The organism is Segniliparus rugosus ATCC BAA-974, from assembly GCF_000185725.2.
In the GTDB taxonomy this organism is placed as follows: domain Bacteria; phylum Actinomycetota; class Actinomycetes; order Mycobacteriales; family Mycobacteriaceae; genus Segniliparus; species Segniliparus rugosus.
The window spans coordinates 613,085-669,005 of sequence record NZ_KI391953.1 but is presented as its reverse complement, the minus strand read 5'-3'; the positions used below and the strand labels follow the sequence as shown (position 1 = coordinate 669,005).

General features: G+C 68.1%; 53 protein-coding genes (2 of these 53 cut by a window edge). 18 read left to right on the top strand and 35 right to left on the bottom strand.

Annotated elements, in window-relative coordinates:
- Positions 1–585, bottom strand: the start of a protein-coding gene (locus HMPREF9336_RS03260; protein ID WP_084206607.1) for a DNA polymerase IV. Its footprint begins 816 nt before the window's first position; 585 of the gene's 1,401 nt are visible here — the first part of the coding sequence; the start codon lies at positions 583–585; the stop codon falls past the left edge of the window.
- A gap of 119 nt (positions 586–704) precedes the next feature.
- Between HMPREF9336_RS03260 and HMPREF9336_RS03255 the strand changes: the two genes are divergently transcribed.
- Positions 705–1,442 (top strand): MIP/aquaporin family protein, encoded by a 738-nt coding sequence (locus HMPREF9336_RS03255; protein WP_007471483.1) that lies wholly within the window; start codon positions 705–707, stop codon positions 1,440–1,442.
- Between the two features lie 42 nt (positions 1,443–1,484).
- On the opposite strand, the gene ileS is transcribed toward HMPREF9336_RS03255, so the two are convergent.
- From ileS to ftsZ, 8 genes are all read right to left on the bottom strand, one after another.
- Complete coding sequence (gene ileS, locus HMPREF9336_RS03250; protein WP_084206652.1) at positions 1,485–4,625, bottom strand: isoleucine--tRNA ligase; 3,141 nt, start codon at positions 4,623–4,625, stop codon at positions 1,485–1,487.
- Between the two features lie 246 nt (positions 4,626–4,871).
- Entirely contained in the window at positions 4,872–5,639 is a 768-nt protein-coding gene (gene wag31, locus HMPREF9336_RS03245; RefSeq protein ID WP_007471485.1) for a DivIVA-like cell division protein Wag31, read from the bottom strand.
- Positions 5,640–5,786: 147 nt separating this feature from the next.
- The gene (locus tag HMPREF9336_RS03240) at positions 5,787–6,203 is read right to left on the bottom strand and encodes a DivIVA domain-containing protein (protein WP_007471486.1); all 417 of its coding nucleotides are present in this window, start codon (positions 6,201–6,203) and stop codon (positions 5,787–5,789) included.
- Between the two features lie 46 nt (positions 6,204–6,249).
- On the bottom strand, positions 6,250–6,528 hold the full coding sequence (locus HMPREF9336_RS03235) for a YggT family protein (RefSeq protein WP_007471487.1): 279 nt from the start codon (positions 6,526–6,528) through the stop codon (positions 6,250–6,252).
- 12 nt (positions 6,529–6,540) lie between these two features.
- Entirely contained in the window at positions 6,541–7,128 is a 588-nt protein-coding gene (locus HMPREF9336_RS03230) for a cell division protein SepF (protein WP_007471488.1), read from the bottom strand.
- A 27-nt stretch (positions 7,129–7,155) separates the two neighbouring features.
- The gene (locus tag HMPREF9336_RS03225) at positions 7,156–7,860 is read right to left on the bottom strand and encodes a YggS family pyridoxal phosphate-dependent enzyme (protein WP_007471489.1); all 705 of its coding nucleotides are present in this window, start codon (positions 7,858–7,860) and stop codon (positions 7,156–7,158) included.
- On the bottom strand, positions 7,857–8,618 hold the full coding sequence (pgeF, locus tag HMPREF9336_RS03220; protein ID WP_007471491.1) for a peptidoglycan editing factor PgeF: 762 nt from the start codon (positions 8,616–8,618) through the stop codon (positions 7,857–7,859). Before pgeF ends, HMPREF9336_RS03225 begins: the two co-directional genes overlap by 4 nt.
- Positions 8,619–8,627: 9 nt before the next feature.
- On the bottom strand, positions 8,628–9,794 hold the full coding sequence (gene ftsZ / locus HMPREF9336_RS03215) for a cell division protein FtsZ (protein ID WP_007471492.1): 1,167 nt from the start codon (positions 9,792–9,794) through the stop codon (positions 8,628–8,630).
- A 571-nt stretch (positions 9,795–10,365) separates the two neighbouring features.
- Between ftsZ and HMPREF9336_RS03210 the strand changes: the two genes are divergently transcribed.
- A complete protein-coding gene (locus tag HMPREF9336_RS03210; RefSeq protein ID WP_007471493.1) occupies positions 10,366–11,184 on the top strand; it encodes an alpha/beta hydrolase in 819 nt (272 codons plus the stop codon).
- Between the two features lie 8 nt (positions 11,185–11,192).
- Here HMPREF9336_RS03210 and HMPREF9336_RS03205 read toward each other — a convergent pair whose 3' ends face one another.
- Positions 11,193–11,657, bottom strand: a complete 465-nt coding sequence (locus HMPREF9336_RS03205) for a hypothetical protein (RefSeq protein WP_021030011.1) — start codon at positions 11,655–11,657, stop codon at positions 11,193–11,195.
- A gap of 78 nt (positions 11,658–11,735) precedes the next feature.
- Here HMPREF9336_RS03205 and HMPREF9336_RS03200 point away from each other — a divergent pair, with 78 nt between their 5' ends.
- On the top strand, positions 11,736–12,713 hold the full coding sequence (locus HMPREF9336_RS03200; RefSeq protein ID WP_021030010.1) for a DMT family transporter: 978 nt from the start codon (positions 11,736–11,738) through the stop codon (positions 12,711–12,713).
- Here HMPREF9336_RS03200 and HMPREF9336_RS03195 read toward each other — a convergent pair.
- The 9 genes from HMPREF9336_RS03195 to HMPREF9336_RS03155 form a co-directional block, all read right to left on the bottom strand.
- Positions 12,652–13,332: a cell division protein FtsQ/DivIB gene (locus tag HMPREF9336_RS03195; protein WP_007471496.1), complete on the bottom strand. Its 681-nt coding sequence runs from the start codon at positions 13,330–13,332 to the stop codon at positions 12,652–12,654. The two genes, HMPREF9336_RS03200 and HMPREF9336_RS03195, sit on opposite strands and share 62 nt — an antisense overlap.
- Entirely contained in the window at positions 13,329–14,762 is a 1,434-nt protein-coding gene (gene murC, locus HMPREF9336_RS03190) for a UDP-N-acetylmuramate--L-alanine ligase (protein ID WP_040584947.1), read from the bottom strand. Before murC ends, HMPREF9336_RS03195 begins: the two co-directional genes overlap by 4 nt.
- Positions 14,759–15,847 (bottom strand): undecaprenyldiphospho-muramoylpentapeptide beta-N-acetylglucosaminyltransferase, encoded by a 1,089-nt coding sequence (gene murG / locus HMPREF9336_RS03185; RefSeq protein ID WP_007471499.1) that lies wholly within the window; start codon positions 15,845–15,847, stop codon positions 14,759–14,761. Before murG ends, murC begins: the two co-directional genes overlap by 4 nt.
- A complete protein-coding gene (gene ftsW, locus HMPREF9336_RS03180; RefSeq protein ID WP_007471502.1) occupies positions 15,844–17,370 on the bottom strand; it encodes a putative lipid II flippase FtsW in 1,527 nt (508 codons plus the stop codon). Before ftsW ends, murG begins: the two co-directional genes overlap by 4 nt.
- On the bottom strand, positions 17,367–18,752 hold the full coding sequence (gene murD / locus HMPREF9336_RS03175) for a UDP-N-acetylmuramoyl-L-alanine--D-glutamate ligase (RefSeq protein WP_021030008.1): 1,386 nt from the start codon (positions 18,750–18,752) through the stop codon (positions 17,367–17,369). Before murD ends, ftsW begins: the two co-directional genes overlap by 4 nt.
- Positions 18,745–19,824, bottom strand: a complete 1,080-nt coding sequence (gene mraY / locus HMPREF9336_RS03170) for a phospho-N-acetylmuramoyl-pentapeptide-transferase (protein ID WP_007471505.1) — start codon at positions 19,822–19,824, stop codon at positions 18,745–18,747. The genes murD and mraY overlap by 8 nt, the downstream gene beginning before the upstream one ends.
- 95 nt (positions 19,825–19,919) lie before the next feature.
- The gene (locus HMPREF9336_RS03165; protein ID WP_007471506.1) at positions 19,920–21,404 is read right to left on the bottom strand and encodes a UDP-N-acetylmuramoyl-tripeptide--D-alanyl-D-alanine ligase; all 1,485 of its coding nucleotides are present in this window, start codon (positions 21,402–21,404) and stop codon (positions 19,920–19,922) included.
- Positions 21,401–22,969 (bottom strand): UDP-N-acetylmuramoyl-L-alanyl-D-glutamate--2,6-diaminopimelate ligase, encoded by a 1,569-nt coding sequence (locus tag HMPREF9336_RS03160; protein WP_007471509.1) that lies wholly within the window; start codon positions 22,967–22,969, stop codon positions 21,401–21,403. Before HMPREF9336_RS03160 ends, HMPREF9336_RS03165 begins: the two co-directional genes overlap by 4 nt.
- Positions 22,970–23,011: 42 nt before the next feature.
- On the bottom strand, positions 23,012–23,782 hold the full coding sequence (locus HMPREF9336_RS03155; RefSeq protein ID WP_007471510.1) for a hypothetical protein: 771 nt from the start codon (positions 23,780–23,782) through the stop codon (positions 23,012–23,014).
- Positions 23,783–23,858: 76 nt separating this feature from the next.
- Between HMPREF9336_RS03155 and HMPREF9336_RS03150 the strand changes: the two genes are divergently transcribed.
- A complete protein-coding gene (locus HMPREF9336_RS03150) occupies positions 23,859–25,286 on the top strand; it encodes a class II fumarate hydratase (RefSeq protein WP_007471511.1) in 1,428 nt (475 codons plus the stop codon).
- Between the two features lie 7 nt (positions 25,287–25,293).
- Here the strand turns inward: HMPREF9336_RS03150 and HMPREF9336_RS03145 are convergent, their stop codons facing one another.
- The 5 genes from HMPREF9336_RS03145 to glyA all read right to left on the bottom strand — a co-directional run bounded on the left by HMPREF9336_RS03145 (position 25,294) and on the right by glyA (position 30,655).
- A complete protein-coding gene (locus HMPREF9336_RS03145) occupies positions 25,294–26,112 on the bottom strand; it encodes a DUF3298 domain-containing protein (protein WP_007471512.1) in 819 nt (272 codons plus the stop codon).
- 34 nt (positions 26,113–26,146) lie between these two features.
- Positions 26,147–26,953 carry a polysaccharide deacetylase family protein gene (locus tag HMPREF9336_RS03140; protein ID WP_007471513.1) on the bottom strand — a complete coding sequence of 269 codons (807 nt, stop codon included), beginning with the start codon at positions 26,951–26,953 and terminating at the stop codon, positions 26,147–26,149.
- Positions 26,940–28,256: a PhoH family protein gene (locus tag HMPREF9336_RS03135; protein WP_007471514.1), complete on the bottom strand. Its 1,317-nt coding sequence runs from the start codon at positions 28,254–28,256 to the stop codon at positions 26,940–26,942. The genes HMPREF9336_RS03140 and HMPREF9336_RS03135 overlap by 14 nt, the downstream gene beginning before the upstream one ends.
- Before the next feature lie 27 nt (positions 28,257–28,283).
- Positions 28,284–29,144 (bottom strand): acyl-ACP desaturase, encoded by an 861-nt coding sequence (locus HMPREF9336_RS03130; RefSeq protein ID WP_211235438.1) that lies wholly within the window; start codon positions 29,142–29,144, stop codon positions 28,284–28,286.
- 200 nt (positions 29,145–29,344) lie between these two features.
- On the bottom strand, positions 29,345–30,655 hold the full coding sequence (gene glyA / locus HMPREF9336_RS03125) for a serine hydroxymethyltransferase (RefSeq protein ID WP_007471516.1): 1,311 nt from the start codon (positions 30,653–30,655) through the stop codon (positions 29,345–29,347).
- Positions 30,656–30,802: 147 nt separating this feature from the next.
- Between glyA and coaA the strand changes: the two genes are divergently transcribed.
- The 10 genes from coaA to HMPREF9336_RS03070 all read left to right on the top strand — a co-directional run bounded on the left by coaA (position 30,803) and on the right by HMPREF9336_RS03070 (position 42,011).
- Positions 30,803–31,726 carry a type I pantothenate kinase gene (gene coaA, locus HMPREF9336_RS03120; RefSeq protein WP_007471517.1) on the top strand — a complete coding sequence of 308 codons (924 nt, stop codon included), beginning with the start codon at positions 30,803–30,805 and terminating at the stop codon, positions 31,724–31,726.
- Between the two features lie 444 nt (positions 31,727–32,170).
- Positions 32,171–33,130, top strand: coding sequence for an MlaE family ABC transporter permease (locus HMPREF9336_RS03115; protein ID WP_156920278.1), 960 nt, complete (start codon positions 32,171–32,173; stop codon positions 33,128–33,130).
- Positions 33,131–33,238: 108 nt separating this feature from the next.
- Positions 33,239–34,048: an MlaE family ABC transporter permease gene (locus HMPREF9336_RS03110; RefSeq protein ID WP_051357241.1), complete on the top strand. Its 810-nt coding sequence runs from the start codon at positions 33,239–33,241 to the stop codon at positions 34,046–34,048.
- Between the two features lie 2 nt (positions 34,049–34,050).
- On the top strand, positions 34,051–35,220 hold the full coding sequence (locus HMPREF9336_RS03105; RefSeq protein WP_007471520.1) for an MlaD family protein: 1,170 nt from the start codon (positions 34,051–34,053) through the stop codon (positions 35,218–35,220).
- A gap of 50 nt (positions 35,221–35,270) precedes the next feature.
- Complete coding sequence (locus tag HMPREF9336_RS03100; RefSeq protein WP_007471521.1) at positions 35,271–36,266, top strand: MlaD family protein; 996 nt, start codon at positions 35,271–35,273, stop codon at positions 36,264–36,266.
- A complete protein-coding gene (locus HMPREF9336_RS03095) occupies positions 36,263–37,294 on the top strand; it encodes an MlaD family protein (protein ID WP_007471522.1) in 1,032 nt (343 codons plus the stop codon). Before HMPREF9336_RS03100 ends, HMPREF9336_RS03095 begins: the two co-directional genes overlap by 4 nt.
- A gap of 1 nt (position 37,295) precedes the next feature.
- Complete coding sequence (locus HMPREF9336_RS17355) at positions 37,296–39,500, top strand: MlaD family protein (RefSeq protein ID WP_007471523.1); 2,205 nt, start codon at positions 37,296–37,298, stop codon at positions 39,498–39,500.
- Positions 39,497–40,558, top strand: coding sequence for an MlaD family protein (locus HMPREF9336_RS03080; RefSeq protein WP_007471524.1), 1,062 nt, complete (start codon positions 39,497–39,499; stop codon positions 40,556–40,558). Before HMPREF9336_RS17355 ends, HMPREF9336_RS03080 begins: the two co-directional genes overlap by 4 nt.
- A 1-nt stretch (position 40,559) precedes the next feature.
- Positions 40,560–41,447: a hypothetical protein gene (locus HMPREF9336_RS03075; protein WP_007471525.1), complete on the top strand. Its 888-nt coding sequence runs from the start codon at positions 40,560–40,562 to the stop codon at positions 41,445–41,447.
- A gap of 51 nt (positions 41,448–41,498) precedes the next feature.
- On the top strand, positions 41,499–42,011 hold the full coding sequence (locus HMPREF9336_RS03070) for a hypothetical protein (RefSeq protein ID WP_007471526.1): 513 nt from the start codon (positions 41,499–41,501) through the stop codon (positions 42,009–42,011).
- A gap of 16 nt (positions 42,012–42,027) precedes the next feature.
- Here HMPREF9336_RS03070 and HMPREF9336_RS17350 read toward each other — a convergent pair whose 3' ends face one another.
- The gene (locus HMPREF9336_RS17350) at positions 42,028–42,504 is read right to left on the bottom strand and encodes a hypothetical protein (RefSeq protein ID WP_007471528.1); all 477 of its coding nucleotides are present in this window, start codon (positions 42,502–42,504) and stop codon (positions 42,028–42,030) included.
- Positions 42,505–42,691: 187 nt separating this feature from the next.
- Between HMPREF9336_RS17350 and HMPREF9336_RS03060 the strand changes: the two genes are divergently transcribed.
- Positions 42,692–43,918, top strand: a complete 1,227-nt coding sequence (locus HMPREF9336_RS03060) for an acyl-CoA dehydrogenase family protein (protein ID WP_040584937.1) — start codon at positions 42,692–42,694, stop codon at positions 43,916–43,918.
- Positions 43,915–45,339 carry an LLM class flavin-dependent oxidoreductase gene (locus tag HMPREF9336_RS03055; protein ID WP_007471531.1) on the top strand — a complete coding sequence of 475 codons (1,425 nt, stop codon included), beginning with the start codon at positions 43,915–43,917 and terminating at the stop codon, positions 45,337–45,339. The genes HMPREF9336_RS03060 and HMPREF9336_RS03055 overlap by 4 nt, the downstream gene beginning before the upstream one ends.
- A 37-nt stretch (positions 45,340–45,376) precedes the next feature.
- Here the strand turns inward: HMPREF9336_RS03055 and HMPREF9336_RS03050 are convergent, their stop codons facing one another.
- Positions 45,377–45,676, bottom strand: a complete 300-nt coding sequence (locus HMPREF9336_RS03050) for an MGMT family protein (RefSeq protein ID WP_007471533.1) — start codon at positions 45,674–45,676, stop codon at positions 45,377–45,379.
- 67 nt (positions 45,677–45,743) lie between these two features.
- Here HMPREF9336_RS03050 and HMPREF9336_RS03045 point away from each other — a divergent pair, with 67 nt between their 5' ends.
- On the top strand, positions 45,744–46,958 hold the full coding sequence (locus HMPREF9336_RS03045; RefSeq protein ID WP_007471534.1) for a hypothetical protein: 1,215 nt from the start codon (positions 45,744–45,746) through the stop codon (positions 46,956–46,958).
- Positions 46,959–47,100: 142 nt separating this feature from the next.
- Here the strand turns inward: HMPREF9336_RS03045 and HMPREF9336_RS03040 are convergent, their stop codons facing one another.
- Complete coding sequence (locus tag HMPREF9336_RS03040) at positions 47,101–47,316, bottom strand: hypothetical protein (RefSeq protein WP_007471535.1); 216 nt, start codon at positions 47,314–47,316, stop codon at positions 47,101–47,103.
- Between the two features lie 94 nt (positions 47,317–47,410).
- Here HMPREF9336_RS03040 and HMPREF9336_RS03035 point away from each other — a divergent pair, with 94 nt between their 5' ends.
- Positions 47,411–49,021, top strand: a complete 1,611-nt coding sequence (locus tag HMPREF9336_RS03035) for an adenylate/guanylate cyclase domain-containing protein (protein ID WP_007471536.1) — start codon at positions 47,411–47,413, stop codon at positions 49,019–49,021.
- Here the strand turns inward: HMPREF9336_RS03035 and topA are convergent.
- From topA to HMPREF9336_RS02995, 8 genes are all read right to left on the bottom strand, one after another.
- Positions 48,969–51,806, bottom strand: a complete 2,838-nt coding sequence (topA, locus tag HMPREF9336_RS03030) for a type I DNA topoisomerase (RefSeq protein WP_021030004.1) — start codon at positions 51,804–51,806, stop codon at positions 48,969–48,971. The genes HMPREF9336_RS03035 and topA overlap by 53 nt on opposite strands.
- 104 nt (positions 51,807–51,910) lie before the next feature.
- Positions 51,911–52,144 carry a cold-shock protein gene (locus HMPREF9336_RS03025; RefSeq protein ID WP_007471538.1) on the bottom strand — a complete coding sequence of 78 codons (234 nt, stop codon included), beginning with the start codon at positions 52,142–52,144 and terminating at the stop codon, positions 51,911–51,913.
- 793 nt (positions 52,145–52,937) lie between these two features.
- Positions 52,938–53,354 carry an Rv3654c family TadE-like protein gene (locus HMPREF9336_RS03020; RefSeq protein ID WP_084206606.1) on the bottom strand — a complete coding sequence of 139 codons (417 nt, stop codon included), beginning with the start codon at positions 53,352–53,354 and terminating at the stop codon, positions 52,938–52,940.
- A gap of 77 nt (positions 53,355–53,431) precedes the next feature.
- Entirely contained in the window at positions 53,432–53,782 is a 351-nt protein-coding gene (locus tag HMPREF9336_RS03015; RefSeq protein WP_007471541.1) for a TadE family type IV pilus minor pilin, read from the bottom strand.
- On the bottom strand, positions 53,779–53,994 hold the full coding sequence (locus tag HMPREF9336_RS03010; RefSeq protein ID WP_007471542.1) for a DUF4244 domain-containing protein: 216 nt from the start codon (positions 53,992–53,994) through the stop codon (positions 53,779–53,781). Before HMPREF9336_RS03010 ends, HMPREF9336_RS03015 begins: the two co-directional genes overlap by 4 nt.
- Before the next feature lie 47 nt (positions 53,995–54,041).
- Entirely contained in the window at positions 54,042–54,626 is a 585-nt protein-coding gene (locus HMPREF9336_RS03005) for a type II secretion system F family protein (protein WP_021030002.1), read from the bottom strand.
- Positions 54,623–55,471, bottom strand: coding sequence for a type II secretion system F family protein (locus tag HMPREF9336_RS03000; protein WP_040584934.1), 849 nt, complete (start codon positions 55,469–55,471; stop codon positions 54,623–54,625). The genes HMPREF9336_RS03005 and HMPREF9336_RS03000 overlap by 4 nt, the downstream gene beginning before the upstream one ends.
- On the bottom strand, positions 55,468–55,921 hold the 3' end of the coding sequence (locus tag HMPREF9336_RS02995) for a TadA family conjugal transfer-associated ATPase (RefSeq protein ID WP_007471544.1). 659 nt of this gene lie beyond the right edge of the window; the window shows 454 of its 1,113 coding nt (coding positions 660–1,113); the start codon falls outside the window, past its right edge; it ends in the stop codon at positions 55,468–55,470. Before HMPREF9336_RS02995 ends, HMPREF9336_RS03000 begins: the two co-directional genes overlap by 4 nt.

Below are 55,921 nucleotides of genomic sequence, written 5' to 3'. Positions count from 1 at the left end.
TTTGCCCCGCAGCACCCGCCCGACGCCCCATAGCTTGCCGACCGGCAGCTCGGCGAGGAACGCCCGCTCCTCGCCCTGGGCGACCACGAGCTGGCCCGAGGGTTTGGCGAGCCCGGACGCGATCTTGGCGAGCTGCTTGCCCGACCCCGCGCCGACGGACAAGGTCAGCCCGGTCTGTTCGAGCACCGCCGCCCGCAATTGGGCGCAAAACGCCGCGACGTCCGCTTCCCCCGCGCCGCGCAACGCTTCCGGCTCGCCGAACGCCTCGTCGAACGAAAGCTGCTCCACGACCGGCAGGAATCGCTCCACTGCGACGAACACCGCTTCGGAGAACTGCCGGTACAGGCCGAACCTCGGCGGCAAGACCACCACGCGCGCCCCGACCAGACGCTTCGCCTCGCCCATCGGCATCGCCGAACGGGCCCCGAACACTCGCGCCTCGTAGCTCGCCCCCGCGACCACGCCGCGCGGCCCCGTCCCGCCGACCAGCACCGGCCTGTCTCGGAGCGTGGGGCGGGTCAGCTGCTCGACCGAGGTGAAGAACGCGTCGAGGTCGACGTGCAACACCCACCGCGCCCTGCTCATACGATCAGGATAAGAGCAGAGTCTGACATGCTTCGCGGGGACGGAGCCGAGATCGGCTCCGCTGCTCTAGGGTGAATGCCAACCACGAGCTTTGCGCTCCCGTCCGCGAAGGAGCTGGCATGCCCCAAGTCTTTCTCGCCGAATTCCTCGGAACCGCCGCGTTGCTGCTCATCGGCTGCGCCGCGGTCGCGAACGCCGTTCTGGCTGGCACCAAAGGAGTCGCGACGGGGATCGGCTGGCTCACCCCGAGCGTCGGCTGGGGGATGGCGGTGTTCGCGGGCGCGGGCGTCGGCTTTCATTCCGGCGCGTATCTCAACCCCGCGCTCGTCCTCGCCCAGGTCGTGCGGGGGCGGGAGCTGACCGCCGGCGTCGCGCCGACCCTCGGCAACGTCGCGGGCTACGTCCTCGCCGAATTCCTCGGAGCCTTCGTCGGGTCCGCGCTGGCCTGGCTCGCGTTCAAATCGCATTTCGACGGGGAGCCCGACCCGGCGAAGAAACTCGGCGTCTTCGCGACCGGCCCGCAAATACGGGCCCCGCTGTGGAACCTCGTGACGGAGGCCGTCGCGACGTTCCTGCTGGTCGTCGTGATCTTCCATTTCGCCGTCAACCCGGCCGGTTTCGGGCCGCTCTACGCGGGGCTCCTCGTCCTCGGCATTGCCGTCGGCCTCGGCGGTCCGACCGGGTACGCCATCAATCCCGCGCGGGACCTCGCTCCGCGCGTCGCCCACGCGATCTTGCCCATTCCCGGCAAAGGCCCCTCCGACTGGGGCTACTCCTGGATCCCCGTGCTCGGGCCGCTGCTCGGCGGAGGGCTCGGGGGGCTTGTGTGCCGCTTCCTCCCCTACCTCCCCGGATAGCGGCCCGCCGCAACGCCGGAGATCGCCGCGCAGGCCCCGGGATCAGGCTTTCGACATCACGGAGTGAACGCCCTCGCCCGGCTTCACGTCGAACGCCACAGCCAGGATCTCTTTCGCGATCCAGTCCTGGTGGCGCAACGCCCACTCGTGCGCGTCCTCGGGCACGGTGAACGCCACTGTGACCCGGTCGGAGACGTCTAGGCCCAGCGCTTTGCGCTGGTTCTGCAGCTCGCGGATGCGGTCGGCGGCCCAGCCTCGGGATTCGAGCTCCTCGTCCACCTCGGTGTCGAGCACCACGAGCCCCTGCGTCCCTCCCGAGCCGACCGCCTGCGTCCGGTCCGGAGCGATCGGGGCCAGCGTCCGGGCGAACTCGCCGGGCAAAAGCTCCACGCCGCCAGCGACGATATTCTCGCCCTGCGCGGCCCAGTCCCCGGACTTGACCGCTTTGATCGCCTGCTGCACCGCGCCGCCGAGCCTGGGGCCCGCCGCGCGGGCGTTCACCGCGACCTCCCACTGCCCGCAGTCTGTGACGTCGGAGGTGATGGACACCTCGTCGACGTTCACCTCCGCCTTGATCAGGTCGATGTACGGGGCGACGGACTCTGCTCCGGGCCCGGCGACCGTCAGCGAACGCAAGGGCAGCCGCACCCGCAGGCCCGTGGCCTTGCGCAACGAGAGCCCGGCAGCGCACACCTCGCGCGCCCGGTCCATCGCGGCGACCAGCTCCGGGTCGTCCGGCAGGCTCTGCGCCTCAGGCCAGTCGGCCAAGTGCACCGAGCGCCCTCCGGTGAGCCCTTTCCAGATCACCTCGCTGACCAGCGGCAAAAGCGGGGCCGCGAGGCGGCAGACCGTCTCAAGCACGGTGTGCAGCGTGTCGATCGCGTCCTGGTCCTCCGACCAGAAGCGCTCCCGCGAGCGGCGCACGTACCAGTTCGTGAGCACCTCGCAGAAGTCGCGGAACGCCTCGCACGCGTCGGCCACGTCCAAGCCCTCCAACGACTCGGTCATGGTCTCGACGGTCTGGCGCAGCCGGGCGAGGATGTAGCGGTCCAGCGCGTGCGGCGAATCCGCGCGCCACTGTCCGGGCTGGAACGCGTACAGCCGCAGGAAGCTGTAGGTGTTCCACAGCGGCAGGAGCGCCTGGCGCACCCCGTCGCGGATGCCCTGCTCGGTGACCACCAGATTGCCGCCCCGCAGGATCGGCGAGGCCATCAGGTACCAGCGCATCGCGTCCGCGCCGTCGCGGTCGAAGACTTCCTGGATGTCGGGGTAGTTGCCCTTGGACTTGCTCATCTTCTGGCCGTCGTCGCCGAGGATGATGCCGTGCGCGATGCCCCGTTTGAACGCGGGCGAGTCGAACAGGGCAGTGGAGAGCACGTGCAGGCTGTAGAACCAGCCTCGGGTCTGGCCGTTGTACTCGACGAGGAAGTCTGCGGGGAAATGCGAGGAGAACCAGTCCTGGTTCTCGAACGGGTGGTGGACCTGGGCGTACGGCATCGACCCCGACTCGAACCAGCAGTCCAGCACTTCCGGCACCCTGCGCATGGTGGACTTGCCGGTGGGGTCGTCCGGGTTCGGGCGGGTCAGCTCGTCGATCATCGGCCGGTGCAGATCCGCCGGGCGCACCCCGAAGTCGCGCTCCAGCTCGTCCAGCGAGCCGTACACGTCCGTCCTCGGGTAGGCCGGGTCGTCCGAGACCCACACCGGGACCGGCGAGCCCCAGTAGCGGTTCCGGCTGATGTTCCAGTCCCGCGCGCCTTCGAGCCACTTGCCGAACTGGCCGTCCCTGATGTGCTCCGGGTACCAGGCGATGGACTTGTTGAGCTCGACCATTCGGTCGCGGAACTCGGAGACTTTGACGTACCAGGCGTCCACCGCCATATAGATGAGCGGCTTGCCCGAGCGCCACGAGTGCGGGTAGGAGTGCTCGATGGTCTCGTGCCGCAACAGCCGTCCTGCGGCCTTGAGGTCCTTGATGATCACCGGGTTCGCGTCGAAGACCTGCAGGCCCTCGTACGTGGGGACCGCCGAGGTGAACTTCCCGCCCGCGTCGAGCGGCTGCACCACCTCAAGCCCGTTGGCCTTCGCGAGCTCGAAGTCCTCCTCGCCGAACGCGGGCGCGAGGTGCACCGCGCCGGTGCCGGAGTCCGAGGAGGCGTAGTCAGCGCTGAGCACCCGGAACGCGTTCGGATGCTCGGCGAAGAAGCCGAACGGCGGCTCGTACCGCGAGCCCACCAGCTCCGACCCCGGCCGCGTCGACAGCACCTCCGGGGACTCGCCGAACTCCCGCGCGTAGTGCGCGACCCTCGCTTCGGCGAGCACGTACCGCTCGCCGTCCCCGCCTCGGACCTCGGCGTAGCCCAGCTGGGGGTTGACCGCGACCGCGAGGTTCGACGGCAGCGTCCACGGGGTGGTCGTCCAGATCAAGAGGCGCGCCCCCGCGAGGGGGCCGTCCACCAGCGGCATCGCCACCGTCACGGCGGGGTCTTGGCGCATCCGGTAGGAGTCGTCGAGCCGCGCCTCCAAGGCCGAGAGCGGGGTCTGCTCGTACCAGCTGTACGGCCCGACCCGGTAGCCCTTGTACACCAGGCCCTTGTCGTAGAGCTGCTTGAACGCCCACATCACCGACTCCATGTAGGTGAGGTCGAGCGTGCGGTAATCCTGCTCGAAGTCCACCCACCTCGCCTGCCTGCGCACGTAGCGGCGCCACTCGTGGGAGTACTTGAACACCGAGTCCCGGCAGAAGTCGTTGAACTTGTCGAGCCCCATCGCCTCGATCTGGCTCTTGTCGGTGATGCCGAGCTGTTTCTCCGCCTCCATCTCGGCGGGCAGCCCGTGGCAGTCCCAGCCGAACCTGCGGTCCACCCGGTTGCCCCGCATGGTCTGGAACCGGGGGATCAGATCTTTGACGTAGCCGGTGAGCAGGTGGCCGTAGTGCGGCAGGCCGTTGGCGAACGGCGGCCCCTCGTAGAACACGTACTCCGGGGAGCCCTCGCGCTGGTCCATGGCGGCGGCGAACGTGCCGTCCTCGTCCCAGAAGTCCAAGACAGCCTGCTCGAAAGCAGGGAAGTTCGCGGCGCTCGCCCCGCTCGTCAAGTCCGCTTTCGGGTACGCCGGGGCTTTCCCCCCGCCCTGCGCCGGGACAGGCGCAACGCCCTCAGCCAACGATTCTGTCTCTGCCATTGCTCCATTATCCTTTTGGGCGCCAGAGGATTTTTCAGAGCGAGGCTGCTCCGCGCCAGGCTCCTCAGAGCTCAGCCGTCGCGATCGGACGAGCTGCGCGGACTCGACCGCCAAAGCCACTGCTCCGAGCACGCTGAAGAGGACGACCGCCCCGGCCCACCACTCGCTCTTCGTCCTCGCCGCCATGCCCAGCGCGACGAACGCCAGCAGGACCAGCGGCGCGACCGCGACGAGCAGCTTGTTCAACTAACCGTTTTGCTGGGGCTGCTGCACGAGGGAGTCCTCCCCCTCGGAGCTGGCGTTGCCGCGCGAGCCGAGGTCGGTCAGCATGGACTCCAAGTGGCCGCGCAGCCTGCCCCGGTAGTCCTTCTCGAACGTCCGCAGCTCTTCGACGCGGCCCTCCAGCGAAGCCTTGAGCTGGCTGATCTGCCCGATCTTCTCCGCGTGCGTGCGGTCCGCCTCGGCGCGCAGGTTCTCGGCGTGCTCGTTCGCCTGCTGCAGCTTCGAGTCAGCCTGCGCCTGCGCCTCGGAAAGGAGCGCCTCGTGCTTCGCGCGGCCCTCGCTGACGATGCTCTCCGCGGTCTGGGTCGCCTGCGACACGAGCTGGTCGTGCTTCTCGTTCGCCTCGGAAAGGAGCCGCTCGCGCTCGGACTTCGCCTCCGCCAGCAACCGGTCCCGCTCGGACTTGGCCTCGGCGAGGATCTGGTCGGCGGTCTCCTGCGCCCGCACCAGAATCCGGCCGGCCTGGTTCGCGAGGTCTTCGGAGCTGGCCTCGCCGACAGCAGGGCCGGCGAACGCCGCGATCGGGGCGGCTCCTTGCGACTGCAGAGCCTCGACCTGAGTCTCCAGCTCGGAGACCCGAGCCTTCAGCGCGGTGTTCTCCTCGACGTTCGCCGCAAGGGTCACCTCGACGAGATCGAGGAAGGTGTCGACCTCCTCCTCGCTATACCCGCGCTGCGGGAATGCGGGACGAGTGAAAGCCACATTGTGCACATCGGCTGGGGTCAGCTGCATCGGAACGTCGGTCCTCGAATCTTGCTCAGGTTATGAACTGCCAGGTAGCAGTTATCTTGTCACATCAGTTACACGTTGCACAGCGCATCATAGCCGCATTGTCATTCTGTGTCACTTCTGTGACGCCCCATACCTTTCTTCTCCCCTTTATTCGCTCGCGACGAAGATCGCCACAGCCGGGCGCAGCGGGCTGGCCTGGCCGGATTGCGCCGCCTTGGCCGCGAACTCGCCGAGCAGACGATCCGATTCGCCCTGCGCTTGCGCGAGCAGCTGCCGCACGACTTGGCTCGGCAGCAGCAGCAACGACACCGCCTCCGAGCCCGGTTGCGCGGGCGGGAAAGCGCCCGCCGCCGGAGCCCCCTCCTTCTCGGCCCGCAACTGCGCGTTCTGCCCCTCGAGCTCGGCCACCCTGGCCTCAAGCTTCACGATGTCGTCCCGGTACAACCGCACCGACTCCTCGAGGAGATCGACGAAAACGTCGACGTCCTCGGGGTTGTAGCCCTTAAAGCCCTCCGGCGGGGCCCCGAAGGCTATGTTGTGCACATCTTCTGGGGTCAACCGCATGTCTGCATTCCTTTTCCATATCGAAGCCGCTCACCCAGGCCGCCCGTCAAGACACTATCCGTAAGGCGATCAGCACCGCGAACATCAACACCATCAACGAGATGTCCACCCGAACCGAGCCGATCGTCGTGTTCGGGATGATCCTCCGGAATAACCGCACCGGAGGATCGGTCACCATGAACACCAACTCCAAAACGACCACCAACACCCCCCGAGGCCGCCAATCCGGCGAAAGGCTCTGCACAAGCTCGATCACACTGCGAGCCAGGAGCAAGAGCCAGAACGCCGCGAGCAGCAAGCGGAGGGCGACCACCACCAAATCCATGCCACCAACATATCAGCGGTGGTTGTAGAAACCTGCCTCAGCGATCCGCCTGCGCTCCTCCGGGGTCACGTCCACATCCGAGGGGGAAAGCAGGAACACCTTGGTCGCCACCTTGTCGAAAGACCCGCGCAGAGCGAACGCCAGGCCCGCCGCGAAGTCGACCAGGCGCTTGGCGTCGGCGTTGTCCATCTGCACCAAGTCCATGATCACGGGCGAGCCGTCGCGGAACCGCTCCCCGATGGTGCGCGCCTCGCTGTAGTCCTTCGGACGCAGCGTCGTGATCTTCGAGAGCGCTCCGGAGAGCGCCCCGGCCTCCTCGTAGGCGGAAGGGCGGCGGTAATCCAGGTCATAACGGTCCGGCCCTCTGCGCGAGGACAACGTGCCGACGACGGCGCGGGAGGCGCCTCGGCCGGGGATGGACGATTCGTACTCCCCCGCAGGAGCGTGTCCCCAGTCGTACGCGGGCTCGTAGTCCACGTACTCTTCGCGGTAGCGGCGAGTCCTCGTCGCGGGCTGGCGGTCGTCCTCCAGATACTCGTCCTCGTACGCGTCAGCTGGCATCATGCCGAAATAGGCCTTGACCTTTTGGAGCGCGCTCATACCCTGCCTTCCGGATTGGAATACTTGTTAGGGCGAGGGTATCGGTCGCGCGCCCAAAATCGCGGTACCGACACGCACACATGACGATCCGGCGGCGATGGCCGTCGCGAAATCGCCCGACATCCCCGCCGACAACGTCGTCGCCGAAGGATGGTCGGCCTTGAGCGCATCGTGCAATCGCGCCAATCTCTCGTACGCCTGCGCGGGGTCCGCCGCCAGCGGCGGGATCGCCATCAGGCCCTGCAACCGCAAATGCTCCGATGCCGCGATCTGATCGGCGAGGGCCGGGACGTCCTCCGGCAGCGCGCCGCTCCTTCGCCCGTCCCCGTCCAGGCTCACCTGGACGAGGACGTCGAGCGGCTGGCCGCCTCTCTCAGACACGGCCTTCTCGAACGCGGCGACGAGGCGGGCTTCGTCCACGGACTGCACCACGTGCGCCCACGAGGCGATGGACTTCGCCTTGTTGCGCTGGATCTGGCCGATCATGTGCCACCGCACCCCTGGGACCGAATCGCCAAGCTCCGCGACCTTCGCCCGGGCCTCCTGGTCGCGAGACTCGCCGAACTCGCGGCAGCCCAGCTCGTAGAGCAGCGCCGCGTCGCTCGCAGGGAAGAACTTGGTCACCACGACGAGCGTCACCTCGCGCGCGTCCCGACCCGCCCGCGCGCACGCCTCGGCCACCTGCTCGCGCACGCTCGCGAGCCGCTCGGCGAGCTCGGCCCTGCGACTCACGGCCGCTCCCGGCCAACGCCGCTGATCGTGCCCACATGGTCGTACACCCCGGAGAAAGGCCGCGGCGCCACCGGCTCCGCGCGATCGGCCTCCGATTGCCAGACCACCGTGGCGAACCGACCGGCCGACTTGTCCCGGCGGTGGCTGAAAAACCTCGTGTCTTTAATCGTACAGACCTTGACGTTCGAAACGTGGCCTTTGACCCCGATCTCCCCGAGCTGGCGGACGAGGCCCGCGCGCAAATCGAGGCCCGCCGTGCCCGCTTCGGTGGCGCAGGCGCTGCCCGGCAGAAGCGCTTCGACCTCGTCCCGCATGTCCGAGGGCACCTCGTAGCTCGCGCCGCTCGCAGAGGGACCGAGCCGCACGGCGATACGCTCCCGTTTGGCCCCGAGCCCGACCATTCTCGCCACCAGTTCGCGGACGATCCCGTTCTGCGCCCCGACCCTGCCCGCGTGCGCCGCCCCGACCACCCCGGCCTTCACGTCCAGCGCGACCACCGGGACGCAGTCCGCCGTGAGGATCGCGAGCGCGACGCCGGGCAAGTTCGTCGCCGCGCCGTCCGTCTCGGCGATGACGAGCGGGCCGTCCGCCTCGGGCCACAGCCGGTCGACCACCGCGACCTTCGCGCTGTGCACCTGGTTTAGCCAGACGAAACGCCCGGCAGGAATGCCGATCTCGTCGGCGAGCCGCTCGCGGTTCGCCGGATCGCGCATATCGCCATCGGCGACCGTCGTGGTGAGGGTGCGGACGCGGGTCACGTCTTGAGGCTATCTCCTCATGAAAGGCGGCACGTCCACGTCGTCCTCGCCCTCGTCGGTCACCACGCGGTGGCCGTTGTTGGAGGCGCTGACCGAGGCGGGCGCGAGAACCTCTTCAGAAGCGGGGGCGAAGTCGTCGCCGAAGACGTTCGACGGCTTCGGCTGCGGCTTCGCTTGCTGCTGCGCGGTCGGGCGGAACCGGGAGGAGTCGATGGTCCGAGCCTTCGGGGAGCCGCCGTCGAAACCGGCCGCGATGACTGTGACTCTGACCTCGTCGCCGAGCGAGTCGTCGATCACCGTGCCGAAGATGATGTTCGCGTCGACGTGCGCGGCCTCCTGGACGAGCGAGGCGGCCTCGTTGATCTCGAACAACCCCACGTCGGAGCCGCCCGCGATGGAGATGAGCACGCCGTGCGCGCCCTCCATGGAGGCTTCCAGCAGCGGGGAGTTGATCGCCAGCTCGGCGGCCTTGAGCGCCCGGCCGTCGCCTCGCGCCGAGCCGATGCCCATCAGGGCGCTGCCCGCGCCGGACATGACGCCGCGCACGTCGGCGAAGTCCACGTTGATCAGACCGGGGGTCGTGATCAGGTCGGTGATGCCCTGGACGCCGTTGAGCAGCACCTCGTCGGCGCTGCGGAACGCGTCCATGAGGCTCACGTTCATGTCGCCGATCTGCAGCAGGCGGTCGTTCGGGATGACGACGAGGGTGTCGCAGGACTCGCGCAGGGCGGCGATGCCGTTTTCGGCCTGCGTGGCGCGCCGCTTGCCCTCGAAGGAGAACGGGCGGGTCACCACGCCGACGGTGAGCGCGCCGAGCTTGCGGGCGATGTTCGCGACGACCGGAGCCGCTCCGGTGCCGGTGCCGCCGCCTTCGCCTGCGGTCACGAACACCATGTCGGCCCCGCGCAGAAGCTCTTCGATCTCCTCTTTCGCGTCCTCGGCGGCGCGGCGGCCCATCTCGGGGTCCGCTCCGGCCCCGAGGCCCCGGGTGGACTCGCGGCCGATGTCGAGCTTCACGTCCGCGTCGCTCATCAACAAAGCTTGCGCGTCCGTGTTGATGGCGATGAACTCCACTCCCTTGAGTCCCTGCTCGATCATCCGGTTCACGGCGTTGACCCCGCCGCCGCCGATCCCGATGACCTTCAGCACGGCGAGGTAGTTGTGCTGGGATGTCATGAGCTCTCCATCTTCGTGTGCGTTTTGTCCGTTCATTGCCAAGCTTGAGTTTCGACTTTCAGCGCTGCCCCTATTTCGGAATACCGCTGACGCTAAGCGTCGTCCTCGCGAATTACGCTCAGGCGCGCCGTCATGTCTCGCTTTTATCACCATGCGGCTCCGCAAGATCGCAACATGAGTCACAGTGGTGTATTCACGCCACATTCCCGCTTTGCTCTTCGGACAATCTCTTCGGGCAATACGGTGTAAGCCTGCAATCCAGTCCTGCAATACAGTGCAGGTATGACTTCCGTTACTCCCGCGCTCCGCCTCCTGCCGATCCGAAAGCCCAAGAGGCCGATGCTCGCCTCGCTCGTGGCGCAGACGAGCGCGTTGCTCAAAATTGCGCCCCGCCCACTCTTGCGGCTGGCGGCGGGCCGCCCGGTCCGAATCCGGGGGGACGAGCTGGAACTTGAGACCCAGCTCCTGCTCCGGGCGCAAGCGCTGACCGGGCAGCGGGCCGATCCCGCGCCGCAGGACCCCGAGACAGCGCGGCGCGAGATCGCCCGGCTGACCCAGCTGCCTCCCCGGCATGGGGGGCCGTCCGGTCGCCCGGCTGGCCACCCTGATCCCCGGAGCCGGCGAGGGCATTCCCGCCCGGCTGTACGCGCCGGAAGGATTGGCGACAGGCTCGCCGCTGCTCGTGTACTACCACGGCGGCGGGTGGGTGATCGGAAGCCTCGACACCCATGACGAGCTTTGCGCGTATCTCGCGGCGGCCTCGGGCATCCGAGTGCTCTCCGTGGACTACCGGCTCGCCCCGGAGCACCAATTCCCCGCCGCGGTCCTGGACGCGGACGCGGCCTACCGCTTCGCGCGCGAGCGCGCCGAGGAGCTGGGCGCGGATCCGGGGCGGATCGCCGTCGGCGGGGACAGCGCGGGCGGGACGCTCGCCTCGGTCGTCTGCCAGCAGAGCGCGCTCGAAGGCCGCCGGCCCCCCGACTTCGGCCTCCTGATCTACCCTGCGGGGGATTTGATCGAGCAGACCGAGTCGCGACGGCTGTTCGCGACCGGATTCTTCCTCGAAAAGCCCAGGATCGACTGGTTCTCGGACTGCTACTGCCCGCCTCAGCTGCGGGATGATCCGCGCAGCTCGCCGCTGCGCGCCCCCGCCGTGGCCGGGCTGCCCCCGGTCTACGTCGCCACGGCGGCTTTCGACCCGCTCTGCGACGAGGGGGAGGCGCTCGCCGCGAAGTTCGCCGAGTCAGGCTCCGCCGTGACGCTGCGCCGCCATCGGGGCCTTGTGCACGGCTTCGCGAACATGGCCTCACTCAGCCCAGGGTCGATGGCGGCGCTCAACGAGATGGCCGGCGCGTTGCGCAGCGCCCTCGGCGTGCCGCCGGGCGCGTAACGGCGCAGTCAGCCGCAGGTCTCTTGGTAGGCCTGCCGCATCTCGTCGTCGGTCTGCTCGAACGCGTCCTCGGCCTCCTTGAGCGTGGTGGCGACGAATTCCTCTTCTTCCTCGGCAGACGCGAAACCCTTTGAGCGCCGCTCAAGCGCCTCGGAATACTGCTGCACCGCAGCCGCGCGGTCCCGCATCGCGTCGGCCAGCTGGGCCGAGTCGATCTGCGTGGCCCCCACGGAGAACAAGACCCGCTCGTACTCGTAGGTCTGAGCGGCGATCTGCAACACGCCCGACTTGCCCAACTTCTGCGACAGCTCCGGAGAATTCGCCGTGCCGGTGAGCATCTGCTCGCGCGCGACGACTTGACGGGTCACCTGCTGCATGTAGCGGCAGTCCGGCGAAGCCGGATCGGCGGCGGCGGGCGACTGGGCCAGGACGGCGGCAACGCCGACGGCGGAGAACACGAACAATCCCTTCACCCGCTCATTCTCGCATTCGCGGCCTGCCGAGTCCAAAAACCGCCGGAAGTTGTCGGCCCTTCGCTCTACGATTGCCCCGTGCCTCTCTTCCCACTGAACGACGAGCGGAAAGCCGTGCTCGCCGCAGGCATCACGGTCTTTTTCTGGGCCTCCGCTTTCGTCTCGATCCGCAGCGCGGGACGCCACTACGAAGCCGGGGCGCTCGCGCTCGGACGAATCGCCGTGGCGGCGGCGCTCCTCCTGGCGATCTGGGCGATCCGGCGCGAGGGGCTGCCGCCGCGCGAGGCGTGGCCAAGGATCGCCTTGGGCGGCCTGCTGTGGTTCAGCTGCTACATGGTGGCGCTCAACCAGGGCGAACGCCACGTCGACGCGGGCACCGCCGCGATGCTCGTGAACGTCGGGCCCGCGCTCACCGTGCTCTTGGCGGGCTGGCTGCTCAAGGAGGGCTTCACCCGCAACGTGCTGCTCGGGCTCGGCATCTCATTCCTGGGAGCGGTCCTCGTCGGCGTCGCAACCGGCGGAACGGACGGGTCCGCCTCGTGGAGCGGAGTCGCACTGTGCCTGGTCGCCGCGCTATGCTACGCGTTGGGCATGGTGGTCCAGAAGCCCGCGCTTCGTCAGGCTTCCGCGCTGCAAGTCACTGCTTTCAGCTGCCTCGTCGGAGCCCTCGCCTGCGCCCCGTTCGCGGGCCAGTTGTGGGACCAAGCCCGCCAGGCTCCGCTTTCGGCCACCGCGAACCTCGTGTACCTCGGAGTCTTCCCCACCGCGCTGGGCTTCATGACGTGGAGTTACGCGCTCTCGCGGACCGAAGCGGCCAAGCTCGGGGTCACCACGTATATCGTGCCGCTCATCGTGATCCTGCTCAGCTGGGCCCTGCTCGGCGAGACGCCGGGCTTCCTGGCCGTCCTCGGCGGAGCGCTCTGCCTCGTCGGCGTCGCGTATTCCCGCTCCCGGCGTTTCGCCCCAACTGCGGGGAAATCCCCGTCTCCTGCGCCTAGTCCGACAGAACCGGCGTGTTCGGACTCGACACGTTGTACGTCTTCGCCTGCTGACTGAGCAGCGCCAACGCCACTCGGGCTTTGCGGGGCACGTCCTCGCTGGAGCCGAACAGGACGACGCGGCCGTCCGCCAACGTCACCGACACTTCGATCTCGCTCTTCGCCTCGATCTCCGCCACTTGGCCGCGCAGCTCGTCCGGAAGCTGCGAGAACGTGGCGAGCGCCGCTTTCGTCGCCGGGTCCTGCGCGGTCGCCCGAGCCACAGCGAGCTTCGGCAATCCTTCCGGCGGCTGCGGAACAGTCGAGAAGTCCACCCCGGTCTTGTCCACCAGGTGCGCGCCGTCGGTCCGCTCGATGTAGGTCACCGGCGAGCGCTCGACCACCACCACATGCAGCGTGTGCGGGAACTCCCGGAACACTTCGGCGCTCGCCACCACGCGAATCGATTCGACCCGTGCTTTCACGTCGTCCAAATCCACCCGAAGGAGCGGCTCGCCAGCGGAAATATTGAGGCGGCGGGCCACTTCTTCTTTCGAGACGGTCACGTTGCCGCTCACCACGACCGAGCGAAGCGCGAACCATTGGCTGAAATACCCGGCCCAAATCCCCGTCCCCGCCGCGACGACGAGAAGAATCACGAGCGCGGTGAGCCCCCACGCGCGCAACCACCTGATCACGCCTCGAACCCCTCGATCGCGTCGAGGATCTCACCGCCGAGCAAGGTCACGTCCCCGGCGCCCATAGTGATCACGACGTCCCCCTGCCTGGCCAGCGAGGCCACCGCCTGCGCCGCCGAGGAGAACATCGGCACGAAGCGAGCCGGGACCGAGCGCACCTGATCCGCGATCAACGCGCCGGTGACCCCCGCCTCCGGAGTCTCCCTCGCCCCGTACACATCGAGGACGACGACCTCGTCCGCGGCTTCGAGCGCCGATGCGAACTCGCTGGCGAACAACCGAGTCCGCGAATACATGTGCGGCTGGAAAACCACGACCAGCCTGCCCCGCACGGAGCCGTCTTGCGCCGTCACGAGGGCCCGCGCCCCGGCGAGCGTTGCGGCCACCTCGGTCGGATGGTGGGCGTAGTCGTCGAACACCCGCACCCCGCGCGCGGTCCCCTTCAGCTGGAACCGTCTGCGCACCCCGGTGAACGAGGACACCCCGGCGACCGCCGCGTCGAGGCTCGCGCCCGCGAACACGGCGGCGAGCACCGCGCCGAGCGCGTTGCGCGCCATATGCCTGCCCGGCACCGCGATGGGGAACTCCCGGAGCCCGCCAGGGGCGAACGCGACCGTCAACTGCGCCCCCGCTCCCCTCGGCGACCAGTCCAGCAGTTTCGCCGCGAGCTGGACTCCCTCCGGGGCCTCGCCGGATCCGTAGCCGAACACGCGCGAGCCGTCAGCCGCCGCGCGGGAGCCGAGCGCCGCCGCCCCCGGATCGTCCACGTCCACGATGAGAAGGCCTTCCGGCGAGATCTGCCGCACGAACTGGTCGAAAACCGCGACGTACGCCCCCTCGGAGCCGAAATGGTCGAGATGGTCCGCCTCGACATTCGTCACCACAGCGGCGTCCGGCTGGTACCGCAGCAACGACCCGTCGCTCTCGTCCGCCTCCGCGACGAACGCTCCCCCGCTCCCGTGATGCGCGTTCGTCCCCGCCTCGCCGAGTTCGCCGCCGACCGCGAACGACGGGTCCAGCCCGGCGTGCTGGAGCGCAGTGACGGTCATCGAGGTGGTCGTCGTCTTGCCGTGGGTGCCCGAGATCAAAATCCGCGTGCTGCCCTCCATGAGCGCGGCGAGCACTTCGGGCCGGTACCGGATCGGCACGCCCCGTCTGCGCGCCTCGGCGAGCTCCGGATTGTCCGCCGGGATCGCGGCCTGGCTCACCACCACAGCGGTCGGGCCGCCGTCGAGCAGATCGAGAGCCGCCGCATCGTGCCCGACGAGCACCTTCGCGCCCCGTGCGCGCAGATCGGTGATCGTCCGGCTGTCCTTGAGGTCCGAGCCGGAGACCGCCGCGCCTCGCGCCAGAAGGATCCGGGCGACCGCGGACATGCCCGCGCCGCCGATGCCGACGAAGTGCACCCTGTCGAGCTCACGCGCCACTATCCTCTTCCTCCCTCTGCCAGCGCCAGCACCGCCTGCGCGATCACGTCCGCCGTGGCGTGGCTGCCCGACCGACGGGCCGCCTCCGCCATGCCCGCGAGCCTGCCGTCCTCGCCGAGCAAACCGCCGACAAGCTCGCCGAGGCGCTCGGCGGACAGCTCCGCCTCCGGGACCAACAGCCCGCCGCCAGCCGCCACCACGTCCAGCGCGTTGAGCGCCTGCTCGCCGTTGCCGTGCGGCAGCGGGACGAAAATCGACGGCAACCCGACGGCGGACACCTCCGCCACGGTCATCGCCCCTGACCGGCACAGCACGAGATCCGCCGCCGCGTACGCGAGATCCATCCGTTCGAGGTAGTCCACCACCACATGGCCAGGCGCGGGCTCTGCGGAAAGCGTCTGCTTCGGGCCTTTCGCGTGCAGGATCTGCGCGCCGGCGGCGGCGATCCGGGCGGAAGCCGAAACGACCGCCTCGTTCAGCGCGCGGGCCCCTTGCGAGCCGCCGAACACCAGCAGCACCGGGGCTTCGGGGTCTAGTCCGAAGTGCGCGCGGGCCGACGCGCGGACGCCGGCCCGGTCGAGCTGGGCGATCTGCGGGCGCACCGGGACTCCGACCGGGACGGAGCCTTTGAGCTTGGTCTGCGCGGAAGCGGCGAACACCCGGTCAGCCAGCCGCGCGCCGACCCGGTTCGCGAGGCCGGCTTTGACGTTCGCCTCGTGCACGATGATCGGGATGCCCCTGCGGCGCGCGGCGAGATACGCGGGCAGCGCCACATAACCGCCGAAGCCGACCAAAGCGTTCGCCCCCACCCGGTCCAAGACTCCCATGGCCTCGCGGACCGCGCCCATCAGCCGGGACGGCACAGTCACAAGGTCTCGGGACGGTTTGCGCGGCAACGGCACCGCAGGGACAAGCTCAAGCGGATAGCCTCGGGCCGGGACGAGCGAGCCCTCCAGCCCGCGCGGCGTGCCGAGAGCGGTGACGACCACGTGCGGACGCGCCTCTCGCAACGCGTCGGCGACGGCCAACGCGGGCTCGATGTGCCCCGCCGTGCCGCCGCCAGCGACAACAACGCTCAGTCTCGTCATCGCCCGGAACTCCGGGGCCGGCGAAGCGGCGGAGCAGGACGACGCCCCTCCGGCGGCCGCTGCGCCATGGGGCGACGGGGCTGTCTCGGACGCTCGGCCTCGCCCATCGGAGGCGAATCCCACCGTCGCGTCCGGGCGCGGCGGCTCGGATTGGCCGCCTGGACGGGACGCGCTTTCGCGCTGCCAGTCGGCCGCTCTTGCGCGCCCCTGCCTCGCTCCGGGGACGGGACACGGGCGCGCGAGCCCTGGCCGCGCAGCAGTTTCGCCTGATACGGACGGACCGGCTCCGGCAACGGCAGTCGCAGAAATCGCGAGACGCGTCCCGGCCGCGCGGCGCGCAACGCGCTGATCGCGTCCGGCTCGTGCCGCGCCGCGTTCGCCAAGATCCCGAGCATCAAAAGCGTCACCGCCGTGGACGACCCGCCCGCGGACACCAACGGCAGCTGGACTCCGGTGACAGGCAAGAGGCCGGTCACGTAGCCGACGTTGATGAGCATCTGGCCGATCAGCAGCGTCGTTGCGCTGGCCGAGTAGAGCCGAAGGAAAGGGTCGAGGGAGCGCTGGGCGATCCGCAAGCCCACGTACGCGAGCGCGCCGAAAAGCGCGAGGACCAAGAGGCAGCCGATCAGGCCGAGTTCCTCGCCGATGATCGCGAAGATGAAGTCGTTGTGCGCGTTCGGCACGTACTGGTACTTCTGCCTGCTCTGTCCGAGGCCCTCGCCGAACGGTCCGCCCGCGGCGAGCGACAGCCTGGCCTGCCTCGGCTGGTAGTCGGAGCCGGACGGGTCGGCGGATTTGCCGAAGAAGGTGAACACGCGCGCGGCCCGATAGCTCGCAGAGACGGCCAGGAGCGCAGCCGAGACGGTTCCGACCACGGCCACCGCCGCGAACACCTTGAACGACAGGCCCGAGTACCACAGCAGGGCCGCCACGATCAGGGCGACCGAGACGGCTGTGGACAAGTTCGGCTCCAGCACGATGAGCACGCACATCCCCGTCGCGACCGGCACGAGCGGGACCATGTAGTCCCGCAGCGCGGCGGTCTCCCGCCGCCGGGTGGCGAGCACGTGCGCGCCCCAGATCGCCAGCCCGAGCTTCGCGGCCTCGGACGGCTGCACCGAGACTCCGGCGATCTCGAACCAACGCCGCGCGCCCAGGTGTTTCACACCGACTCCAGGCACGAGGACCAAGGCGAGCGCGACGACCGCGAGCACGATGCCGGGGAACGCGAGGCTGCGCAGCATGCGGGGCGAGACGCGCAACGCGAGCGAGAAGAGCACCGCGCCCAGCGCCATGTACCCCAGCTGCTGCCAGAACATGGAGTAGGGGTCTTTGCCCTCGGCGACCGCTTCGGGAGCCGAGGCGGAGAGCACCATGATCAGGCCGAAGGCCGAAAGGAGGATCGTGATCGTCACGACGAGGTGGTACGAGGCCAGAGGCCGGGACAACCAGGCCCCCACCCCTGCCGTCGTCACGATCCTTTTCGGGCTGGAGACCGCCGTCTGCGCAGTGGCTGTGGTCATCCGGACAACGCTCCCCGCGCCGCCTCGGCGAAAAGGTTCCCCCGCTGGGCGTAACCGGAGAACTGGTCGAGCGAAGCGGCGGCGGGCGCGAGCAGCACCACGTCCCCGGCTCCCGCGTAGCGGGCGGCGTGGGACACGGCGGCACGCATCAATTCCGCAGGGTCGTCAAACATGCTCCCATCGTCCCTGGTTTCCAGGACAACGATGGGGACATGCGGGGCGTGTCGCCGCAAAGCGTCCGCAACGATATCTCGGTCGTGGCCGAAGAGCACCGCTGCGCGCAGCCGAGCGGCCACCCTCACGACCAAATCGTCGATCTGCGCCCCTTTGAGCTGCCCGCCCGCGAGCCACACGACGCTGCGATGCGCCTCGATGGCGTTGAGCGCGGCATGCGGGTTGGTCGCCTTCGAGTCGTCCCGGTACTCCACGCCGCCGCGCTCGGCGACGACCTCGCCGCGATGCGCGCCGGGGGCGAAACCGCGCAGCCCGGCCGCGACCGTCTCGGCGCTCGCCCCCCAGGCCCTGGCGAGGGCTGCCGCGGCGAGCGCGTCAACGACTCCCGCCGGTCCCGAAGGACGGATCTCGGCGGCGGGGAGGATCTCGACCGGATCGGGCGCGCCGCCCGCCCAATCGACCCGGTCCACGAGCACGCCGTCGCACACCCCAAGCTCGCCGGGGCCGGGCGCGCCGAGCCGGAAGCCGATTCGGCGGCCGGGGACGGCGAGCCCGGCGCAGATCTCGTCGTCGAGGTTCACCACCCCGTTCTGCCCGCCGAGCGCCCTCGCTTTCGCCTCGACGTACGCGGCCATGCTGCCGTGCCAGTCGATGTGGTCCTCCGCGATATTGAGCACCACGCCCGCCAGCGGGCTGAGCGAAGGCGCCCGGCTGAGCTGGAACGAGGACAACTCGACCGCCAGGGTCCGGGCCGGGCCGAGCACCGCGCTGGCCACCGGGTGCCCGATGTTCCCGCACGCCACGGCGGGCTCGCCCGCCGCGAGCAGTATGGCCTCGAGCATGGAGGTGGTCGTGGTCTTCCCGTTCGTCCCGGTGACCGCGAGCCAGCGCCGCGCCCCTCCGTCGATCCGCCAGGCCAGCTCCGCGTCCCCCCACACCGGCACGCCCGCGCGGGCCGCCGCGCTCGGGATTGCGGCTTGGGGTCTGACCCCCGGGCTCACCACGACGAGATCCTGCTCGGGGACCAACGCGAGCGCCTCGGCTTCGACAAGGTCGGCTGCTCCCTCGGCGAGGTCGCTCACCAGCACGCGCGCGCCGACCGAGCGCAGCGCCTCCGCGCAGGCCAAGCCCGCCACCCCGGCCCCGACGACCAGCGCGCGTTTGCCAGCCAGCCGGTCCCCGGCTGAGACAGAACCCGCCTCAGGCATGAGCGTGGGAAACCCATTCGGCGTAGAAGAGCGCGAGCGCCCCCGCGCTGCTCAGCGCCGCCAGAATCCAGAACCGGACGATGACCGTGGTCTCCCGCCAGCCCGCCAGCTCGAAGTGATGATGGAACGGAGCCATCCGGAACGCGCGCCTGCCCGTGGTCCGGAACACCGCGATCTGGATCACCACCGAAGCCGCCTCGGCGACGAAGAGCGCGCCAGCGACCACCATGAGCAGCTCGGTCTGCGTGGTGACCGAAAGTCCGGCGAGGAGCCCGCCGAGCGGCAACGAGCCGGTGTCCCCCATGAAGATCTTCGCGGGCGCGGTGTTCCACCACAAAAAGCCGATGCAGGCTCCCGCGCCCGCCGCGGCGAGGACGGCCAAATCCAGCGGGTCGCGCACGTCGTAGCAGCCCCTGGCCGCGGCGCGGCCGCAGTCGTTCTGGTACTGCCACACCGAGATGAGCGTGTACGTTGACAGCGCCATGGTCATGCTGCCCGCCGCGAGCCCGTCCAGCCCGTCGGTGAAGTTCACCGCGTTCGACCAGGCCGAGACCAGCAAGAAACAGAACACCACGAAGGCGACCGCCCCGAAGCTGATCGTGGTGAAGTCCCGAACGTAGGAGAGGTTCATCGAGCCCGGCGTGCGGCCGAGATGGTCGGGGAAGCTGAGCACGAGCCAGCTGAACGACAACGACGCGACGAGCTGGCCGATCAGCTTCGCGGACTTCGTGAGCCCGAGATTGCGGCGTTTGCGCAGCTTGATGAAGTCGTCGAGGAAGCCGACGATGGCGAGCACGGTCACAAGGCCGAGCACCACGAGCCCAGAGACCGAGACCGAGGGTTGGTCAAGGAGCGCGCCGCACAGATGCGCGCCGAAGTAGCCGAGCCAGATGGCGGAGACGATCGCCACGCCGCCCATCGACGGGGTGCCGCGCTTGGCTTGATGGCTCTGCGGCCCCTCCGCGCGGATCTCCTGGCCGAAGCCTTGCCGGGTGAATAGCCGGACCAGCCACGGGGTCAAGAGAATGCTCACGGCCATCGCGATGCCCGCTGCGAAAATAATCTCAGTCATAAATAATCTCAGTCATTTGGTCTCAGGTCCTGACACTCCCGACAACGCGCCGACGGCACACCGCGAAACCCGCGAAGCTATAACAACATTCTCCGTCATACGAGCCCAGATCCTGCCACATCGGCGCGCCCCTCGACCACATTTGTGAGCGACTCGGCGACCTGCCAGAGCCCTTCGGACTGCGAGGCCTTCACCAGCACCACATCGCGCGGGCCGAGTTCGTCCGCCACGATTCGGGCCGCCTGGCTCCAGTCGGAGACCAGTTCGGCCTCCCCGCTCCACGACCCTTCGAGCACGGCTCCGGTGTGCAGCGCTTTCGCGGACCGGGAATCGCCGACCACGAGAAGCCGCTTGACCGACAGCCGCACCGCGTACCTTCCGAGCTGGTCGTGCAACGCGATCGAGTCCTCGCCGAGCTCTCCCATCGGACCGAGCACGGCCCAGCTGACGCCGCCGGAGTTGTCCGCCATGTCGACCAGCGCCCGCAGGCCCGCGCGCATCGATTCCGGGTTCGCGTTGTACGAGTCGTTGATCACCACGGCCCCGTCCGCGCGCTCGGTCACCTGCATCCGCCTCGGCGAAGCGGCACGGGCCCGCGAGAGCGCCTCCGCTGTCTGCGCGACCGACAAGCCGCACTCCAAAGCCACCGCCGCCGCGGCCAACGCGTTGTGCGCCTGATGCTCTCCGTGCACCTGCAATTCGACCGGGGCCTCGCCCTGCGGGGTGATCAGGGTGAATCTGGGGCGGGCGAGCGCGTCGACCCGCACGTCGGCGGCTCGGATCTCGGCGCTTTCGGACATCCCGTAGCGCACCACCCTCGCCTTGGTGCGCGCAGCCATCGCCAACACCAGCGGGTCGTCCGCGTTGAGCACGGCGACGCCGCCGTCTTCCGCCGACGGCAGAGCCTCCACCAGCTCGCCCTTCGCGATCGCGATGTTCTCCCTCGAGCCGAACTCCCCGAGGTGGGCCGAGCCGACCCCAAGGACCACGCCGATCCTGGGCCGGGCGATCCGCGCGAGCGCGGCGATATGCCCGATTCCCCGCGCCGCGAGCTCAAGGACGAGGAAGACCGATTCCGGGCCCGCCCGCAGCACCGTCCACGGGTGGCCGAGCTCGTTGTTATAGCTGCCCGGCGGTCCCACAGTGGAGCCTTTTGTCGCGAGGACTTGCGCGAGGAGGTCTTTGGTGGAGGTCTTCCCGCTGGACCCGGTGACGCCGACGATGGTGAGCCCCTGCGCGACAAGCGCCTCGGCGTTCGCCTTGGCCAGCGCGGCGACCGCGGCAAGCGCGAGGCGCTTGGACTCCTCTGGCGGAGTCGGGTACGGCCCCTCGCCGAGGACGACTGTCGGCACGTCCAACGGATCGCTGGCGAGCGTCGCGACCGCCCCAGCGGCATGCGCGGAGGCCGCGTGCGCTCTGCCGTCGGTGCGCTCGCCGGGGACCGCGAGGAAGAGGCCGCCGGGGACGACTTTGCGCGAATCGTGCTCGGGCGGAGCCGTGACGACCAAGTCGGGGTCGGGCACGGCGTGCAGCGTGCCGCCGACTGTCTCGGCCACCTGGCGCAGAGTCAATGGGATCATGCGCGCTCCCTTCCTTTCCCGGCTGCTGCGATAGCCTGGACCAGGACTTCCCGGTCGTCGAATGGCTGCTTCACCCCGTTGATCTCCTGGTAGGTCTCATGCCCTTTGCCCGCGACGAGCACCGTGTCCCCTGCGCGGGCCCAGCCGACCGCGCGCGCGATGGCCTCGGCACGGTCGCCGACCTCCCAGACTTCGGCCCGCCCGGACTCCTGCGCGCCCGCGAGCACCTGCGCCCGGATGACGGCGGGGTCCTCGGTGCGAGGGTTGTCGTCGGTCACGACGACCAGTTCCGCCCCGAGCGCGCAGGCTTCGCCCATGATCGGACGCTTGCCCTGGTCCCGGTCCCCGCCCGCGCCGACGACCACGGCGATTCGCCCTTCGGTGTGCTCGCGCAGCGCGTGGAGCACTTTCACCAACGCCTCCGGCTTGTGCGCGTAGTCCACAACGGCGAGGAAGTCTTGGCCCGCGTCCACTCGCTCCAACCTGCCCGGCACCGAGATGCTCGCCCAGCCGCGCAACAGCTCCGGGCCGACCTCGAGCCCCGCCGCTTCGGCGAGCCCCAATGCCAGGAGCGCGTTCGCCGCGTTGTGCCGGCCGAGGAGGTTGAGCCGGAAGCGCAGCTTTTGCCCCCGAGGGTCCCGCACGACGACCTCTTGCGCCCCGTGGTCGTCCTCTTGCCGGTCGAGCACAGTCCAATCCGCTCGCGCGCCGCTCGTCGCGACAGTGACCGGAGCCTGCGCGCCGCGCCCGGCCCCCTCCCGCGCCACCTGGCTCATCCGCTCCCCCCACGCGTCGTCCACGCAGACGACGGCCCGGCCCGCCGCGACCGGCGAGCCCGGCTCGAATAATTTCGCCTTCGCCTGGAAATACGACTCCATGTCGCCGTGGTGGTCGAGATGGTCTTGGGAGAGGTTCGTGAAGCCCGCCGCGGCGAAACGCGTCCCGTCGACCCGCCCGAAATCCAACGCGTGGCTGGAGACCTCCATAAGCACCGCCCCGACGCCCGCTTCCGCCATCACCGCGAGCAGCGCCTGCGTCGCCGGAGCCTCCGGCGTGGTGAACGAGCTCGCGAGGCTCGTGGAGCCGATCCGCGTCTCGACCGTGCCGATGACGCCGGTCATGCGGCCCGCCGCTTGGAACAGCGACTCCAAAAGGTACGTCGTCGTGGTCTTCCCAGCCGTCCCGGTGACGCCGACGACCGTCAGGCGCGCGGACGGGTCGCCGTACACCAGCGCGGAGAGCGCGCCGAGGCTGGACCGAGGCGTGGCGGCGGTCAGCACCGCGATCTCTCCCACGTCTTCGAGCAGCGCGGCCCCCGCCGCGTCGGTGAGCACCGCGACCGCGCCCCGCGCTTTCGCCAAAGGGGCGTATTTCGCGCCGTGCGTCTTCGCCCCTGGCAACGCCACGAAGAGATCGCCCGGCTGAGCGGTCTGCGCCGACTGGGTGACGCCGGAAACCCGCGCTTCGAGCGCGCCCGCGCCGACGGCCGCCCCCGCGAGCGCCGCGACCTCTCCGATCGTCGCCCCCCTTGGGCTGCGGGGACGTGGTTCGACAGACGGGCTCACCCTTGGCAGGGTATCAGCCGCCCGTGCGATTTTCGCCCATCGTCACCGGTACTCCGGCCTGAGGAGGTCCTTGAGCGAAGCCAACGGGACGTGCGCTTCGATCATCGTCGAGCCCGGCTCGCCGCTGCGGACCTGCGGCAGATACAGCAGCAGCTCGTCCGCTGCCACCGCGAACACCGGATAGCTGTTGGGGTTCAGCGGTCCGCCGGGGTCGAATTCGTCGGCGGTGAGGGCCGCCTGGTTCTCCCTGGCGCGGACCACGTTGACCGGGTCGAGCTGGCTCTGCACGATCGGACGGACGAGGTCGGCGAGCGCGGGGAACGCTTTCGTCCCCGATTGGAAGAGGTCGGCGAGCACGAGCTGCCTGCCTTTGTTCGTGTCGAAGGTGAAACTCGTGAGCTCCTCGACCGGGTACTTCGCGTTGCCGGCGTAATAGATGTCCGAGAACAGCACCGATTTCAGCGCGGGCGGGCGCTCGAACTGCCGGTACCGCAAGCTCGCGCCGCCGTCCATCGCCCTCGGGTCGTCCGTGACTTTGGAGAACCTGGCGATGAACTCTTTGAGGAATTTCTGCAACACCGGGCTGGAGGCACCGTTTTCCACGAGATCCGCCGGGTAGCGGGCTTCGAGCACGGTCTTCGTCTGGTTGGGGTTGACCACGACTTTCCCGCAGAACCGCTCCCCCGCGCTCCAACTCCCCCCGAGCTGGGCGCAGACGTCGGACGGGCTCGCTTGGGCGCTCGAGCACAGCAACGCGAAGACCGCCACAGCGAACGCAGACCCCGCGCGCAAGGAGAATCGGGCTACCCACACAGGGAATAGAGTAGTCCGAAGCGCCCAAGGCAGTAGCGCTGGCTAGCCGTTCCACTGCATATGGCAAAGTGAAACCGTGACCAACACAGCCGACTCAGCGAGCAGCGACACCTCTGAATTCCGCGTCGAGCACGACACCATGGGCGAGGTCCTGGTGCCGAAGAGCGCCCTCTGGCGGGCGCAGACCCAGCGCGCCGTGGACAACTTCCCGATTTCCGGCATCACACTCGAACGCGCCCAGATCAGAGCCCTCGGCCTGCTCAAGGCGGCATGCGCCAAAGCGAACCTGGACCTGGGGGTGCTGCCCGAGGACCTCGCCCGCCCGATCATCGCCGCAGCCGAGGAGATCGCCGAGGGCAAGCACGACGACCAGTTCCCCATCGACGTGTTCCAGACCGGTTCCGGCACCAGCTCGAACATGAACGCCAACGAGGTCATCGCCTCCCTTGTCGCCAAGACCGGGACGACGGCGCACCCTAACGACCATGTGAACGCCTCGCAGTCCTCGAACGACACGTTCCCGACCGCGACGCACCTCGCCGCCTCCGAGGTCGCGGTCCGCGACCTGATCCCGGCGCTGGAGCACCTGTACCAGGCGCTGAACGAGAAGGCCGACGCGTGGGCCCACGAGGTCAAGTCGGGCCGCACCCACCTCATGGACGCGGTCCCGGTGACCCTAGGCCAGGAGTTCTCCGGCTACGCGCGGCAGATCGAGAACGGCATCAAGCGCGTCATCGCCACGCTGCCCCGCCTCGGCGAGCTCGCCATCGGCGGCACCGCCGTCGGCACGGGCCTGAACGCCCCGGACGGCTTCGGCGGCAAGGTGGTCGAGGAGCTGCGCGAGCGCACCGGCCTCACCTCGCTCTCCGAGGCGGTCAACCACTTCGAGGCGCAGGCCGCCCGCGACGCGCTCGTGGAGACCTCCGGCGCGCTGCGCGTCGTGGCCGTGTCGCTGACCAAGATCGCGAACGACATCCGCTGGCTCGGCTCCGGCCCGCTCACCGGGCTCGGCGAGATCCAGCTCCCGGACCTCCAGCCGGGCAGCTCGATCATGCCGGGCAAGGTGAACCCCGTCATCCCCGAGGCGGTGCTCCAGGTCGCGTCCCAGGTCGTCGGCAACGACGCGGCCATCGCGTGGGCAGGCTCGCAGGGCTCCTTCGAGCTCAACGTGTCGATCCCGGTCATGGCGCACAACCTGCTCGAAAGCCTGCACCTGCTGAGCAGCGTCTCGCGCATCTTCGCGGACAAGTGCATCGCGGGCCTGATCGCGAACACCGAGCGGCTGCGCCACCTCGCGGAGGCCTCGCCCTCCATCGTCACCCCGCTCAACAGCGCGATCGGTTACGAGGAGGCCGCCGCTGTCGCCAAAGAGGCGCTCAAACAGGGCAAGACCATCCGCCAGACCGTGATCGACCGAGGCCTCGTGCCGGGGAAGATCACCGAGGAGGAGCTGGACAAGCGCCTCGACGTGCTCGCGATGGCGAAGGTCCAGCCCAAGGGCTGAACCTTCGTCAGCTCGGCAGATACTCCGGCCGCAGCACCGAGCGCAACGCGGTGAGCGGGACGTGCGGCGAAACGAGGCCCGCGCCTACCGGGCCGCTGCGGTACGCGGGCATCATAAGGATCAACTCGTCCTTGGTCAGCGCGAAGGCCGCGTAGCCGTCCGAGTGCGGATACGGATGCTCGGCTGTCTTCGGCTCGAAATCCCCCGCTTGAAGCCCGCTGGACTCTACCCCGTTGATCCGGTTGATCCGCTCCAGCTCAGTTTGCAAGGACGGCCGGACCAGCGGCGGCAACGCGACGAGCGGGTCCAATCCGGGCCGGAGCAGGTCCGCGAGCCCGAGCTGGCGGCCCGCCGCGACGTCGAAGGTGAAAGTGTGCAGCTCGTCGTTCGGGTGCGCCGCGCCCTGGACGTACCAAGCGTTGCGGAAGACCACCGAGCGCACAGCCGCAGAATGCTCGTAGACCCGGTATGTGATATCGGAGCCCGCAGCGGCCAGCAGCCAGTTCTTGGAATTGCCGAAGTCCGTGCTGAAATCGCGCAGATACTGCCGCAGCACCGGTCCGGCGGTGGGCTGGTCGATGAGGTCTGCGGGGTACTGGGCGGTGATTTTCACCGTGTGCTGGCCCGTGGTCGCGTCCGACACCGTCCCCTGGCGCGTGAAGCTCATCTCGCATTTCGCATCCGCGCCGTTCCACGACCCGCCCAGCTCCGCGCAGAAGCCGTCCGGCGAAGCCGAGGCGGACGGCGCGGGAACAACCGTCGAAACAACAGCGAAGGCGAGGAAGAAGAACGAAAAGACGCGGACAAACCCCAGGCGCACGAACACCGGCCTATATTATCCGCTTCCCGTCCGGGACGGTCTACTGCGGTTGCGCAGGGTCCAGCTGGTTCGCGCTCCGGTCCCAGTAGCGCGCACCCGGTTTCGGGCCCGCTCCGGTCTTCGCGCGGATCAACCGGTCGACGGTGACGATCGCGTAGCCCTGCTTCTTCAGCCACGGCACGGCTTCGGCCATCGCCTTGATCGTGCCCTCATGCACGTCGTGCAGCAGGAACACCGCGCCGGGCTGCGCGTACTTGTGGACGGCTTCGAGCGTAACCTCCGGCTGGTCGCTGTGCTCCCAGTCGTAGGCCACCACGTTCCACAGAACCTCGGACAGGCCCAGCTCGCCTTCGATCTTGAGGATGTCCGGAGTCGACAGTCCGGCGGGCGGGCGGTAGATGTTCGTCCGGACTCCCGTCGCCTTCTCCAGCGCGTCCACCGCTTTCACCAGCTGCTCGCGCGCGGCGGGGAGCGACTGCCACGTCATGTACGGGTGGTTCCAGGTGTGGATGCCGACTTCCATCCCGGCTTTCACGACATTGCGCGACCATTCGGGGTGCGCCGCGACGCGCTCGCCGATCTCGAAGAACGTGGCCTTCGCGTGGTACGACCGCAGGATCCACAGGAGCTTGCTCGTGTAGGGGCCGGGGCCGTCGTCGAAAGTGAGCGCGACGCAACGCGTCTTGTTGCAGTCCGCCGTGTCAGGATCGACATCGTTCGGGGTGTGTCGCGCCGCCTGGCCCGCGTCCGGCAGCGTGAGGACCAACGCGATCAGCCCGACAGGCAGCGCCCACCGCAAAGCGCGCCTCGCGCGCCCGCCGAACGAGACGCCGCTAACCGACTCCATCGTCCAGAAGACGGGTAGCGAGCGCGGCGACGGGGCTGCGCTCCGACCGGGTCAACGTCATATGCGCGAACAGCTCTTCGCCCTTGAGCCGCTCGACCACTGCGGCGATCCCGTCGCGGCGGCCGACTCGCAGGGAGTCGCGCTGCGCCACGTCGTGCAGCAGGAAGATCCGACTGCCTTCGCCGAGCCGGGTGATGGCGGTGAGGATCGTGGAGCGCTCCAGGTTCTGCGCCTCGTCCAACAGGACGATGGTCTGCGGCCCAAGGGTGCGGCCCCGGATGTGCGTGAGCGGCAGGATCTCCAAGAGGCCGCGCGAGCGGACCTCGTCGATCACCTCCTCCGAGGTGATCGACCGCAGCGCGTCGACCACCGCAGCGCTCCACGGGTTCATCTTCTCCTCCTCGTTGCCGGGGAGGTAGCCGAGGTCTTGGCCGCCGACCGCGATGATCGGGCGGAAGACGATGATCCGCTTCGCGGTGCGCCGCTCCAGCACGGCTTCGAGCGCGGCGGCGAGCGCCAGCACGGACTTGCCCGTGCCCGCAGGGCCGCCGAGCGAGACGATGCCGATCTCGTTGTCCAACAGGTGCGAGAGGGCGATCCGCTGCTCGGCCGAGCGCCCGTGCAGCCCGAAGGCTTCCAGATCGCCTCGGACCAGATGGATCTCTTTGTCCCTACCGACCCTGCCGAGCGCGGTGGCGCGCGAGGCGGTGAGCACCACGCCGGAGTTCACGTGCAAATCGTGCGTGGTCGCGAGCGAGCCGTTCTTGTACAGCTGGTCGAGCTCGTCGTCGCTGATCGCAAGCTCCGCGAGCCCGGTGAACCCGCTGTCCGGCACTTGCTCGTGCAGGTACTCCTGCGCTGGGATGCCGAGCCCGCCGTGGGACAGGAGGCGCAACGGGAGGTCCTTGGAGACCACCGCGACGTCCTCGCCCGCCCGGCGCAGCGCGTCCGCCACCGACAAAATACGAGTGTCGTTGGAGCGCTCCGCGCGAATCGCGTCCGGCAACGCCGATGTGTCGACGTGGTTGATCTCGATGCGGACTGTGCCGCCCTCGTCGTTGACCGGGACGCCGAGGCGCAAGTCGGCTCCGGGCTGACAGCGGAGCGCCTCGAGCGCGCGCAAAACGGTGCGGGCGTTGTGCCCGAGCACCGGATCGTGGCGTTTCGCCTCAAGCTCTTTGATGACCACAATCGGCAGCACCACGGCGTGTTCGGCGAAACGGGTGAGCGCACCCGGGTCGGAGAGCAACACGCTCGTGTCGATGACGTAGGTCTTTCGCGATCCGGGCTCGCTGTGGCTCATATAGCTCCTTATTGGTTGAGCCTGGGTTTATTTCTTTGCCGCGTACTCCCGCAAGAGAGAAGCCGCTTCAAGGCCGTCGTCGCTGAGGCCTTCGGTGATGTCGAGAACCCCCCACGCGGCGAACGCCGAAGCGACCGAGGTGCGCTGGGTCGCCTCGCTGTGGATGCCGGATTCGGCGAGCGCGGCCAATGGCCGCTCGTAGTCGTCGATGTCGCTGCCGAGGATCGCGGAGCCGGCTTCCCGCAGGTGCGCGGCGAACGCGATCACGAGCTGGTCCGGCGCGACCTCAAGGCCGCGGCGGATGACTTTCCCGAAGAAGGCGGCGTGCCGTTCCTCGTCCTCCGCGATGCGCTCGAGGAGCTGCTGGAGCACCGGCTCCTCGGCCGCAGCCTTGATAGCCGCGCAGACAAGATCCCGCGTGACCCATTCGTGCAGCGCCCCAAAAGCCAGCGTCTGCAGCGGCGTCCCTCCAGGGTATTCGACGCCCTTCCAAACGTGGGCGAGCCGACGCTTCTCCAAAAGGACCGGATCGGTCGCCCCGGTCACCACGAGGTAATCGCGCAGCGCGATGGCATGGGCGCCTTCCTCGGCGGTCCACTGTCCGATCCACTGGTGCCAGCCCTCCCGCAGGTGCATGTGGGAGGTGAAGATCCGGTTGTAGGAAGGCAGGTTGTCCTTGTCGAGGAGCAGCAGATCCAGAGCGGCCACCAATGGCTCGGCGAGCTTGACCCGCGACGGATCCCAGTCTTTCCCGCCGAGGAAGGCGAAGGTCTGCCCTGCCTCCCACGGGATGTAATCGTGGAAGAACCATTCCTGCGTCGCCTCAAGATGCTCTCGGTACGCCTGGGGAAGAACATCCCGAAGCTCCCGCAGCAATCTGCGTTCCAAGAGGTCTGTCGTTGTGATCGTACTCAGTGCCGTGGTCTCCGTCGTGCAATTGTCTTTGGTCGCTCCGGCCGGCGTCAGCTTCGGCCGTAGCTTCTGTCTTTCGCAAATTCAGCTTAGCTCCCGAACCCCGTTCGCGGGGCCCGACTCGCTCTGGTCGCCCTGTCTCAACCGCTGACAGGCTGCGGCGAGTCTACCAGCTCCTAATCGCCGAACTTCCAGTTCTCCAAGTTCGGGTAGAGCGGGAAGTCGTTCGCGAGGCGCTTGACCCTGGCGGACAACGCCGCCACATCGGCAGATCCGGTGAGCGCGCCCGCGATGATGTCGGCGACTTCGGCGAACTCCGCCGAGCCGAAACCTCGGGTCGCCAGAGCCGGGGTGCCGATCCGGACGCCGGAGGGGTTCAGCGGCGGGCGCGGGTCGAACGGCACCGCGTTGCGGTTGACGGTGATGCCGATCTCGTGCAGCTTGTCCTCCGCGTCCTGGCCGGACAGCTGCGAGTCGCGCAGGTCAACGAGCACCAGGTGCACGTCGGTGCCGCCGGTGAGCACGGAGACGCCCGCCGCCTTCGCGTCCGGAGCGGTGAGCCGCTCCGCGATGGCCCTGGCCCCGTCGATGGTGCGCTGCTGGCGCTCGGCGAACTCCGGAGTGCCCGCGACCTTCAGCGCGACGGCCTTGGCCGCGACCACGTGCATGAGCGGGCCGCCCTGCTGTCCGGGGAAGACCGAGGAGTTCAGAGATTTGGCGTGCTCGGACTTGGCGAGGATGAGGCCGGAGCGCGGGCCGCCGAGCGTCTTGTGCACTGTGGTGGAGACCACTTCCGCGTGCGGCACGGGGGAGGGGTGCAGGCCGGCCGCGACAAGCCCGGCGAAGTGCGCCATGTCCACCCACAGGTGCGCGCCGACCTCTTTGGCGATTTCGGCGAACGCGGCGAAGTCCTGGTGGCGCGGATACGCGGACCAGCCTGCGACGATCACTTTCGGCCGCACCTCGAGGGCGCGGGCGCGCACCTGGTCCATGTCGATCAGGTGGGTCTTCGGGTCGACGCCGTAGAAGTTCGCCTGGTACAGCTTTCCGGAGAAGTTCAGGCGCATGCCGTGGGTGAGATGCCCGCCGTGGGCCAGGTCCAGGCCGAGGATCGCGTCCCCCGGTGTGGCCAAAGTCATAAGGACAGCGGCGTTGGCCTGCGCGCCGGAGTGCGGCTGGACGTTCGCGAATTCAGCCCCGAACAGCGCTTTCGCCCGCTCCCTTGCGAGATCCTCGACCACGTCGACGTGCTCGCAGCCGCCGTAGTAGCGCCGCCCCGGATACCCTTCGGCGTATTTGTTGGTGAGCACCGAGCCTTGCGCCTGCAGCACCGCGCGGGGCACGAAGTTCTCCGAGGCGATCATCTCAAGCGTGTCGCGCTGACGAGCCAATTCGCCGCCGACAGCGGCTGCGACCTCGGGGTCCAGCTCGGAGAGTGAGGCGGTGAAAGCGTCCGCGCCCTGCTGAGGCGCAACCGGGGTGCTCATGTGCTCTGCTCCTTAGTCCTTATGTTCGCCCCTCGCGTGGGCCAGGCCAGTGTACGCCCCGAGGATGCCGGCCCAGCGCGAGAGGAGCAAACTGGACTCGTGATCGCACGAACCCCCGAGCCTGCGCTCAAAGGCCTTCCGAAGGGGATGTCCGAGGCCGGGCCGTTCGTGGAGTTCGACCGCACCGCGTGGCGGGCGCTTCGCCAGGCGACCCCCCAAGTGCTCACCAGCGAGGACCTGACCAGCCTGCGCGGCATCCGGGAGCACCTCGACCTCGAAGAGGTCGAGGAGGTCTACCTGCCGCTCACCCGCCTCATCCATCTGCGGGTGGCTTCGAGCGCGCAGCACTTCGCCGCCATGTCCACCTTCCTCGGCGAGCAGGCTTCGATCAAGAAGGTGCCGTTCGTCATCGGCGTCGCGGGATCGGTCGCGGTGGGCAAGTCCACGACGGCCCGCGTGCTCGCGACCCTGCTCGCCCGCTCCGAGGGCAACCCGAAGGTGGACCTGGTGACCACCGACGGGTTCCTCCTGCCCGCTGCGGAACTCGCCCGCCAGGGCCTCACGGCGCGCAAAGGGTTCCCCGAGAGCTACGACCGCCGAGCGCTCCTCCGGTTCGTGGTGGACGTGAAGTCCGGCGCGCCGGAAGTCGCGGTCCCGGTGTACTCGCACGTGCTCTACGACATCGTGCCAGGCGCGACGCAGATGGTGCGCAGCCCGGACATCCTCATCGTCGAAGGGCTCAACGTGCTGCAGACCGGGCACCGGCTCATGCTCTCCGACCTTTTCGACTTCTCGATCTACGTGGACGCCCGCACCGCCGACATCGAAACCTGGTACGTGGACCGGTTCCTCGCCCTGCGCGGCACCGTGTTCTCGGACCCCCGCTCGCACTTCCACCATTACGCCGGGCTCTCGGACCCCGAAGCCGTGGACGAGGCGCGACGGGTCTGGCGGACGATCAACGAGCCGAACCTGGTTCAGAACATTCTCCCCACCCGGCCGAGGGCCACGCTGGTGCTCCGGAAAGACGCCGACCACTCCGTGGATCGAGTCTTGCTGCGCAAACTGTGACTCCAGGCGAGGCCCCTGGTCAAGCGAGGATGCTCCTCGCCCGATCCGGCCAAGATCGCCTGTAGTTGGGCCAAACCGGTATCATCGGATCATGAGCGGATTCCAGTACCTGGCAGATCTGGCGCGCTAGAGCGCGGGGTGACACGCGACGATCCCCGGTTTGCTGGAACACACGGTAGATGATACTGTGAGTCAGTTAACAAGCAACGAGGGCTTAGGCATGGTTTTGAAGCGCACGGACAGCGAGTCGGCGAGAAAGGTAAAGGTCGGAGTGTTTATGGGCGCATTTTCCGCGAAATCGGTCGCTCCGGTTTCGGGTTATGCAGAAGTCCGCCCCGTCGTCCGCGTTTCGCGGCGACGAACGCCTTTGACGACTTGGCCGCCTTCGCCCATAGCCGAACGGCGCCTCGCGGCCGACAGAGACTAGACGGGTGCACGGGAGCCATGAGCAGCACGATGAATACAACCCTGCCCGATGACGTTTCGCTTGGCGAAGACCGGCTCGACGCAGGAACCGCCGACAGCGGGAAAGGGGCCAAATCCTCAGAAGCCGACACGCCGTCGGCTTCCCCTGACAAGCCAGGGTTCGCGGAGCAATGCGTGGGGGCGGTCGTCGGGGGCATACGCCAGGCCGACTCGTCCCTGCAAACGGTGGGGCGCCTCGTCGTGCTCTCGCTGCACGCTTTCCGCTTTCTCGCGGTCGATTTGATCCGGCTGCAACATCCGTGGCGGGAGACGGTCAGCCAGTGCGCGTTCCTCATCAGGGTCACCGCGACGCCAGCCCTGTTGATGTCGGTCCCCTTCGGGGTCATCCTCTCCGTCCAGGTGAACAGCCTGGTCAAGCAGATCGGCGCGGTGTCGATGTCGGGAGCAGTCGGCGGCATGGGCGTGATGCAGCAAGGCGCCCCCATCGTCGCCGCGCTGCTCCTCGGCGGCGCGGCGGGGTCTGCTGTCGCCACCGACCTCGGCGCGCGAAGCATCCGCGAGGAGATCGACGCGATGCTGGTCATGGGGATCAATCCCGTGCGCCGCCTGGTCTCCCCTCGCTTGGCCGCGATTCTGTTCGTGGCCCCGTTGCTCTGCGTCTTCATCATCTTCATGGGGCTCGCCGCCGGATACGTCATCGCCATCGTCGGCATGAGCGGCACGCCAGGGAGCTATATCGCGTCGTTCTCGGCGTTCGCCCGAGTCGAAGACATGGCGGTGGCGCTCATCAAAAGCCTGCTGTTCGGCGTGGTGGCGATCCTCATCGCCTGCCAGCGCGGCCTCGAGACCAGAGGCGGCGCTCGCGGTGTCGCCGACGCCGCGAACGCCTCCGTCGTCCTCGGCGTCATCTCCATCGTCGGCATGAACCTGGTGCTCACCGAACTGACAACACTCATTCTGCCCGCAAGGATCGGCTGAACTCATGGTGACTTTGCAACGCCCTCCCTCCCCCCTGTCGGGTACGGCGCGGTACCGACCCGGTACGTGCCCCCAGGCTTCAGGACCGCAGTCCAGCTCCAGTCCGCGCTGCGCAAGGCCGTGGTCTCCGGCTTCGTCAGCGCCGGGCACCAGATCACCTTCCTCGGACTGGTGCTCGGAGCCGTGCCCAAGACCATCCGGCACTACCGCCGCCAGATCGGCGCGCAGCTGCAAGACGTGATCTGGGGGAATGGGTCGATCATCGTCGGCGGCGGGTCCATCGGGATGCTGCTGTTCATGGGAGTGTGCATTGGCGCTTCCATCGGCGTCGTCGGCTTCGCCACGCTCGATTTGGTCGGCCTCGGGCCGCTGGTCGGTTTCGTGTCGGCGTATGTCAACACGCGCGAGCTGGCCCCGATGGTCACCGCGATCGGGTTCGCGGCGCAAACCGGATGCCGCATCACCGCCGAGGTCGGAGCCATGCGCATCTCGGAGGAGATCGACGCGATCGAAGCCCAGGGCATCCAGTCCATCCCCTTCGTCATCACCACCCGCGTCATCGCCGGAGTCATCTCGATCATCCCGCTGTACGTGATGACGACCCTCTTGGGCTATGTGTCCTGCGCGTTCGTGGTCAACGTGGTGCACGGCGAAGCGTCCGGCACTTACTACCACTACTTCGACTCGTTCATCCACCCCATCGACGTGGTCTACTCCGTCGTCAAGGCCATCGTGTTCGTCGTCGCCATCATCGCGATCCACGGGTACCAGGGCTACTACGCCAGCGGAGGCCCCGAGGGCGTCGGCGTCGCGGCGGGCCGGGCGATCCGGACCAGCTTGATCACTGTCGTCGTCGCGGACATGGTGCTGACCATCGTCCTGTGGGGGAACGACAACGGCCTCAGGATATCGGGGTAGCCATGGCTGTGTACCAAGACCTCTCCGGGCGCGCCGCAAGCATGCGCGCGCTCTTCTTCCGGGGCGTCGTGACCATCCTGGCGCTCTGCGTCGGGGCGGTGCTCCTGCACCGGACCTCGCAGCGCCAGTACGACACCCCGTTCACCCTGACGCTGCTGACAGAGTCCATCGGCGAGGGAGTTCTGCCCGGATCAGAGGTGAAGTACTGCGGCTACACGATCGGCTCCGTGCAGGACTTGGTGCCGCTCGGATCCGGCGGGCAAAAGATGGTGCTCGTCCTCGACGGGCCGCAAGCCGCTGTCCTCTCCTCGGACACCTCGGCGAAGTTCATCCCGTCGAACAGCCTCGGCACCTCCTCTGTCGAACTCCTCAGCAGCGGGCACGGGCCTCGGCTGGCTTCCGGGGCCACGCTCCGGGTCCGCAAAGACGAGAACGCCGCCTCGCTCACCCACTTGCTCCGAGGTGTGAGCGAATTCCAGCGCTCGTTCGACCAATCCGTCCTCGACCACGCCGCCTCTGTGTTCCGCAAGAACGTTGATCTCGTCGGGCCCGTCGCGCAGGCCGTCCTCGACACCGGCGACATCGTGTCGATCCTCGGCCGGTATGAGAAAGTCTCGCAGTCGCTCACGACGGTCTCCTCGCTCCTCAACGGGCTCAGTAGCTTCGTGCCGGTCATGGCTCCAGGAGCCGACAAGATCACGAACAGCTTTTCATGGCTGGCCGCGCCTGGGATCGGAGACAGTTTCGACCTGGACGTCTTCCGCCCGCTCGACGCGATCCTCGTCGAGGGCAACGACCTCATCATGACCCATCAAGAATGGGTCATCCCGCTCGCCAGAGGCATCCTGAACATCGTCTCGCCGATGGCGTACGCCCTCGGTAGCCTCGCCCCCGAGTACAGCCGACTGCCAAGCCTCATCGATAAGAGCGGCGCGCTCTTCGCGTTGGCCCAAGGCGAGACCCCGCAAAGGTTCCCCGCACCCTTGGACGTGCTTCCAGGATTAGGGAGCGCGCTGCCGAACAACGAGTTCGCCCCGCCGGGGGCGGCGCAAGGAGCCGTCCCATCGAGCCCCGCTCCGCAGTCGAACCCCACAACGGAAAAACCGTCCACAGAGGCGAGCGAGCACTCGGCCTCGGACGCCTCGGAGCCCGACGATGACGAACACGAATGAGACGAATATGAAGACGAATGGTGGAGAACATGCGTAAGGTAGCTGGACCTATGGCAGTGGTGGTCGTCTTCACGGCCATAGCCGGAGTCTTCGCGGCTATCGTGATGAATGCGCTGCGCAGCCCCGTCACCGGCGCGACCGTCCGTTACACCGCGACATTCACCGACGTGGCCGGGCTCTTCGTCGGCAACGACGTGCGGATCGCGGGAGTCCAGGTGGGGAAAGTCGAGACGGTCCAGCTCAACGGGCACCAGGCGGATGTCGGGTTCTCCCTTTTGAAGACGCAGCAGGTGTACAAAGACACCATCGTCGCCGTGCGCTATCAGAACCTTCTCGGCCAGCGGTATCTGGAACTCGTCCAGCCGCACACGCCGGGAGCGCCCATGGCCCCCGGGTCCACTGTCCCGGTCGAGCGGACGATCCCGTCCTTCGACATCTCGAAGCTGTTCAACGGGTTCCGTCCGCTCTTCCAGACGCTCGACCCAGCCCAGTTCAACCAATTCGGCGAGGACGTGCTGCGCCTGATCCAAGGCAACGGTGAGGACTCGGCGCTCGGCCCGGTCTTGCACGATCTGGACGTCATCTCGAAAGTCGCCGTCGACCGAGAGTCAGTCTTCGTCCGGTTCATCCAGAACCTCGGCGCGGTGTCCGACGAACTCAGCGGCAAGTCGAAGCAGACTGTCGACGTGATTCGCACCCTGAACGAAATGTTGGACGTGTGGACCTCGGACGCGGGGATGGTCTCCAATGTCATCGACGACGTGAACTACATCCTCACAGAGATCCATCCCCTGCTCACGTACGTCGAAGGCGGCCTCGACTCCATGACCATCCCCTATTACGACTTCGCGATGCGGGTGCTGCCGCACACCCCCGCCATCGTCGGCAGCCTGCTCACGGTGCCCTCGCTGATGCAAGGGCTCCGAGACGAAACCCTGGACGGTCCTGCCAAGGCTCCGAACTTCACCTGCTCGAACGGCGTCGCGGACCTGCCCGGCGTCGGCGAAGTGTTCTTCGGCGACCAGAACCTGGTGCTCTGCCAATGAAACTTTTCAAGAAACCCGCCACCGCCGCCCTTGACGAGGGCGCAGCTATCAAACGGCACCGCTGGATCGGCGTCACCAGCATCATCGTCGTCGTCTCCCTCTTGGTGGCGACCGCGTGGATCTTCCTCAGCCCGTTCGGCGGGCGCTCGTACACCGCCCATATGACGACGTCCGGCGGGATTCGTCCGGGCGACGACGTCCGCGTCGCAGGCATCTCGGTGGGCAAAATCACCAGCGTCCGACTGGACCGGACCGAGGTCCGCATGGCTTTCACCGTGACCAGCTCGGTTTTCGTCGGTTCGGACACATCGCTCGAGATCAAGCTGCTCACGCCGCTCGGCGGCCGCTACGTCGCGGTGCATCCCGAAGGCGACACCCCGCTCGGCGAGAAAACCATCCCCTCCAGCCGAGTCGTGCTGCCGTTCACCCTCCCGGACATCATCCGCGCGGCGGAGCCGATCGTCAAAAAAGTCGACGGGCAGGTCATCCACGACACCTTCAGCGAGATCGCCAAGTCGACGAACCAGTACCCCGACTCGCTGCGCAACGTGCTGCAAGCGACCAACACGATGACCAACGCCATGACGCGGGTGGAGAACGACTATAAAAAAGTCGTCGCCATCGCGCAGGAGTACTCAAGCGTGCTGATCGCGAACAGGCATCAACTCCAAACGCTCCTGGAACGGGCCGTCATCATCTTGCGCTTGACCCAGTCCAAGGGCACCGAGCTTCTGTATCTCATCTCGCAGGGCTCCGATCTCTTGCGGACGCTCAAACGCCTCGTCGTGTTCTACGGCGACACGCTCGAGCCTGTCGTCAACAGCATCGACGACCTCTTCGACATCACGTACGCCCACGTGGACCGCGTCGGGCAGGCGCTCGACGGCATCGGCCAGCTCCTGCGGATCGTCATGCCCATGTTGCACGGCGAGGGCATCTTCCTCAACGACAAGAACCAGATCATGGATGAGAACCACGTGGAGCCCCGGCCAGACATCTGTGTCCCGAACATCTTCCGGCAGTGCTGATATGAGAAAGAAACTCGCCGCCCTTCGCCGATCCCTGTCCAAAGCAGCCGTGCTGCTCGTCGTCGTGGCCGCCCTCGCCGCCATAGTGACCGCCGGAGTCAAGCTGTTGCCCAAATACTTGGACGACAGCAGGAAGATGTGCGCCGAGCTCACCGACTCCACCGGGCTCTACGTCGGCAACAAAGTCAAACTGCTCGACCTCGAGGTCGGCGAGGTCACGTCCATCAAAAACATGCCCGACTACGTCCGGATCGACTTCACCGTGCCGAAGGATCTCGACCTCCCCGCCGACGAGGGCGTGGTCACCATGAGCGATTCCATCGTGACCGATCGCCATCTCGAACTCACCAAGCCCTACGCCGACGGCCCCAAATTCCAAGGCTCGGCATGCATCGGGCTCGATCGCACAAAGACTCCGGTCGACATCAGCGAGGCGTTCACGGCGGTCAGCGACTTGGCCGACACCATTCTGGGCACGAAGGACGGCCAAACCGGCACCGGAGCGCAAGCCATCAACGACAGCCTGCACGCCACGGCCCGCACGCTCGACGGGATGGGCGGACCGATCAAGCAAGATTTGCAAAACCTCGTCGCTCTGATCGGCGACCCCTACAAGACCGAAGCGGCGATCCGCCAATTCCTTGTGACCAGCGTGGGCATCACGTCCGGAGTCGTCAGGGACTGGGACATCGCGACCACGCTCATCAAGGGCATGCCCAGTCTGGGGGCCGGTTTGAGAGACGGCGCGGTGGGCCTGACCCTGGTCCTTGATCGCGTCAACCGGCTGCTGCCAACCGCAGTGCAGCTCATCGACCGCTTTGCCCCGCGCATCTACAACCTCGCCGACAAGCTCGTCCCCTGGATCTCCGGCGTCGTCAGCTGGCTGACCCCGCAGATCTTCTGGGTCATCAATCAGACTCCCCCCCATCACGAACTGGCTGCAGAACAACTATCTGCCGGGGTGGGGAGATTTCGATATCGCGTACACCCCGCCGCAGGACAAAAAGACGCCACCGATCGCGGGCTCGCTCTGCGACGCGTTGCGCGCGCGCAACGTGCCGGGCATCGAAACCACCTGCGCGCCCGGCACCCCCCGAGGCGAGGGGGACAGCCTCGCCGACCTCTTGATGGGAGCAGCAGTCCGATGAGGAGAAGGATGACCCGCGTTCTTACGGCGCTCGCCGGGGTGTTGGCGATGGGGCTGACGTCGGCGTGTTCGCTCGACCCCACCGAAATCCCCCTGCCCGGCACCCATATCGGGGACGACTCGTACTCGGTCAACATCGAGTTCTCCAGCGTGCTGAGCCTCACCGCGAAGGCGAGGGTGGACTCCAACGGAGTCCAGGTCGGCGTGCTGGACCACGTCCAGCTCACCGGGAACACGGCGGTGGCCGTCGTGAACATCTCCACCCTGGTCAAACTGCCGCAGAACACCCGGGCGGAGCTGCGTCAGGCGACCGTCCTCGGCGACATCTACATCGCGCTGACCACGCCGGAGGATCCTTCCCCGACCGTGCTCCGCAACGGCGACACGATTCCGCTCAAGAACACCGCGCCGCCCGAGAGCATGGAAGACCTCCTGCGCTCGCTTTCCTCCCTCGTCACCGGGAGCAGCTTGACCGGCTTGTCCGATGCGTTCAGCAGTTTCCACGAGGTGGTCGGGAAAGACCCGGAGCGAACGGCGGAGCTGCAGGGCAAACTCGCGAACACCTTGCACGATCTGGCGACCCATCAGCAAGTGCTCGACCAGCTCGTCGCCAACGCGGACGCGGTCGGAGCCGCCGCTGCGGCCCACGCGCACACCCTCGACCACCTGCGAGACCAGCTGAACGCCGACGTCACTGGGCTCAACCGCTTCAACAAAAGCATCACCCAAATGCTTTTCGACCTTGACACCATCATTCGCACCGTCAATCCGATCGCCGACCAGCTCCTCCCCGCCGTCGCCCAGTCCGCCCTGTCCATCATGCCGCTCATCGGAGCCATCTCCACCGTCGACACCAACCTCTCGGTCCTCCTCAACCGCGGTTTCGGCCTGCTCCGCGACGCGATCGTCGCGTACACGTGGTGGGATGGCGGACCTCGCGTCACCGACAACGCGTTCAATATTCCGGACAACGTGCTCGTGCTCGGCGGGGTCGATCCGCAAGACCGGGCCGACGAGATGATTTCGGTCCTCCAGACGATGGGGCTGCTCGCACGATGAAACTACGGCTCAACTTGGGGATGACCCTGATCCTCCTCGTGGCGATCGCGCTGTTCGGGACCGGATACATGGCGCTGGGCGTGCTCCACATGGGAGCGGTCAAGAAGACCACATCGGTCACGCTCATGCTCAAAAAATCCGGCGGCCTGCTGCCGACCTCGGACGTCACCATGCGCGGACTCCGGATCGGGCGGGTCACCGGAGTCCGGACCACCACGACCGGACTCACCGTGTCGATGGAGATCGACAACGAGCACAACGTCCCGGCGAACAGCCCGGTCGGGGTCGAGGCGCTGTCCGCTGTGGGCGAGCAGTACATCGACTTCAAGCCCAGGAAGATCGCGCCGCCGTACCTCGCAGACGGCGCGGTGATCCCGGCGGAGCAAGTGACCTATCGCGCCACCTTGAGCGACATGCTCGACCGAAGCAGCGCGTTGTTCTCGGCGATCAATCCGAAAGATCTGGACATCATCGTCAAGAACATCGGCGAAGTGCTCGACGGCAGCGACGACATGTTCAGCCAATTGGCCACGGACGCTTCCGTGTACGCCAAACTGGTCCGAGAGAACAAGCAGTTGTTCGAAATGCTCTTCGGCAACGTGGATTTCTTCGCCGTGCAGATGAGGAAGCTGAACGCGAACGGCTTGTTCAAGCAGATGAGCAACGAGCTGTCCCCCAACTTCTTCGACAACGGGGCCGGCATCGGCCAAGGGGTGGAGGTGTTGTACACCGACATCGCAGAGGGCAAGTGGCTCACCAAGGATTCGACTATCGAAACCTTGGTCGCGAAGATCCGCGAATACCTGGACCTCCTATCGGGCCCGTTGAGCACATTCGCCCCGGTGCTAGAATCTCTGACCACTCCCATGCGCAACGACAAACCCGACGTCGGCCACTGGATCGACCGCTGGAGAGCCGCGTTGGACGCCGAAGGGCATATGCGGGTGCGCGCGCCCGGCGAGCAAGCCCCGCAGCAAGATCCAGAGCAATCAGAGGACGCGGAGCAACAAGACGAGCCTCCGCAGCACGAAGCTTCAGATCTGCAGGAAGGAAATTAAATTGGCCGACAAGGACGACCCCACGACCCACGAAGGCGCAGCAGCCGAGGCCGAGGCGGAAGAAGCCACCAACGACGACAGCGCAACCGGATCCGCCAAGGACGACGCGGCTCAAGGCAAGGCTTCCGACGACAGCGCAACCGAATCCGCCGAGGACGACGCGGCTCAGGACAAGGCTTCCGACGACAAGCAGAAGAAGAAATCCTCGGACGGCGCGGCCAAGTCCGAGGAAGAGCCTAAGGACAAAGGCCCCTCACGCGCGGCACGGGTGAAGCAGCGGGTCCAGTCGGGGTTCTCGTGGCGTTGGGCCGCGGCAGGCGCGGTGATCGTCGCGCTCGGCGGAGTGATCGTGTTCGGCTCCTTCCGGTACCGAGACGTCACGAGAGATCTCGCGCAGGTCCATCAAGAGCAGGCGGACCGGGACAAAGCGGCGCAAATGGCGAAAGACTACGCGCTGAAGTCCCTCACCTACACGTGGCAAGACCCCGACGGCTTCTTCAAATCGGTCGAAGACGGCGTGGCCCCGCCGCTCAAAGACAAGTACCTCAACGTGGCCGAACTGCTCAAGGGCATCATGGCGCAGGCCAAGGTCGAATCCAGCGGCGAAATTTTGGCCGCTGATGTGACCCCCAACCGGGCGGGTCCTACCAGGTCGTCGTGTCGGCGAGCCAGACGACCAGAAACCTGCAGAATCCCCAACCACGCGTGTCCCCCATCATCTTGCAGGTCGTCGTCAACAAGATCGGCAACACGTGGCAGATCGCCGACATCGGGCCCAAGACAGGCGGCAAACCGGCTCCCGGCGAACAGGCTCCTCCAGGAATCGGCGGCGGAGCGCCCGCTGTCCCTCCGGCGAAACCCAACGGAGCGCCCGCTGTTCCTCCGGTGAGGCCCAACGGAGCGCCCGCTGTCCCCGGACTGCATTAAAAGGAAGGCCCCCATGCGTTTCCGCCAACCGCTCATCGCAGGAGCCGCCCTCGTGCTCGGCCTCCTCGGAGGGACGGCTTCCACAGCCTCGGCTGAGCCCGAGGAAGCCGGCCCGTCCTGCGGCCTTGTCGATCAAATGCGCGCCGCCCTGCGCGACGAGGTCGGCCCAGGAGTCGGCGGCGTCCGAAGCGTCCTGCGGCAGCCGTACTGGCTCTTCGAGGTGCAGCAGAACGATGTGAAAGCCAAGCTGGACATCCTCGAAGGCGGGGCCGACCACTTGCGCGACCTCGACGACGGCGAGCCCGTGCCCGGACTGGCCCCGCTTCTGGGCCAGTTCGAAGCCGCCGTCGCCGAGGCGCGGAAGGAAACCGAGGACATTTTCTACTTCCGGGTGCTCAACGTGTACACCCAGACCCCGGTGCTCAGCAGGCATCCGATCCGGCCCTCGTACTGGGAGAAACTCGACCGAGTCGACGACCTCTCCGACCAGATCGACGATTTCCTTGACAACGTGGCCTGCGACTGACCGCAGGCCACGCGGTCTATTCCTTGTCCGCCGCCCGGTACGCGTCCTCCGCCGAAGGGCACGCTTTCCACATGCCGTCTTCCTTGCGGAAGTAGAGCCTCCAGCGGGTTCCTTTCGAGTCGCGGAAGCCGACCGAGCCGAGATCGTTGACCGTGCTCGTGCTTTGCACGTCGATCTCCCCCGGCGCGACTTTCGCGTCCGCGCGCAGGATGCTGCCCGCGTCCGGGACGTCGGCCGAGCACAGCAGGCTGGCCAATTTCGCCGTGTCGCCCGCGTCCTCGGCGGCCTTGTACTCCTTCGCCAGCGCCTTGATCTGCTGTGGCCCGCTGTCCGGGCTCAGCGTCATCTTCCAGATGAAGACGGCGAAACCTCCGGCGCAGATCAGGAGCGCGCCCACAATCGACAGCACGATCCACAGTGTTTTCTTGCTCTTTTTCGGCGCATGTCCGCCCTGCCACGGCTGCGGGAAGCCCGGCTGCTGCAGGAACGTCATACAGAGATCTCCTTGATCTTGCGATCGAATACCTGGGGCGAGCCTACCCCGCGCTTTCGCTCACCTCGAATCTCATCGCCAGCCGCGCCTTCTCGCCCCCGCTGAACTGCGCCGACGCGCTGGGGAGACAGCACGCGTTCGCCGCGCTGGCGCATGCCGTTCACGCGGCCTTCCTACCATGGCGCACATGTCCAGCGTTGTGCTCTCCTCCGCCCCGACTGACGCAGAATTGCAGTCCCGCTTCCGGCCGGTCTTCGCGCACATCGCCGAGGGCGCGATCCGGCGCGAACGCGAGCGACGGCTCCCCTTTGACGAGATCCAGCTGCTGCGCGAGTCCGGGTTCACCAGGCTGCGCGTCCCCCAGGAGTTCGGCGGCCTTGGCGCGAGCCTGCCGCAAGTGTTCCGCCTGCTCATCGATCTCGCCGAGGCCGAGTCGAACCTGCCCCAGGCGTTGCGGGTGCACTTCGGCTTCCTGGAGAACCTTCGATTGGAACAGGATCCGCAGCGCCGCGAGCAGTGGCTGCGCCGGGCGGGCGAGGGGGCCATCTTCGGCAATGCGATCACCGAGCTCGGGCAGGGTTTCCACGACCGGTACCGGACGACGCTCGCGCAAGACGGCCAGGGCTGGCGGCTGGATGGCGAGAAGTTCTACTCCACGGGCAGCCTCTTCGCCGACCACATCCTCGTCGCCGCGCAACGCGGCGACGACCGGGTCAGCGTGCTCGTCGACGCGGACCAGCCTGGGGTCTCCCAGCAGGACGACTGGGACGGATTCGGACAACGGCTCACCGCGAGCGGCACCTCCCGTTACGAGGGCGTGCAGATCCTCGGGGACCGAGTCTTCGAAGGCGGCTACGGCGACCCCGGCAAAACCCATCAAACCGCGTTGTTCCAGCTCGTCCAGCTGTCTGTGCTCGCGGGCATCGCCAAACGCGCGGTGGCCGACGTTGTGGAGGTCACCCTCGGCCGCACGCGGACGTTCAACCACGCCCTCGCCGACCTGCCCAAGGACGACCCGCTCGTGCAGCAGGTGATCGGACGGGGCGAGGCCGCCGCGTTCGCCGCTCGGGCGACGGTGCTCGCGGTCGCCGACCTCCTTGGCGAACTCCTCGACCTGCTGAACGCGGGCGAGGACGCGCCGCCCGAACTCTACGACGAGGCGGAGCTCGCCGCCGCGAAGGCGCAGAGCGCGGTGATCCCGCTCGTGCTGCGCTCGGTCACCGACCTCTTCGAAGTGGGCGGGGCCTCGATCACCCGCGCCGACAAGGCGCTCGACCGGCATTGGCGCAACGCGCGCACGATCTCGCTGCACAACCCGGTGATCTACAAAGAACAACGCCTCGGCGACAACCTGCTCAACGGCGCCGCCCCGCCCTACGCGTGGACCGTTGGCGAAAGGAACCCGACCAAATGACCCAACCAAGGAAGATTCGCCTCAACGCCTTCGACATGAACTGCGTGGCCCACCAGTCGCCGGGCATGTGGCGCCACCCTGAGGACCGGGCGTGGCAGTACAAAGACCTGAGCTACTGGACCGAACTCGCGAAACTGCTCGAACGCGGCGCGTTCGACGGCCTCTTCATCGCCGACGTCCTCGGCACCTACGACGTCTACGGCGGATCGGACGAGACCGCCATCCGCGAGGCGGCGCAGATCCCGGTGAACGACCCGATCCTGCTCACCTCCGCGATGGCCTTGGTGACCGAGCATCTCGGCTTCGGGATCACCGCGGGCACCGCTTTCGAGCACCCCTACCCGTTCGCCCGTCGGCTTTCCACGCTCGACCACCTCACCAAGGGCCGGATCGGATGGAACGTCGTCACCGGCTATCTGCCCTCGGCGGCGCGGAACATGGGCCAGGACCACACAGAGCACGACGCCCGGTACGACCACGCGGACGAGTACCTCGAAGTGCTCTACAAGCTGTGGGAGGGCTCCTGGGAGGACGGCGCGGTGATCCGCGACCGCGAGCGCGGAGTCTTCACCGACCCGAGCAAAGTGCATCACATCGGCCACGAGGGCACGTATTTCTCCGTGCCGGGCATCCACTTGTCCGAGCCCTCGCCACAGCGCAGCCCCGTCATCTACCAGGCGGGGGCCTCCTCGCGCGGCGTCCGGTTCGCGGCCAAGCACGCGGAGTCGATCTTCATCTCGGCCCCGGCGAAGCACGTGCTCAAAGAGCGCGTCTCGGCGATCCGGGCCGAGCTCGTCAAGGCGGGGCGCGACCCGTACTCGGCGCGGATCTACACCCTGCTCACCATCGTCACCGACGAGACCGAGGCGCTCGCGCACGCCAAGCACGACGACTTCCTCAAGTACGCCAGCCCCGAAGGCGGCCTGACGTTCATGTCCGGATGGACCGGGGTCGACCTGTCCAAATACCACCCGAACGAGCCGATCGGCAACGTGAAGTCCAACGCGATCCATTCCGCGCTCGCCGCGCTGCAGGCTCCCGACGACCAGGGCCGCGAGTGGAAGGTCGGCGACATCGGCCGCGCCGCCGCCATCGGCGGGCTGGGCCCGAGGCTCGTCGGCTCGCCGCAAAACGTCGTCGACCATCTCCAAGAATGGGTCGCGGAAACCGACGTGGACGGCTTCAACCTCGCCTACGCCATCACGCCTGGGACGTTCGAGGACATCGTCGAGCTCATCGTCCCCGAACTCCGCAAACGCGGCCTCTACCAGGAGGAGTACACCCCCGGCACGCTGCGGCACAAACTCTTCGGCAAGGGCGACCGGCTCCCCGGAGAGCACATCGGCAGCCAGTACCGGATCGGCGGCCCTCGCTCCACCGCGCTCGCTCGCAACCAGGCTCCGGAGCGGGTCGCGGTCTAGCTCAGCGCGCCGGGGCGAGGATTGGGAAGAAGCGGGGTCAATGGAACACGTGCCGCCGCTCGCGCAGCGGCACCTTCCCGTCGACGGACAGGATCCCCTCGGCCCGCAACCGGGCGAGCTGCTCTGCGGCAATATGCTGGGCGGGACGCCCCGAGGAGCCGATGACCCGGTGCCACGGCAGGTCCGCCGAGTCCTCGCGCATGATCCAGCCGACGTGTCGCGCGTTCGTGAGCCCTGCGGCTTTCGCGATGTCGCCGTAGGTCGCGACCCTGCCCTCCGGAATCGACGCGACAAGCTCGCGCACCCGCTCGAAATCGGCGTCAGTGAGCTGCGGCATGACAGCAGTCTAATGAACCGGCAAGGCGGGCCTTGCGCCCAGAGGAAGCCGCCCCTAGGGTCTCTTCATGGCGAAAAAGGGCATGCACACGGGACGCAAAGTCGCGTTCTGGATCTCCCTCGGCGCGACGATCGGCCTCGGGACGGCCTTCGCGCTCGATCCCGGCTTCGTCGACGGGCCGCTGCCCGTCCTCGTGCTCATCGCCAGCATCGGCGTGACCACGCTCTTCTTCGTCTGGGCCGTCATGGGGAACATCGGCCCGATCAACCGACTCGAAAAAGACCCTGCCGCGTTCCCTTCGCGCATGCTCGGACGAGTCGAGTCGCTTGACGAGGCGGGACTGGTCGTCAACGGCCGCAACCACCTGTTCACCTTCGTCGTCACCGTCTTCCCCTCCGCCGGCCGTCCGCGCCGAGCCGAGTTCAAGCAGTTCATCACCATGGGCGAGCTCCCGAACTTCCACACCGGACGCTACATCGTCCTGGCATACGACGAGAACCGCCCGGAGCAGCTGGCGCTCGACAAGACGCCCACGCCGGAGTGGCGTGACCGGCTGAAAACCGCAGGCGCGCGCTACGACGACATCGCCGCGCCCCCGCCCGCCGCCGAGCCGGCCCCTGCGGCGGGCTCCGCCCCTGCGGACCGCAAAAAACTCCTGGCGAACCTCGCGGCGGTCCTCGCCTGCCTCCTAGTCGGTTTCCTCGGCTCCATCGCGAGCACGCCGGTCGGGCTGTCCGGCTTCTTCGCGTGGTCGCGGGGGCTCCCCGCGCATGCCAGCGGCGCGGCTGAGCCGCTGTACGAGTCGCAGGAGCTCGACAACACCATCGCGCGGCTGCGCGAACTGCTGCGGGACCGCCAGCTGATCGCGTGCAACGTCTACGACAAGCACGTCGTCGTCGACGCGCGGAGCACGACCAACCCGAAGGGCAGGGACTCCTACACCTACCGGAACGGGACGCTCAAGCGCGACTCGACCATGGCCGGCCCGCCCGACGACCCGTTCTTCTCGGTCGTCGACGTGTCGCCGGACATGCTCCGCCGCGTCACGCTGGCGACTCGGCAAAACCATCCTGGGGAGGAAATCACCTACGCGGGCTACCGGATCAAACGCTCGATGTCGATCACCATCGTCACCACGACTTTGAACGACCGCGTCACCATGCCCATCCCGAACCCCGTCTGGACCGGCCAGCTGGAGATCCTCGTCGCCACGAGCGACGAGTACGGCGGCTCCGTGTACCGATTCGACGCGAAGACCGGCGAAGAGCTGCGTCAGCCGTAGGCCGCGCCGCATCGCCGGACGAGACTCCCCTTCCGTTTCCAGCATCGAAGCCCCGCGTCCCAGGCGAACGCATCCCGGCAAAGCCCCTCCACGAGCCGGGCTGTCCCCCGCGCCACTCGTTCCCCCGCCGCGCGGCGGGGCGTCAGAAGCGGCTCCGACCGCCTCGCCCGATGACATAGATCCCGCCGCCCACCGCCGCCAGCAGCACGACCACTGCGAGCGCCGGATGCACGAGCCACCACAGAAGAACGAAGACGAGAAGCGCCGGCGAAGCCAGGAACAAGGCCATGCCAGGGTGCTGCTTGATCACATCGAGGGCCGCGCCGACACGGGACCTGTCCAATTCTTTGCCTGCCATACGCGAAGTTTACGCGATGCCACCTGGGCTCTTATCTTCCAACCGGTCCTGCCGACCTGGTTACACAGCGGGGTCCATCCGCTACTGTGGTCGAATGCGCAGGAGCAGACTCGCCGAGCTGGGGCTCACCCCTCGTGAGATCGTCAAATTCCTGCGTTGGCTGCCTCGGACCCGCTGGCCGCTGGTCATTCTCTACGTCGTCTACGCGAACATACTCGGGGCCGTCATCGTCTTCGGCTTTCTGAAGTTCGTCCTTCCCCCCGAAGACTCCGTCTGGTACACCGACCTCGGGGACAGACGCTCGCAGCTGCTCTTCTTCGCGCTGCTCTCCCTCGGAGCCACCGTCTCCACCCTCGTCGGCCTTCGGCACGCCTTGCCGACGCTCATGTGGCATCAGGGGCGGCGGCGAGGCGTGCCGAACCAGCAGCTCGCCAAGGACCGGGCGCTGCGCCTGCCGGCTTCGCAGATGTGGATCTCGGCCTCCTTATGGCTCTTCGGCTCGGTCATGTTCGTCGTGTTCCTCGCCCAGCATTCGCCCCGGCGCGCGCTCATCGGCGGTTTCGGGGCGTTCCTGGGCGGCGCGGTGATCTGCATGGTCATTTACTTGCGCTCCGAGCAGGTGCTGCGGCCCATCATCAGCGAGGCCATCGCCGACGGAGCCGCCACCAAGCGCACCAGCCGGGTCTCCCGGCGGGTGCGCGTCGTGTGGCTCCTGTGCTCGGGCGTGCCTGTGGGAGCCATTTTCGGCCTCGCGATGGGATACGAGTTCGGGGTCCTGCACGGCAGCGCCAAACAGCTCATGTTCCCCGTGCTCATCATGTCGGCCATCGTGATCGCGGTCGGCCTGCTCGCCGCGGGCTCGCTCGCCAACGGCATCGGGGAGCCGGTCCGGGCGCTGCGCGAGGCGATGCGCCAAGTGGAGCAGGGCGATTTGACCGCGCAAGTCAAGGTGAACACCACCACCGAGCTGGGCCTTTTGCAATCCGGCTTCAACGACATGCTCCGGCAGATCCGCGAGCGCGAGCGGCTGCGCGCCTTGTTCGGCCAGTTCGTCGGCTCCGACGTCGCGCAGCGCGCGGTCGAGGAGGGCGTCCAGCTCGGCGGCGAGGAGCGGTTCGTCGCCGTCTTGTTCGTCGACCTGGTCGGCTCGACTCGGCTCGCCTTCCATCTCGGCGCGCCCCGCGTGGTGAAGCTGCTCAACGAGTTCTTCCACGCCGTGGTGGACGTGGTCGGGGCCGAAGGCGGCTATGTGAACAAATTCCAGGGCGACGCCGCGCTAGTGATCTTCGGGGCCCCGCTCGAGCTGGAAAATTTCGCCGGGCGCGCGCTCAAAGCGGCCCGAGTCCTCCAGGAAGTGCTCGCCGGGCCGCTGCACGAGACCAATGTGGGGATCGGGGTCTCCGCAGGGCCCGTCGTCGCCGGGCACATCGGGGCGGACGAGCGCCTGGAGTACACCGTCATCGGGGACGCGGTGAACGAAGCCTCGCGCCTGTGCGAGCTCGCGAAATCGGAGCCAGGCCACCTGCTCGCCTCGGCGCGCGCCGTGGCGCTCGCCGACCCGGAGGAAGCGCGGCACTGGATCCTCGGCGAAGAGGTCTCGCTGCGCGGACGCGACGCGCTCACGCGGCTCGCCCGCGCAGAGGCACCTCCGATCAGCTCGTCGGCTTCTTCGGAGCCGTCTTCCGAGCCGTCGTCCGCTTCGTAGCGGCGGACTTCGGCGCTGCGCGCCGCGAGGCGGGCTTCTTCGCCGGACCGGCGGCCCGACGGTCCGCGAGCAGCTCCGAAGCCCGCTCGTCGGTCAGCGTCTCCACCTCGTCGCCCTTGCGCAGGCTGGCGTTCGTCGTCCCGTCCGTGACGTAGGGGCCGAACCGACCGCTCTTGACCACCATCGCGGCGCCGCTGACCGGGTCCGTGCCGAGTTCGCGCAGCGGCCCGGCCGCGGCTTGCGCCCCGCGCCGCTTGGGCTCCGCGTACAGCGCGAGCGCCTCCTGAAGCGTGATCGTGAACAGCTGCTCCTCGTTCGCGAGCGAGCGCGAGTCCGTGCCGCGTTTGAGGTACGGCCCGAACTTGCCGTTCTGCGCGGTGATCTCCTCGTCCGTGTTCGGGTCGACGCCCACCGTCCTCGGCAGGGACAGCAGCCGCACCGCGTCGTCGAGCGTCACCTGCTCGGGGTCCATGGACTTGAAGAGCGAGGCCGTGCGCGGCTTGGGCGCGGCGGCTTTCTTGCCCTTCGCCTTCGCCTTCTCCTCTTGCTGCGCCTCGACCGCCGGGGGCAGCAATTCGGTCACGTACGGCCCGAACCTGCCCTCTTTCACGACGATCTCGTGGCCCGACTGCGGGTCGAAGCCCAACAGCCTGCCTTCGCTCGGCGTCGCGAACAGCTGCTCCGCGACCTCGGGGGTCAGCTCGTCCGGCGTGAGGTCCTGATGCAGGTTCGCCCGCTGCGAGACCAGCTCGCCGTGGTCGTCTTTGACCATCCGCTCCAAGTACGGGCCGAATCTGCCCACTCGCACCCAGATCTGGCGGCCCTCGGAGTCCTCGAACACCGGGATCGAGTTGACCTCGCGCGCGTCAATGGTCTCCGCGTTCGCGCCGACCAGGCGCTTGAGGCCGCCCGCGCGCGCCACGGAGCGGGCGGGCCCGTTCTGGTCGCCGTAGTAGAACCGGTTCAGCCACGGGGTGCGGTGCTCCCGTCCCGCCGCGATGGCATCGAGCTCGTCCTCCATGTGCGCGGTGAACTCGTAGTCCACCAGCGGGTCGAAGTACGCCTCCAGCAGCCCCACCACCGCGAACGCGACCCAGGCTGGCACCAGCGCAGCGCCCTTGCGGTAGACGTAGCCGCGCTCCTGGATCGTGTCGATGATGGCCGCGTACGTGGACGGGCGGCCGATGCCGAGGTCTTCGAGCGCTTTCACCAACGAAGCCTCGGTGTACCGGGCGGGCGGCGAGGTGGCGTGCTCGGCGGGGGCCGCTTCCCTCGCCGGGACGTGCTGGCCCTTCGTCAGCTGCGGGAGGTGGCGCTGCGCGTCGTCGGCTTCGCCGCCCGCGAGCTCGTCCACCGTCTCCACGTACGCCCGCAAGAAGCCCTGCGTCGTGATGACCAGGCCCGAGGCCGCGAACACGCAATCCCGCGCCGCGCCGTTCGCCGTCGTGGTCGTCGCCAGCCGCAAACTGGTGCTCGTGCCCCGCGCGTCCACCATCTGCGAGGCGACCGTCCGCCGCCAGATCAGCTCGTACAGCCGCAGCTCGTCGCTGTCGAGCGTCCCCGCCAGCTGCTCAGGACGGGCGAAGGAGTCTCCTGCGGGGCGGATCGCCTCGTGCGCCTCCTGCGCGTTCTTCGCCTTGCTCGCGTACTGCCGTGGCGCTTTGGGCACCGCGTCCGCCCCGAACAACGCCGTCGCCTGCGAGCGGGCGGCCTCGGTCGCCTGCTGCGAGAGCGTGACCGAGTCGGTACGCATGTAGGTGATGTGGCCGTTTTCGTACAGCCGCTGCGCGAGGCGCATCGTCCGGTCGGTGGAGAAGCGGAGCTTGCGGCTCGCCTCCTGCTGCAACGTCGAGGTCATGAACGGCGGGTACGGCCTGCGCGAGTAGGGCTTCTCGGCCACGTCCACGACGTCCAGCTGCGCGCCGACGAGCGCTTCGGCGAGCGCCCGCGCCTCTGCCTCCCCCACGATCCGGACCCGGTCGGGGTTCGCGGGCTCGCCTTGCGGGGTGAAATCCCGGCCCGAGGCCACGCGCAGCCCGTCGAGCTCCACCAGCTTCGCGGTGAACTCCGGATCGCTCGCCACAGTGACCGACAGATCCCAGTACGAAGCCGAGCGGAACGCCATGCGCTCGCGTTCGCGCTGCACGATGATGCGCGTGGCCACCGACTGCACCCGTCCTGCGGAAAGCCTCGGCATCACCTTCTTCCACAGCACCGGGCTCACCTCGTAGCCGTAGAGGCGGTCGAGGATGCGCCGGGTCTCCTGGGCGTCCACGAGGTCGGTGTCCAGGTCGCGGGGGTTCGCGGCGGCGGCGAGGATGGCGGGCTCGGTGATCTCGTGGAACACCATCCGGCGCACCGGCACCTTGGGCTTGAGCGTTTCCAGGAGGTGCCAGGCTATCGCCTCGCCCTCCCGGTCGCCGTCCGTCGCGAGGTAAAGCTCGTCGACCGTCTTCAGCTTGTCTTTCAGCTCGGTGACCGTCGCCTTCTTCTCCGGGCTCACCACGTAGAGCGGGTCGAAGTCCGCCTCGACGTTGACCCCGAGCCGCGCCCAAGGTTCCGTTTTGTATTTCGCCGGGATGTCCGCAGTGCCCCTCGGCAAGTCGCGGATGTGCCCACGGGAGGACTCGACGACGTAATTGCCGCCGAGGAAAGAGGAGAGCTTTCGGGCTTTTGTCGGGGATTCGACGATCACCAACCGCCGAAGACCGTCGCCGCTGGAGCCGCGCTGGCTCCCCGAGCCGCGCGTGTCGTCGGCGCTGCGCCGTGCTGCCACCGTTGCCATACCTTCCCAGTAATGCGTTCGCGCACCGTTCGCGCGCCGCGAGTCGTCACACCCTATTTATTTAGTCTCGGAGCCGGACCTGGCGTGCCAGCCTAGCCGGAACATCACTGTCCCTGGTTGGGGAGCGGAGCCTCCTCCACCGCGCGCACGGCGGTGGCGTGCAGATCCTTTCCGATCAGCGCGGTCTCGAACTCCACTTTCTGGCTCTCGACCAACTTCCGAAAGCCTCTGCCCTCAATGGCGGTGTACCGGACGAACACCTCGGCGGAACCGTCGTCAGGAGCGATGAACCCGAAACCTTTCTCGGGGTCGAACCACTGCACGGTTCCCAGTGCCATAGCCGAAATTCCTCCTTGCCGGTACGTCGGGCGGGCGTGTTCTCGTTCAAGTAGTAGAGCACATCTCGTCGAGAGCACACCACATTGAACGTTGGAGTCCTGAAATCGCTGCCAGCGGCGCGCCGGTCGGAGGATCTGTCGCGCACCAACAGCCGCCCTGTTCGCGCGCAGGTCGAGGCTTATTCGCCGACAGCTGCCCGAAGGCCGACCGTCTGGAAGCCCACCGTCCGCAGATCCCTCGGCCGCGAGGCCGACCCCTGAGTTCGACGGAAGGAACAGCCAGGCCGGAACCGTTGCGGCGATCACAGCGAACCCGGCCTCGGCCACCGCCTGGTCCGGCAAACACTCCAGGCGGTTCAGCTCTCCAGGGATGCTCACGTCCCTCCGGGGATGCTCACGTCGCCGTCGTCGTCCAGCACGCCGGCCTCCCCGTGGCGGCAACAGCTGCGACTTCGGCAGCTGCGAAGGGTTCTCCGCGAGCTGGAACAGCCCGGCGGGGCTCGGCGCTTCCGCACCGGCTCGGGAGCAAGAAGCGCGTCTTGAACGGACAAGACTCGGCCAAGGGCAGCGCCGCTTCGCGGTACGCGCAGGTCTCGGCTTCGGGTTTGGCCAGCAGTTCGGCGACAGGCGCAGCTCGCCGAGGAGACGACGACCAGCGCGCAGCGCTTCGTGCCGGCCATGATGCTGGGCTCCGTATCCCTTGCCGGTACGCGCCCTTCTGATCCGAGCGCGCAGCTTCCGGGGTCCGGCGGAACGGACGCGGGGCAGAACCCTGGTTCGCGCCATACGGGGCTCAGCCGCCCGAACCAGCCTCTGTCGCAGGTCCGGCGCGAGCCTCCGCCCGCGCCGGACCGAACGAGAAACCGGCCGCCGCCGCGTCGACCTCGACGACGACGAGGACGTCGAGGTCGACCAGCCGGCACGACACAAGCCGCCCCGAGGACCGGCCGACGAGGCCGCGCGCGGCCTCGCACGCCGACCGCTCCCCGTCCAACGCCCGAAAGGCTCCCGCCAACGCCGCGAGGTCCGCCTTCGACTGCGCCTGGTGCCTCGCCGACACAGCGGCTCCGACCCAACCGACCAGAACGGCGAACGCGACGAGCGCCGCAATCAGGAAAGCGCTGACCACCGTCGCCGAGCCTCGTTCGCACCGCAACCGTCTGGCCCCCCATTGCGCCAAGTGGACGAGATCCAAGGCGCACCGCGACATGGTGCGCCGGGGGCGGGGCCCACGAGATCCCCGAGCGGGGGACAGCGCAAGGGATCGCCGTCTGTGCGACGAAAAGCTCATGGACCGGCCACCGGCTCGATGGCCGCGACCGCTTGCGCGCCGAGATCGACCGAGGCCAACAACGGGGCCTTGAACGTCACGGTGGCGACGACCGAGTCAGCGCCCTCGTCAATGCTGATCTCCGCGCCGCGCGGCCCAATCCGCTGCGCGGTGGACCGCGCGTGCCCCAGATCTCCCCTCGCCGCCAACCGGGCGGCCTCCCGCGCGGCGTCCACGCAGCGGATGTGGTCCCCGACCGCGAGCAAGGCGAGCGCCGAGCCGAAGAGCACGAACAGGATCGAGGCGAGGCCGATCGCGCTCTCCACGGTCACCATGCCCGCCTCGCTTCCGAGGAAGCGAGGGGTCACACCCCGGTCGTGAGCGCTTTCTCGATGATCTTTTGCAGGAACGAGGCCACGGAGCCGCCGGTCACCACGGTGTACAAGACCGCCCCGAACGCGGCGGCGGCCACTGTCCCTATTGCGTATTCCACGGTGCTCATCCCTTCCTCGTTCCTGCTGAGCAAGAGCACCCGACTGACCAGCACGACCCCTTGTTGTTTCAGTTTCGACCACCACATGCGGCCTCCTTCCCTCTCGTCCGCCCGGCTTTCGAGCGGAAGCCTCATCACCCATCCCCGAACACCCCCGAGCCCAGGCCGATGATCACGGGGATCACGCCCAGACAGAGGAACGCGGGCAGAAAGCACAGTCCGAGCGGGCCGGCGAGCAGCACCCCGGCCCGGCCCGCACCGGCTGTCGCGCGGTCGAGCGCTTCGGCGCGCTCAGTCGTCGCGAGCTCGACCAGGCCGTCCGCCAGCGCGGTCCCGCTCCGGGCGGATCGCTTGGCCATTCGCGCGAGCGCCGCTGTGGCTGGCAGCTCCTCGGCCTCCGCCCAAGCCGTTTGCGGCTCCGCGCCCAACGCGAGCGAGTGGGCTGCTTTCGCCAACGCCGAAGCGCACGGCTCCGGGGCCGTGCGCGCCACAGCCCGCAGAGCGACAGGCGTCGGCAAACCAGCTCGGAGGCTGACCGCGAAAAGGTCGCAGCTCGCGGCCAGCGCGAGCGGGTCCGGGCGCTTCGCCGTCGCAGCGGAGCGGGCGAGCGCGTCGGCGGGCGGGCGCGTCCGAGACAACCAAAGCTGCGGATCCGGCGCGGCGAGCAGCGCCAGCGCCAGACTCGCCGCCGCGCCTGCCCAAGCGAGCAGCCACATCATCGGCCCACCCCCGATGTGATCCGCCTGGACCAGCCGACGCCCGCGCACGCGAAACCGCATCCGAGCAGCAGCAGGAGCGATCCGGGCCCGGAAAGCAGCACCTGGACCGGCCTCGCCCCGACCGCCTCGCCCAACAGCGCGCACAGCGCCGGAAGCCCCGAGAGGATCCTCGCCGTGGAACGCGCGCCCGCGAGCGCCGCGTCCGTCCGTTCGCCGAACCGGATCCGTTCCACCACATCCGTCCTCGCCGCGAACAACACCTGGGCCATCGGCACGCCTTCCCAGTGCGACAGCTCCCAACAAACAGCGAGCCGGTCCCACAACGCCCCGCCGGAGTCGAGGCCGTCGCGCCGGGCCATGCCAGCCCGGCGGCGCAGCCCCTCGCCGACGTCGCCGCCGAGGCGGGCCCGAGCGGCTGCTTCCCGCATGGTCTGCGCGACTTCCTTTCCGCCGGGAGTCGCGGACAAAGCGCGCTCGCCCGCCGCCGAGGCGAACGCATAGGCCGGATGCGCGCCGACTCGGAGCTCGTCCACCACGGCCATCAGCGCGGCCTGCAGCGCAGCCGCGTGCTCCCGCTCCCGGACACGGGCGCGACGGGCGCGCCACGCTGTCCGCGCGCTCGCCGCGATCAGCAGGGCCGCGAAGCCGAGCCAAGGCCGCACGAGGAGCAGCGCTCCCCCTGGAACCCACCACATCTGTTCGAGACGGCGCGCGAAACCCGCAGCCGAGCGGACCCTGCGAGGCGCGCGCCGACCGAGCCGGAGCCCGCGCGCTCGGCCCGCGCAGGCCGCCGACGGCCACATCCCGAGCGCGCACGCGCACAGCAGCACCGGAAGGACTGTCATCGCGCCGACCACAGCTCTCGGGCGACGACCACGCCGTCTCGACGGTCGAGGCGCGCGATCTGCGCGAGGGTCCGCGCGCCGGAAGGCTCCCTGCGCATGTGGAAAACGAGACGAACGGCGGCTTCGAGCTGGCCATGCAGGCCTTGACGGTCCAAACCGCCCATGGCTGCGAGCGCTTCGAGCCTGGCGGGCAGCTCGTTCGGGGAATTGCAGTGCACCGTGCCGGCCCCTCCGTCGTGCCCGGTGTTGAGCGCGGAGAGCAGATCAACGACCTCGGCTCCGCGCACCTCGCCGACGACGACTCGGTCTGGCCGCATCCGAAGGGTCTGCCGCACCAGCTCGCGGACCGTGACCTCGCCCGCGCCCTCGACGTTCGGCTTGCGCGCGACGAGCGACACCACATGCGGGTGCGCCGGGGCGAGCTCCGGCGAATCCTCCACCAGCACGATC

Coding starts and splice junctions, on each gene's coding strand:
- HMPREF9336_RS03255 (WP_007471483.1), top strand. CDS start 705: ATGCCCCAAGTCTTTCTCGCCGAATTCCTCGGAACCGCCGCGTTGCTG.
- ileS (WP_084206652.1), bottom strand. CDS start 4,625: ATGGCAGAGACAGAATCGTTGGCTGAGGGCGTTGCGCCTGTCCCGGCG.
- wag31 (WP_007471485.1), bottom strand. CDS start 5,639: ATGCAGCTGACCCCAGCCGATGTGCACAATGTGGCTTTCACTCGTCCC.
- HMPREF9336_RS03240 (WP_007471486.1), bottom strand. CDS start 6,203: ATGCGGTTGACCCCAGAAGATGTGCACAACATAGCCTTCGGGGCCCCG.
- HMPREF9336_RS03235 (WP_007471487.1), bottom strand. CDS start 6,528: ATGGATTTGGTGGTGGTCGCCCTCCGCTTGCTGCTCGCGGCGTTCTGG.
- HMPREF9336_RS03230 (WP_007471488.1), bottom strand. CDS start 7,128: ATGAGCGCGCTCCAAAAGGTCAAGGCCTATTTCGGCATGATGCCAGCT.
- ftsZ (WP_007471492.1), bottom strand. CDS start 9,794: ATGACATCCCAGCACAACTACCTCGCCGTGCTGAAGGTCATCGGGATC.
- HMPREF9336_RS03210 (WP_007471493.1), top strand. CDS start 10,366: ATGGGGGGCCGTCCGGTCGCCCGGCTGGCCACCCTGATCCCCGGAGCC.
- murG (WP_007471499.1), bottom strand. CDS start 15,847: ATGACGAGACTGAGCGTTGTTGTCGCTGGCGGCGGCACGGCGGGGCAC.
- ftsW (WP_007471502.1), bottom strand. CDS start 17,370: ATGACCACAGCCACTGCGCAGACGGCGGTCTCCAGCCCGAAAAGGATC.
- murD (WP_021030008.1), bottom strand. CDS start 18,752: ATGCCTGAGGCGGGTTCTGTCTCAGCCGGGGACCGGCTGGCTGGCAAA.
- mraY (WP_007471505.1), bottom strand. CDS start 19,824: ATGACTGAGATTATTTTCGCAGCGGGCATCGCGATGGCCGTGAGCATT.
- HMPREF9336_RS03165 (WP_007471506.1), bottom strand. CDS start 21,404: ATGATCCCATTGACTCTGCGCCAGGTGGCCGAGACAGTCGGCGGCACG.
- HMPREF9336_RS03140 (WP_007471513.1), bottom strand. CDS start 26,953: ATGGAGTCGGTTAGCGGCGTCTCGTTCGGCGGGCGCGCGAGGCGCGCT.
- HMPREF9336_RS03135 (WP_007471514.1), bottom strand. CDS start 28,256: ATGAGCCACAGCGAGCCCGGATCGCGAAAGACCTACGTCATCGACACG.
- glyA (WP_007471516.1), bottom strand. CDS start 30,655: ATGAGCACCCCGGTTGCGCCTCAGCAGGGCGCGGACGCTTTCACCGCC.
- coaA (WP_007471517.1), top strand. CDS start 30,803: ATGTCCGAGGCCGGGCCGTTCGTGGAGTTCGACCGCACCGCGTGGCGG.
- HMPREF9336_RS03115 (WP_156920278.1), top strand. CDS start 32,171: ATGAGCAGCACGATGAATACAACCCTGCCCGATGACGTTTCGCTTGGC.
- HMPREF9336_RS03105 (WP_007471520.1), top strand. CDS start 34,051: ATGGCTGTGTACCAAGACCTCTCCGGGCGCGCCGCAAGCATGCGCGCG.
- HMPREF9336_RS03100 (WP_007471521.1), top strand. CDS start 35,271: ATGGCAGTGGTGGTCGTCTTCACGGCCATAGCCGGAGTCTTCGCGGCT.
- HMPREF9336_RS03095 (WP_007471522.1), top strand. CDS start 36,263: ATGAAACTTTTCAAGAAACCCGCCACCGCCGCCCTTGACGAGGGCGCA.
- HMPREF9336_RS17355 (WP_007471523.1), top strand. CDS start 37,296: ATGAGAAAGAAACTCGCCGCCCTTCGCCGATCCCTGTCCAAAGCAGCC.
- HMPREF9336_RS03080 (WP_007471524.1), top strand. CDS start 39,497: ATGAAACTACGGCTCAACTTGGGGATGACCCTGATCCTCCTCGTGGCG.
- HMPREF9336_RS03070 (WP_007471526.1), top strand. CDS start 41,499: ATGCGTTTCCGCCAACCGCTCATCGCAGGAGCCGCCCTCGTGCTCGGC.
- HMPREF9336_RS17350 (WP_007471528.1), bottom strand. CDS start 42,504: ATGACGTTCCTGCAGCAGCCGGGCTTCCCGCAGCCGTGGCAGGGCGGA.
- HMPREF9336_RS03060 (WP_040584937.1), top strand. CDS start 42,692: ATGTCCAGCGTTGTGCTCTCCTCCGCCCCGACTGACGCAGAATTGCAG.
- HMPREF9336_RS03055 (WP_007471531.1), top strand. CDS start 43,915: ATGACCCAACCAAGGAAGATTCGCCTCAACGCCTTCGACATGAACTGC.
- HMPREF9336_RS03050 (WP_007471533.1), bottom strand. CDS start 45,676: ATGCCGCAGCTCACTGACGCCGATTTCGAGCGGGTGCGCGAGCTTGTC.
- HMPREF9336_RS03045 (WP_007471534.1), top strand. CDS start 45,744: ATGGCGAAAAAGGGCATGCACACGGGACGCAAAGTCGCGTTCTGGATC.
- HMPREF9336_RS03040 (WP_007471535.1), bottom strand. CDS start 47,316: ATGGCAGGCAAAGAATTGGACAGGTCCCGTGTCGGCGCGGCCCTCGAT.
- HMPREF9336_RS03035 (WP_007471536.1), top strand. CDS start 47,411: ATGCGCAGGAGCAGACTCGCCGAGCTGGGGCTCACCCCTCGTGAGATC.
- topA (WP_021030004.1), bottom strand. CDS start 51,806: ATGGCAACGGTGGCAGCACGGCGCAGCGCCGACGACACGCGCGGCTCG.
- HMPREF9336_RS03025 (WP_007471538.1), bottom strand. CDS start 52,144: ATGGCACTGGGAACCGTGCAGTGGTTCGACCCCGAGAAAGGTTTCGGG.
- HMPREF9336_RS03020 (WP_084206606.1), bottom strand. CDS start 53,354: ATGTCGCGGTGCGCCTTGGATCTCGTCCACTTGGCGCAATGGGGGGCC.
- HMPREF9336_RS03010 (WP_007471542.1), bottom strand. CDS start 53,994: ATGTGGTGGTCGAAACTGAAACAACAAGGGGTCGTGCTGGTCAGTCGG.
- HMPREF9336_RS03005 (WP_021030002.1), bottom strand. CDS start 54,626: ATGATGTGGCTGCTCGCTTGGGCAGGCGCGGCGGCGAGTCTGGCGCTG.
- HMPREF9336_RS03000 (WP_040584934.1), bottom strand. CDS start 55,471: ATGACAGTCCTTCCGGTGCTGCTGTGCGCGTGCGCGCTCGGGATGTGG.